The sequence below is a fragment of the Burkholderia ubonensis genome (assembly GCF_902833085.1).
Classification (GTDB): Bacteria; Pseudomonadota; Gammaproteobacteria; order Burkholderiales; family Burkholderiaceae; genus Burkholderia; species Burkholderia ubonensis.
The window spans coordinates 281,692-338,638 of the sequence record NZ_CADFEB010000011.1; the positions used below are offsets into that span (position 1 = coordinate 281,692).

The 56,947-nt window shown below is 67.9% G+C and carries 52 protein-coding genes and 2 pseudogenes (2 of these 54 running past the window's edge); 16 read left to right on the top strand and 38 right to left on the bottom strand.

Annotated features, from left to right (window positions below):
* The 11 genes from HWX31_RS29550 to HWX31_RS29600 form a co-directional block, all read right to left on the bottom strand.
* Positions 1-121, bottom strand: partial view of a trimethylamine N-oxide permease gene (locus HWX31_RS29550; protein ID WP_174964957.1) — the beginning only. The gene continues 1,535 nt to the left of window position 1, outside the view; 121 of the gene's 1,656 nt are visible here — the first part of the coding sequence; it begins with the start codon at positions 119-121; the stop codon falls past the left edge of the window.
* 167 nt (positions 122-288) lie between these two features.
* Positions 289-1,152: a glycine betaine ABC transporter substrate-binding protein gene (locus HWX31_RS29555; protein ID WP_174964955.1), complete on the bottom strand. Its 864-nt coding sequence runs from the start codon at positions 1,150-1,152 to the stop codon at positions 289-291.
* 116 nt (positions 1,153-1,268) lie between these two features.
* Positions 1,269-2,429 carry an FAD-binding oxidoreductase gene (locus HWX31_RS29560; protein ID WP_174964953.1) on the bottom strand — a complete coding sequence of 387 codons (1,161 nt, stop codon included), beginning with the start codon at positions 2,427-2,429 and terminating at the stop codon, positions 1,269-1,271.
* Between the two features lie 26 nt (positions 2,430-2,455).
* The gene (locus tag HWX31_RS29565; RefSeq protein ID WP_174964951.1) at positions 2,456-3,697 is read right to left on the bottom strand and encodes an aromatic ring-hydroxylating oxygenase subunit alpha; all 1,242 of its coding nucleotides are present in this window, start codon (positions 3,695-3,697) and stop codon (positions 2,456-2,458) included.
* A gap of 52 nt (positions 3,698-3,749) precedes the next feature.
* Positions 3,750-4,535 (bottom strand): drug:proton antiporter, encoded by a 786-nt coding sequence (locus tag HWX31_RS29570; RefSeq protein ID WP_059609689.1) that lies wholly within the window; start codon positions 4,533-4,535, stop codon positions 3,750-3,752.
* The gene (locus HWX31_RS29575; protein WP_174964949.1) at positions 4,532-5,701 is read right to left on the bottom strand and encodes an electron transfer flavoprotein subunit alpha/FixB family protein; all 1,170 of its coding nucleotides are present in this window, start codon (positions 5,699-5,701) and stop codon (positions 4,532-4,534) included. The genes HWX31_RS29570 and HWX31_RS29575 overlap by 4 nt, the downstream gene beginning before the upstream one ends.
* An 8-nt stretch (positions 5,702-5,709) precedes the next feature.
* Entirely contained in the window at positions 5,710-7,635 is a 1,926-nt protein-coding gene (locus HWX31_RS29580) for a (Fe-S)-binding protein (RefSeq protein WP_174964947.1), read from the bottom strand.
* Positions 7,636-7,639: 4 nt separating this feature from the next.
* Positions 7,640-9,703: an NADH:flavin oxidoreductase gene (locus tag HWX31_RS29585; protein WP_059609692.1), complete on the bottom strand. Its 2,064-nt coding sequence runs from the start codon at positions 9,701-9,703 to the stop codon at positions 7,640-7,642.
* A gap of 61 nt (positions 9,704-9,764) precedes the next feature.
* Positions 9,765-10,298 (bottom strand): DUF5943 domain-containing protein, encoded by a 534-nt coding sequence (locus tag HWX31_RS29590; RefSeq protein WP_059609693.1) that lies wholly within the window; start codon positions 10,296-10,298, stop codon positions 9,765-9,767.
* A gap of 140 nt (positions 10,299-10,438) precedes the next feature.
* Complete coding sequence (locus HWX31_RS29595; protein WP_174964945.1) at positions 10,439-11,410, bottom strand: dipeptidase; 972 nt, start codon at positions 11,408-11,410, stop codon at positions 10,439-10,441.
* Between the two features lie 40 nt (positions 11,411-11,450).
* Entirely contained in the window at positions 11,451-12,725 is a 1,275-nt protein-coding gene (locus HWX31_RS29600) for a serine hydroxymethyltransferase (protein WP_174964944.1), read from the bottom strand.
* A gap of 80 nt (positions 12,726-12,805) precedes the next feature.
* Here HWX31_RS29600 and HWX31_RS29605 point away from each other — a divergent pair, with 80 nt between their 5' ends.
* Positions 12,806-13,066, top strand: coding sequence for a hypothetical protein (locus HWX31_RS29605; protein ID WP_244143881.1), 261 nt, complete (start codon positions 12,806-12,808; stop codon positions 13,064-13,066).
* A gap of 108 nt (positions 13,067-13,174) precedes the next feature.
* On the top strand, positions 13,175-14,203 hold the full coding sequence (locus HWX31_RS29610) for a GlxA family transcriptional regulator (protein WP_174964942.1): 1,029 nt from the start codon (positions 13,175-13,177) through the stop codon (positions 14,201-14,203).
* A gap of 63 nt (positions 14,204-14,266) precedes the next feature.
* Here HWX31_RS29610 and HWX31_RS29615 read toward each other — a convergent pair whose 3' ends face one another.
* Positions 14,267-15,679: a discoidin domain-containing protein gene (locus HWX31_RS29615; protein ID WP_174964940.1), complete on the bottom strand. Its 1,413-nt coding sequence runs from the start codon at positions 15,677-15,679 to the stop codon at positions 14,267-14,269.
* A gap of 271 nt (positions 15,680-15,950) precedes the next feature.
* Here HWX31_RS29615 and HWX31_RS29620 point away from each other — a divergent pair, with 271 nt between their 5' ends.
* The 3 genes from HWX31_RS29620 to HWX31_RS29630 all read left to right on the top strand — a co-directional run bounded on the left by HWX31_RS29620 (position 15,951) and on the right by HWX31_RS29630 (position 19,436).
* The gene (locus tag HWX31_RS29620; RefSeq protein WP_174964938.1) at positions 15,951-17,366 is read left to right on the top strand and encodes an aminotransferase-like domain-containing protein; all 1,416 of its coding nucleotides are present in this window, start codon (positions 15,951-15,953) and stop codon (positions 17,364-17,366) included.
* Between the two features lie 167 nt (positions 17,367-17,533).
* On the top strand, positions 17,534-18,556 hold the full coding sequence (locus tag HWX31_RS29625) for a class I fructose-bisphosphate aldolase (RefSeq protein ID WP_174964936.1): 1,023 nt from the start codon (positions 17,534-17,536) through the stop codon (positions 18,554-18,556).
* Positions 18,557-18,611: 55 nt separating this feature from the next.
* Positions 18,612-19,436, top strand: coding sequence for a hypothetical protein (locus HWX31_RS29630; RefSeq protein ID WP_174964934.1), 825 nt, complete (start codon positions 18,612-18,614; stop codon positions 19,434-19,436).
* A gap of 70 nt (positions 19,437-19,506) precedes the next feature.
* Here HWX31_RS29630 and fdhA read toward each other — a convergent pair whose 3' ends face one another.
* From fdhA to HWX31_RS29670, 8 genes are all read right to left on the bottom strand, one after another.
* Positions 19,507-20,703, bottom strand: a complete 1,197-nt coding sequence (fdhA, locus tag HWX31_RS29635; RefSeq protein WP_059609700.1) for a formaldehyde dehydrogenase, glutathione-independent — start codon at positions 20,701-20,703, stop codon at positions 19,507-19,509.
* A 183-nt stretch (positions 20,704-20,886) separates the two neighbouring features.
* Positions 20,887-22,077: an HlyD/EmrA/EmrK family protein gene (locus HWX31_RS29640; protein ID WP_174964932.1), complete on the bottom strand. Its 1,191-nt coding sequence runs from the start codon at positions 22,075-22,077 to the stop codon at positions 20,887-20,889.
* Complete coding sequence (locus tag HWX31_RS29645) at positions 22,078-23,685, bottom strand: efflux transporter outer membrane subunit (protein WP_244143882.1); 1,608 nt, start codon at positions 23,683-23,685, stop codon at positions 22,078-22,080.
* An 8-nt stretch (positions 23,686-23,693) separates the two neighbouring features.
* Positions 23,694-24,632 carry a glycosyltransferase family 2 protein gene (locus HWX31_RS29650; protein WP_059718811.1) on the bottom strand — a complete coding sequence of 313 codons (939 nt, stop codon included), beginning with the start codon at positions 24,630-24,632 and terminating at the stop codon, positions 23,694-23,696.
* A gap of 22 nt (positions 24,633-24,654) precedes the next feature.
* Positions 24,655-26,253, bottom strand: coding sequence for a DHA2 family efflux MFS transporter permease subunit (locus HWX31_RS29655; RefSeq protein ID WP_174964928.1), 1,599 nt, complete (start codon positions 26,251-26,253; stop codon positions 24,655-24,657).
* Positions 26,250-27,554: a glycosyltransferase gene (locus HWX31_RS29660; RefSeq protein ID WP_175933996.1), complete on the bottom strand. Its 1,305-nt coding sequence runs from the start codon at positions 27,552-27,554 to the stop codon at positions 26,250-26,252. The genes HWX31_RS29655 and HWX31_RS29660 overlap by 4 nt, the downstream gene beginning before the upstream one ends.
* Positions 27,555-27,571: 17 nt before the next feature.
* The gene (locus HWX31_RS29665) at positions 27,572-28,141 is read right to left on the bottom strand and encodes a methyltransferase family protein (RefSeq protein ID WP_174963597.1); all 570 of its coding nucleotides are present in this window, start codon (positions 28,139-28,141) and stop codon (positions 27,572-27,574) included.
* Positions 28,142-28,188: 47 nt separating this feature from the next.
* Entirely contained in the window at positions 28,189-29,091 is a 903-nt protein-coding gene (locus tag HWX31_RS29670) for an alpha/beta fold hydrolase (RefSeq protein ID WP_174963595.1), read from the bottom strand.
* Between the two features lie 729 nt (positions 29,092-29,820).
* Here HWX31_RS29670 and betI point away from each other — a divergent pair.
* Genes betI through betA form a run of 3 tightly spaced genes read left to right on the top strand, consistent with a single transcriptional unit; the run spans position 29,821 to position 33,630 of the window.
* Positions 29,821-30,405, top strand: a complete 585-nt coding sequence (betI, locus tag HWX31_RS29675; protein ID WP_059609708.1) for a transcriptional regulator BetI — start codon at positions 29,821-29,823, stop codon at positions 30,403-30,405.
* A 32-nt stretch (positions 30,406-30,437) separates the two neighbouring features.
* Complete coding sequence (gene betB / locus HWX31_RS29680) at positions 30,438-31,907, top strand: betaine-aldehyde dehydrogenase (RefSeq protein WP_174963593.1); 1,470 nt, start codon at positions 30,438-30,440, stop codon at positions 31,905-31,907.
* A 22-nt stretch (positions 31,908-31,929) separates the two neighbouring features.
* On the top strand, positions 31,930-33,630 hold the full coding sequence (gene betA, locus HWX31_RS29685; RefSeq protein WP_174963591.1) for a choline dehydrogenase: 1,701 nt from the start codon (positions 31,930-31,932) through the stop codon (positions 33,628-33,630).
* Between the two features lie 91 nt (positions 33,631-33,721).
* On the opposite strand, the gene HWX31_RS29690 is transcribed toward betA, so the two are convergent.
* From HWX31_RS29690 to HWX31_RS29700, 3 genes are read right to left on the bottom strand one after another with little or no spacing between them, the layout of a single operon-like run.
* Positions 33,722-34,327, bottom strand: coding sequence for a dual specificity protein phosphatase family protein (locus tag HWX31_RS29690; protein WP_174963589.1), 606 nt, complete (start codon positions 34,325-34,327; stop codon positions 33,722-33,724).
* A 6-nt stretch (positions 34,328-34,333) separates the two neighbouring features.
* On the bottom strand, positions 34,334-34,828 hold the full coding sequence (locus HWX31_RS29695; RefSeq protein WP_059609711.1) for a hypothetical protein: 495 nt from the start codon (positions 34,826-34,828) through the stop codon (positions 34,334-34,336).
* A complete protein-coding gene (locus HWX31_RS29700; RefSeq protein ID WP_174963586.1) occupies positions 34,825-35,967 on the bottom strand; it encodes an MGDG synthase family glycosyltransferase in 1,143 nt (380 codons plus the stop codon). Before HWX31_RS29700 ends, HWX31_RS29695 begins: the two co-directional genes overlap by 4 nt.
* Before the next feature lie 313 nt (positions 35,968-36,280).
* Between HWX31_RS29700 and HWX31_RS29705 the strand changes: the two genes are divergently transcribed.
* The 3 genes from HWX31_RS29705 (at position 36,281) to HWX31_RS29715 (ending at position 39,577) form a co-directional block, all read left to right on the top strand.
* On the top strand, positions 36,281-37,240 hold the full coding sequence (locus HWX31_RS29705) for an ABC transporter ATP-binding protein (protein WP_059638647.1): 960 nt from the start codon (positions 36,281-36,283) through the stop codon (positions 37,238-37,240).
* Positions 37,237-37,998 (top strand): ABC transporter permease, encoded by a 762-nt coding sequence (locus tag HWX31_RS29710; protein WP_059609714.1) that lies wholly within the window; start codon positions 37,237-37,239, stop codon positions 37,996-37,998. Before HWX31_RS29705 ends, HWX31_RS29710 begins: the two co-directional genes overlap by 4 nt.
* Before the next feature lie 142 nt (positions 37,999-38,140).
* Positions 38,141-39,577 (top strand): MFS transporter, encoded by a 1,437-nt coding sequence (locus tag HWX31_RS29715; protein WP_174963584.1) that lies wholly within the window; start codon positions 38,141-38,143, stop codon positions 39,575-39,577.
* Between the two features lie 13 nt (positions 39,578-39,590).
* Here HWX31_RS29715 and HWX31_RS29720 read toward each other — a convergent pair whose 3' ends face one another.
* On the bottom strand, positions 39,591-41,126 hold the full coding sequence (locus tag HWX31_RS29720; protein ID WP_174963582.1) for a methyl-accepting chemotaxis protein: 1,536 nt from the start codon (positions 41,124-41,126) through the stop codon (positions 39,591-39,593).
* A 274-nt stretch (positions 41,127-41,400) separates the two neighbouring features.
* Between HWX31_RS29720 and HWX31_RS29725 the strand changes: the two genes are divergently transcribed.
* Positions 41,401-41,835 (top strand): YciI family protein, encoded by a 435-nt coding sequence (locus HWX31_RS29725; protein WP_174963580.1) that lies wholly within the window; start codon positions 41,401-41,403, stop codon positions 41,833-41,835.
* A 42-nt stretch (positions 41,836-41,877) separates the two neighbouring features.
* Here HWX31_RS29725 and HWX31_RS29730 read toward each other — a convergent pair whose 3' ends face one another.
* From HWX31_RS29730 to HWX31_RS29750, 5 genes are all read right to left on the bottom strand, one after another.
* A complete protein-coding gene (locus HWX31_RS29730; protein WP_174963578.1) occupies positions 41,878-42,573 on the bottom strand; it encodes a hypothetical protein in 696 nt (231 codons plus the stop codon).
* 425 nt (positions 42,574-42,998) lie between these two features.
* On the bottom strand, positions 42,999-43,283 hold the full coding sequence (locus tag HWX31_RS29735; protein WP_174963576.1) for a hypothetical protein: 285 nt from the start codon (positions 43,281-43,283) through the stop codon (positions 42,999-43,001).
* 24 nt (positions 43,284-43,307) lie between these two features.
* Positions 43,308-44,306, bottom strand: coding sequence for an ABC transporter substrate-binding protein (locus HWX31_RS29740; RefSeq protein WP_059609720.1), 999 nt, complete (start codon positions 44,304-44,306; stop codon positions 43,308-43,310).
* Between the two features lie 65 nt (positions 44,307-44,371).
* On the bottom strand, positions 44,372-44,734 hold the full coding sequence (locus tag HWX31_RS29745; protein WP_174963574.1) for a DUF3088 family protein: 363 nt from the start codon (positions 44,732-44,734) through the stop codon (positions 44,372-44,374).
* Between the two features lie 92 nt (positions 44,735-44,826).
* The gene (locus HWX31_RS29750; RefSeq protein ID WP_155122987.1) at positions 44,827-45,216 is read right to left on the bottom strand and encodes a hypothetical protein; all 390 of its coding nucleotides are present in this window, start codon (positions 45,214-45,216) and stop codon (positions 44,827-44,829) included.
* On the opposite strand from HWX31_RS29750, the gene HWX31_RS29755 reads away from it, so the two are divergent.
* The 4 genes from HWX31_RS29755 to HWX31_RS29770 all read left to right on the top strand — a co-directional run bounded on the left by HWX31_RS29755 (position 45,215) and on the right by HWX31_RS29770 (position 49,635).
* Positions 45,215-46,399, top strand: a complete 1,185-nt coding sequence (locus HWX31_RS29755) for a porin (RefSeq protein WP_059656646.1) — start codon at positions 45,215-45,217, stop codon at positions 46,397-46,399. The genes HWX31_RS29750 and HWX31_RS29755 overlap by 2 nt on opposite strands.
* A gap of 126 nt (positions 46,400-46,525) precedes the next feature.
* A complete protein-coding gene (gene soxC, locus HWX31_RS29760; RefSeq protein ID WP_174963572.1) occupies positions 46,526-47,785 on the top strand; it encodes a sulfite dehydrogenase in 1,260 nt (419 codons plus the stop codon).
* On the top strand, positions 47,778-48,326 hold the full coding sequence (locus tag HWX31_RS29765) for a c-type cytochrome (protein WP_059611552.1): 549 nt from the start codon (positions 47,778-47,780) through the stop codon (positions 48,324-48,326). The genes soxC and HWX31_RS29765 overlap by 8 nt, the downstream gene beginning before the upstream one ends.
* 109 nt (positions 48,327-48,435) lie before the next feature.
* Entirely contained in the window at positions 48,436-49,635 is a 1,200-nt protein-coding gene (locus HWX31_RS29770; RefSeq protein ID WP_174963570.1) for an LLM class flavin-dependent oxidoreductase, read from the top strand.
* Positions 49,636-49,856: 221 nt separating this feature from the next.
* Here HWX31_RS29770 and HWX31_RS29780 read toward each other — a convergent pair.
* The 9 genes and pseudogenes from HWX31_RS29780 to pyk form a co-directional block, all read right to left on the bottom strand.
* A pseudogene (locus HWX31_RS29780) lies at positions 49,857-50,117 on the bottom strand (ATP-binding cassette domain-containing protein); the annotation flags it as partial.
* A gap of 102 nt (positions 50,118-50,219) precedes the next feature.
* Entirely contained in the window at positions 50,220-51,602 is a 1,383-nt protein-coding gene (locus HWX31_RS29785; protein WP_059609727.1) for an NtaA/DmoA family FMN-dependent monooxygenase, read from the bottom strand.
* 26 nt (positions 51,603-51,628) lie between these two features.
* Positions 51,629-52,396: an ABC transporter permease subunit gene (locus tag HWX31_RS29790; RefSeq protein ID WP_174963568.1), complete on the bottom strand. Its 768-nt coding sequence runs from the start codon at positions 52,394-52,396 to the stop codon at positions 51,629-51,631.
* Positions 52,393-53,136 (bottom strand): ABC transporter permease, encoded by a 744-nt coding sequence (locus tag HWX31_RS29795; RefSeq protein ID WP_059713543.1) that lies wholly within the window; start codon positions 53,134-53,136, stop codon positions 52,393-52,395. Before HWX31_RS29795 ends, HWX31_RS29790 begins: the two co-directional genes overlap by 4 nt.
* Positions 53,137-53,140: 4 nt before the next feature.
* The gene (locus HWX31_RS29800; RefSeq protein WP_174963566.1) at positions 53,141-53,944 is read right to left on the bottom strand and encodes a transporter substrate-binding domain-containing protein; all 804 of its coding nucleotides are present in this window, start codon (positions 53,942-53,944) and stop codon (positions 53,141-53,143) included.
* 218 nt (positions 53,945-54,162) lie between these two features.
* Positions 54,163-54,313: pseudogene (locus HWX31_RS35435) on the bottom strand (sigma 54-interacting transcriptional regulator); the annotation flags it as partial.
* A 145-nt stretch (positions 54,314-54,458) separates the two neighbouring features.
* Entirely contained in the window at positions 54,459-55,376 is a 918-nt protein-coding gene (locus tag HWX31_RS29815; RefSeq protein WP_059609731.1) for an AEC family transporter, read from the bottom strand.
* Positions 55,377-55,390: 14 nt separating this feature from the next.
* Positions 55,391-56,131 carry a TSUP family transporter gene (locus HWX31_RS29820; RefSeq protein ID WP_174963564.1) on the bottom strand — a complete coding sequence of 247 codons (741 nt, stop codon included), beginning with the start codon at positions 56,129-56,131 and terminating at the stop codon, positions 55,391-55,393.
* A gap of 1 nt (position 56,132) precedes the next feature.
* Positions 56,133-56,947, bottom strand: partial view of a pyruvate kinase gene (gene pyk, locus HWX31_RS29825; protein ID WP_174963562.1) — the 3' portion only. 619 nt of this gene lie beyond the right edge of the window; the window shows 815 of its 1,434 coding nt (coding positions 620-1,434); its start codon lies beyond the right edge, outside the window — the gene reads right to left on this strand; its stop codon occupies positions 56,133-56,135.

The following is a 56,947-nucleotide window of genomic DNA, read 5'->3' on the forward strand; positions in this document are numbered from 1 at the left end:
TCGTTACCCAGAATGCATCCTTCCAAGTCAGGCCACGATGCAGCGTGTGGCCCGTCGAATCATGTGAGATGGTTGCCTCAACATCACTGGTGCCATTCGCACGCAGTCCTGCCTGACTCATCCAAATCCTCCTGTGATGACTCCGCACAAGTGTCGCAGTGTAACAACTTTTGCGCTTTTTTGCAGAATCGGAAAAATAATTCCGGGATATGACGCGCACTCCGTCGCATTGCTTCGGAATCCTGCACGTCACTCCCGGACGTCGTTGTTATGTTTTCGTGTGGTGATTTACTGCGCGCCTTCCGTCCATGCATTCACGCGGTCCGCATGGGCTGCGATCCACGCATCGGCGGCGGCTTCCGGCTTCGAGCCGTTCTGGATCGCCAGCATCACGCTGTCGATTTCACCCGGCTTCCACTGGAATTTCTTCAGGAACACGACCACCGGCTTCGCCTTCGTTTCGAGGTTCGGATTCGCGACGCTGTCGACGTGCTCCGCGCCGCCGAACACCTTCTTCGGATCGTCGAGGAAGCGCAGCTTCCACTTCGCGAACATCCAGTGCGGCGCCCAGCCGGTGACGATCACCGGCTTGTTCGCGTTGACCGAACGCGCCAGCTCCGCCGTCATCGCACTGCCCGAGCTCGGCATCAGCGAGTAGCTGAGGCCGTAGTTCTTGATCGCCTCGTCGGTCTTGCGCATCACGCCGGCACCGGCGTCGATCCCGACGATGCGGCCGCCGAAGTCGGCCTTCTCGGCGTTCAGATCGTCGATGCTCTTCGCCTTCACGTAGGCCGGCACGATCAGGCCGATCTTCGCGTCATTGAAGTTCGCGCCGAGATCGACGACCTTGGCCTTGTACTGATCCCAGTACGAGCCGTGCGTGACCGGCAGCCACGCGGACAGCGTCGCGTCGAGGTCGCCGCGTGCGACGCCCTGCCACATCACGCCGGCCGCGACCGGCACGAGCTGCACCTGGTAGCCGAGCTTCTTCTCGATGATGCGCGCGGCGACGTTCGACGTCGCGACGCTGTCGTCCCAGCCTTCGACATAACCGATCTTCAGCGTGGGTTTCGTGTCGGCAAGCGCCGACGCACTCAGCGCCACCATCGCCGACAGTGCGCCGGCATACAGCAGTTTTCCGAACAACTTCATGGTCGATCTCCTTTGAATCGGGCGCGAATGCCCCCATGCCTCTCTAGGTTCTTCAACCACAATTCCGCGGTATCGTTGTTTTCCGACGCGCGCTTGTCCAGTCGCGACGCCGGCGGCTACTTGTCGATCACGAGGTCCGTCAGCGGCTTGCTGCAGCACAGCAGCACCATCCCCTGATCGATCTCGCGCTGGCGGATCCCGCCGTTGTGCTTCATCTCCACCTGGCCGGACACGAGCTTCACCTTGCAGGTGCCGCACATGCCCTGCGTGCACGATGCCGGCAGCCGCACGCCCGACTGGCGCGCCGCGTCGAGCACGTGCTGCTCCGAGCCGCAGGCGATCTCACGGTTGCTCTTCGCGAAGCTGACGGTGAACTGCGTCGTCGCCTTGTCGCTGTTAGCGCCATCGCCGTTCGTGGCGGGTGCAAGGTCGGCCGCCAGTTCGTCGCTCGCCGTCTCCGCGAGCGTCTCGAACGAGAAGCTTTCCTCGTGGTACTGCTTGCGATCGAACCCGGCTTCGTCGAGCAGGTCGCGCACGGCCTTCATGTACGGCGCGGGGCCGCACGTGAAGATCTCGCGCTCCATGAAGTCCGGCGCGATCAGCTTCAGCAGCGACAGCGACAGGAAGCCCGTGACGCCCGGCCAGCTGGTGCGCGCGCCGACCCGCTCGACGACGAACGACGTGCGGAAATTCGTGTGGTTCGTCGCGATCAGGTCGAGCTCGCGCGCGAAGATGATGTCGTCGGGCGTGCGGGCGCTGTGTACGAACACGATGTCGCGATCCTCGGCGAGATCGTGATGCGCGCGGCTCATCGACATCAGCGGCGTGATGCCGGAGCCGGCCGACAGGAACAGGTACTTGCGCGCCGGATGCCGTGCGCAGGTGAACTCGCCGGCCGGGCCGAGCACGCGAATCGGCGCGCCCGGCTGCAGGTTGTCGTGCAGCCAGTTCGACACCTTGCCGCCCGGCACGCGCTTGACCGTGATCGAGATCGTGTGCGGCCGCGCGGGCGACGACGATATCGTGTAGCAGCGGTTGATCGTCTCGCCGTCGATGTCGAGCTCGAGCGTGATGAACTGCCCGGGCTCGAACGAGAACGCACGGCCCTGCGGCGAACGGAAGAAGAAGCTCTTCACGTCGTGCGTTTCCTGCCGCACCTGGCAGCAGACCAGTGTTTCCTCGACGTCGCTCGTCCAGCGCTCGGGAAGCGCGTTCCAGAACGCCGGGCGCGTCACCCGGCTGTCGGTCGGCTCGAAATTCGCCGCATCTCGCATCATGTCTTGCTCCGCTTTCACGCTTGTTGCTATGCGCCGGTTTGTTCGGCGAGCCGGCCGATGTACCAGGCCGCGAATTTCTCGACGAGGCCTTCGGTGTACGGCGAGTACGGGCCCGGCTCGTACGCGCTGCTCGTCGCGCCGCGCTGCGAAAACTCGACGAGCGCGCGGTCCTGGTCGTTGGTCGCGTTCCACACGGCCGTGAGGTTCTTCACGTCGTAGTCGATGCCTTCCTTCGCGTCCTTGTGCACGAGCCACTTGGTGCGCACGAGCGTCTTGCCGGCCGACAGCGGAATCACCGAGAACGTGACGATGTGGTCGCTCATGAAGTGGTGCCACGAGTTCGGCTGCGTCCAGAACGACAGGCCGCCGAGGTCGGCCTTGTCGAAGCCGCCGAGCAGCTTCTTCGACGCGACCTTCGCATCGAGCGTCTGCGATTCGCCGTGGCGGTCGAGCGGCAGGCGCTGCGTGCGGAACCCGGTCACGTCGAGCAGCCTTTCGACCTCGGCGGACGGCAGGCCCATCTCGGCCCACTCCTTCCCTCGCCGGATGCACGTCTCCGCGAACGCGTCCATGCCCTCGGCGTTGGCGTCGGAGCGCTGGTAGCCGAACCCGTATTCGTACAGCGAAATCGTCAGCTCCGGATGGTTCGCGACGCAGTGATAGCACTCGCGGTTGTTCTCCATCGTGAGCTTCCAGTTGCCTTCCTCGATGATGTCGATCTGCGCGGCGATCTTCGTGTTCGGCAGGTCATGCGGCAGCAGGTACGGCTCCATCGTCGCGCGCAGCTGCGCGAAGTCCGCCGGCGGCTCGTCCGCGAGGCAGATGAAGATCAGGCCCGCGAGGTTCTGCACGTGCACCTGCTTCAGGCTGTGCTTGCAGCGGTCGAACTGCTCGCCCATGTGCTCGGCGAACATCAGCTGGCCGGTCAGGTTGTAGGTCCAGCTGTGGTACGGGCACACGATATTGCCGACCGACCCTTTGTCCTCGTTGCACAGCCGCGCGCCGCGATGGCGGCACACGTTGTGGAACGCGCGGATCTGCATGTCGTCATCGCGCACGATCAGGATCGAATCGCTCCCCAGTTGCACGGTCACGTAGTCGCCCGGCTCGGGCACGTCCGGCTCGACCGCCACCTGGATCCAGTGCTGGCGGAAGATCGCCTCCATGTCGAGCGCGAAAATATCCTCGCTCGTATAGAACGGCGCTTCCAGGCTGTACCCCGCCTTGCGTCGTTCGATCAGTGCACGAATGTCTGCCGTTACTTTCATCGTTTGCTCCGGATTCCTTGCGTCCCTGGGTTCTTGCCGACAGGCATCAAAATCAGTAGTCGATGAGCTGATGCTCGCGCAAATACGCGAGGATCACTTGTGCTTTTTCGACCGAACTCCCTTCATTTACGACGTTCCCGCCCCGGCTTTCGGTGGTGGTCGCCGACAGCATCCGGGCATGCCCGGAGCGCTTCTCGGCGGCGGCCAGCTTCACCGGCTTGCGTTCGATCGCGCCGACCGTCCACGCGGCCGCGCCGGCGTCCGCGCCGGGCGACACCCGCACCGGGCGCACGCTGCCCGCCTTCAGGCGCGCATACGCGTAGCGCGGCTGCGCGTTCGCGAGCGGGTGCACGGCGACGACCGCCGGCAGCGCGGCGTCGACGCGCCTGCGCAGCCCTTTCGGCAAGAATTGCCGGACCGCCGCGCGGCCCGCGTCGATCGTCACGTCGACGGCCGAGCCGACGAGCGGATAGCCGAGCGCCGCGGCGACCTGATACGGCAGCATCCCGGTGTCGTACGCACCCTCGGCGCGCGTGCCGGTCAGCACGAGGTCGTAGCCTTCGACGCGCGCGGCGAGCGCGCGCGCGGCATCGTCGCCGTCGCGGCAGGTCAGCACCTCGACCTCCCGCGCGCCGAGCGCCAGGTATTCGGCGAGCGCCGGCGTGATCGGGTCGCCCGCGTGGATCACGTCGAGCTGCGAGTGATGGCGCTCGGCCAGCGTGCGGCCGAGCTCGAGCGCGGCCGCGTCGTTGCGGCTGTAGCGCGGCGCGCCGCTGACCGGATGCCGGCCGACCGACACCAGCACCGCGATGCGCTTCAACAGTCGGGGGGCGTTCATGCTGCGACTCCTTCCGGTTGACGGGCGCCGGCCCCTGCCGGCGATGCGCCGCGCGCGGCCCGCGCGGCCTGGACCTGCTCGATCAGCGCGGCGATCGTGCCCTGCGCGTCGCCGACCACCGTCAGGTTCGCGCGCTTCGCGATCGGCGCGCTGCCGTCGAGGTTCACCGCGATCACGTGGCGGCAGTCCTTGATGCCCTGCAAGTGCTGCACCGCGCCCGAAATGCCGAACGCGATGTAGACGCTCGCCTCGACCGTCTTGCCGGTCGCGCCGACCTGCTTGTCGCGCGTGAAGTGGCCGTTGTCGACCGCGACGCGGCTCGCGCCGATCGCCGCGCCGAACGCGCCGGCGAGCCGCTCGAACGCACCGATGTCGGTCACGCCGTTGCCGGCCGACACGATGAAATCGGCTTCCTCGAGCGCGACCTGCGCCGCGTCGAGTTCCTCGAGGCCGAGATCGCGATACGCGTGCGCAACGTCGGCGGCCGGGCGGATGAAATCGCCGGCAAGGCGCTCGCCCGCGCCGACGAACGGCAGCTTGGCTTCGACCGCGTTCGGCGCGAGCAGGATCACGTCCGGCAGCGCGCGGGTCGCGAACGCGCGCCGGGCCTGTGCATAGGCGCCGACGTGCTTCGCGTCGATCTCGACGACGTTCGTCGCGACGCTCGCGCCGGCCGCCGCCGCGTGGCGCCGGCCGAGATCGCCGTCGCCGGTCGCGTTGTCGGGCACGAACACGTGCTTCGGCGCGAGCGCCGCGACGCACGCCTGCAACGCTTGCAATTCGCTTTCGGGTGCGAACGTGCGACGGTCGAAGCCGGCCAGCTCGATCAGCTTGTCGACGCCGAGTTCGGCCACGTCGTCCTTCAGTTCGCCGAACACCAGCAGCGCGACTTCGGTCTGCGCGTCGGCAAGCAGCGCGGCGGCGGCAATCGCCTGGCGCGCATGGTCGTCGAGCGCGCCGCGCTCGCTGTGCGCCACCGCGAGCAGCACGTGCTTCGGGTCCTGCACCGCGCGGCGCGGCTTCGCATCCGCTGCCGCGTGGCCGTGCGCGGACCATTGCGCGGCGCTCGCGTCGGCGCTGCCTTCCTCGCCCAGCGTGATGCGCTTCAGGCCTGCCGCCGTGATGATGAACGGCCGGCGCGGATCGATTCGTTTGATCGTGTTCATCGATTCACTCACTCCAGCGACGCAGCAACGAGTTCGGCCACGTCGAGCACGTCGGGGCGCGGGCCCACGACGCCTTCGAGCATCGCCGTGCAGTTCGGGCAGGCCACCGCGACCACTTCCGCGCCGATCGTGCGCGCATCGGCGATGCGGATGTCGGGAATGCGCTGCTTGCCGGGGATGTCGGTCAGCGGCGCGCCGCCGCCACCGCCGCAGCAGCGGCCGCGCATCCCGTTGCGCTCCATCTCGACGACCTGGATGCCGATCGTCTTCAGCAGCTTGCGCGGTGCGTCCGTCTCGCCGTTGTAGCGGCCGAGATAGCACGGGTCGTGATACGTGGTGCGCTTCTCGCTCAACGCGTCGACCGCCTTGGGCGAAATCCTGCCGCTCTCGGCGAGTTCGGCGAGATAGGTCGTGTGATGCTTGACCGTCACGCGCAGGCCGAGCGCGCGGTATTCGTTGCGCAGGCTGTGCATCACGTGCGGGTCGGCCGTGACGATCTGCTTGTACGACAGCGTCGACAGCGTGCCGATCAGGCGCTTCGCGAGCTGCTGGAACGTCGCCTCGTCGCCGAGACGGCGTGCGACGTCGCCCGTGTCGGTCTCGCCGCCGCCGAGCACCGCGTAGTCGACGCCAGCGCGGTTCAGCACCTTGACGAGCGCGCGCAGCGTGCGCTGGTAGCGCATGTCGAACGCGCCCTCACCCGCGACGAACAGCACGTCGACCGGCTTGCCCGGCTGTGCGACCGGCGCGTTCAGGTCCACCGACCAGTCGTAGCGCGCGGCCGTGTCGTAGCCGCCCATCGTGCCCGTCTCGCGCAGGTTCGCGAGCACTTCCGCGCCCTTGCCGGGCACCGTGCCGTGCACGAGCGTCTGGTTGCGGCGCATGTCGACGATCGCGTCGACGTGCTCGATCAGCATCGGGCATTCCTGCACGCACGCGCGGCAGGTCGTGCACGACCACAGCGTCTGCGCTTCGATCAGCCCCGACACGATCGGGCCGTTCGGCTCGCCGTGGTGCTGGCCGACCGCGATGCCCGGCGTCGGGCTGCCCGCATACGCCGCATCGCTGCCGCCCGCCATCCCGACGACGAGATCCTGGATCAGCTTCTTCGGGTTCAGCGGCTGGCCCGACGCGAACGCGGGGCACGCGGCTTCGCACTTGCCGCACTGCACGCACGCATCGAAGCTCAGCAACTGGTTCCAGCGGAACTCGACCGGCTTCGCGACGCCGTATTCCTGCTGCTCGATGTCGGGCAGCTTCAGCGCGGTCGGCGGCGTCGCGGTGCCGTTGCCGGTGAACGATTCGCGGGTCGCCGCGAAACGCTCCTGGCGCGGGTGGAACGCGAGATGCAGCAGGCCCGCGATCGCGTGCTTCATCGGGCCGCCCTTCGCGGCGCCGAACGTCATCGCGAATGCGCCGACACCGATCAGCACCGCGCAGAGCACCGCGAACGCGCCGGACATCGCGCCGGCCGGCACCAGCATGTACAGCACGAGGCCGAGCGAGAACGAGCCGAGCAGCCACGGCAGCGTATTCCACGGGCCTTTGGACAGCCGCGCCGGCACGTTCCTCGCGTGACGGCGGCGCCACACGAACACCGCGCCGACCAGCATCGCGAGCGCTGCCAGGAAGATCAGCTTGTCGAGCCACGGCGAGTAGATCGCGAGGCCGTAGTTGACAAACACCAGCGCGAGCGCGGCGATCGCGCCGCCTGCCGTCGCGACGTGCGTCTTCGCGATGTACGGATCGCGGGCGACCACGTGGTGCAGGTCGACGAAGTAGCGCTTCGGGATCGCGAACAGGTTCGCGATCCCGAACGCGCCGGGCGCGGTGGCCCGGCCGAGACGCCAATACGACGAGCGCTTCGCGACCGCGAACGCGAGCCCCGCCACCGACAGCCACAGCAATGCGGTAATCAGGAAGGACGGATTCATGGCGTTAGAAATCCTTCACGAGACGCAGCGAGTCGTAGATCGCGCCATGGACGTTGTGCATCGAGATGCAGTCGCCGACACGGAACAGCAGGAAACGGCCGTTGCCGAGCTCTTCCGACAGGCACGGCTGCGGCTCGGCCGCAAACAGCGTGTGCGGATCGATCTGGCCGCGGTTCAGCGATTCCGGCTTGAGCTTCCAGTACAGCTCGTCGTTCGGCGACGAACCGTTCTCGATCACCACCTGGTCGACGGCGCGCTCTTCCAGCTCCTCCGTGTACTCGTTGCGCAGCACGGCGATCTTCTTGCCGTCTTCCTCATACACGCGGTCGAGCATATAGTTCGGCGTCGGGATCACGCCGAGCGCGTACAGGCGGCGATAGAAGATCGGGAACGTCGTGCCGCCGCAATCGTCGGCCACCTTCACGTCGGGCGTGACGACCTCGACCTTCGAGCCGCGGCTCGCCATGAAGTCGGCCACACCCGCGCCCGCATGGGTGCTCACGCCGTCGAACAGCAGCACGTTCTGCTTCGGCTCGACCTTGCCGGTCAGGATGTCCCACGAGCTGACGGCCAGGCCCTCGGCCACGCCCCACGCCGGCACCTGCCACGTGAAGCTGGAGCCGCCCGTCGCGAGCACGACGATGTCCGGCTTCTCGGCCATGATCATCTTCTCGTCGGCGGCCACGCCGAGGCGGCGGTCGACGCCCAGGCGCTTGGTTTCCATGTCGAACCAGCGGATGATCCCCGACATCTGTTCGCGCTGCGGCGCCTTCGCGGCGATCATCACCTGCCCGCCCACCTCCGTGTTCTTCTCGAACAGCACCACGTCGTGCCCGCGCAGCTTCGCGACGCGCGCCGCCTCGAGGCCCGCCGGGCCGGCGCCCACCACCACCACCTTGCGCTTCGGGCCGCGCGACTTCTCGATGATGTGCGGCATCGTCGCTTCGCGCGAGGTGGCCGCGTTCTGGATGCACAGCACGTCGAGGCCGTTGTACTGGCGGTCGATGCAGTAGTTCGCGCCGACGCACTGCTTGATTTCGTCCTCGCGGCCGTCGCGGATCTTGATCACCATGTGCGGATCGGCGATCTGTGCGCGCGTCATGCCGACCAGGTCGATCATGCCGGTGGCGAGCAGGCGCTCGGCCTGGCCCGCGTCGCGGATGCTCTGCGCGTGCATCACCGGAATCTTCACGACCGACTTGATGCCGGCCGCGAGGTGCACGAACGGCTCCGGCGGCAGCGCCATCGGCGGCATGCAGTTCGCGATCGTGTTGTGCGTATCCCCGCCGGAACCGACCACGCTCAGGTAGTCGATCAGGCCCGTCTCCGACATCGCCTGCGCGATTTCCTTCAGCGCCTCGTGATCGAGGCCGTCCTCGTGGAATTCGTCGCCGCACATGCGCAGGCCGACGCAGAAATCCTTGCCGACCGCCTCGCGCACGGCCGTCAGCACTTCGATGCCGAAGCGCAGGCGGTTCTCGAGGCTGCCGCCCCATTCGTCGGTGCGATGGTTCGAGCGCTTGCTCCAGAACTGGTCGATCAGGTGCTGGTGGGCGGCCGAGATTTCGATGCCGTCCATGCCCGCGGCCTTCACGCGCTTCGCGGCCGCCGCGAAATCGCCGATGATGCGGCGGATTTCCTCGATCTCGATGATCTTCGCGTTGCCGCGGTGCACCGGCTCGCGCACGCCCGACGGCGACATCAGGTGCGGCCAGTGCTCGCCGTGGAACGACGAGCGGCGGCCCATGTGCGTCGCCTGGATCATGATCTTCGCGCCGTGCTTGTGCATCGTGTCGGCGAGGCGCGTGAGCGGATCGATGATCCTGTCGTTCGACAGGTTCACCGATTTCCACCAGCCCTGCGGGCTGTCGATCGACACGGGGCTCGACCCGCCGCAGATCGCCAGGCCGACGCCGCCCTTCGCCTTCTCTTCGTAATAGCGGATGTAGCGGTCGCCCGGCAGGCCGCCCGGCTCGGCATACACCTCCGCGTGGGCGGTACTGACGATCCGGTTGCGCAGCGTCAGCTGGTTCAGCTGCATGGGTTTGAACAGGTGGGGATAACGCATCGCTGGCGACCTCTGGCGTTCGTGTGTCTCGTGTTGCGGGTGTTGTTCCGTGTCTGCTGTGTCAGTGCGCGAGCGGCGACACTTCGAACACGCAGTGGTCGTGGTGCTCGGCCGCGCACTGCACTTCCTTCGATTGCGAGCGCGGCGCGCCCTTGCCTTCCGGCGTCGTGTCGTTCACCCAGTCCATCGCGCCGGCGAACCAGCCGGCGAACATGTAGCAGAGCTTGCCTTCCTTGCCGGGCTGCTGGAGCACGAACGACGAGTGGCGCAGCTCGATCTTCGCGCGCGCCGTCGCCGGATCGGCCTCGATGATCGAGAACAGGCCCCAGCCGCGCTGCGACAGGCGCTTCAGGTAGTGCTCGAACACCGCCATGCCGGTCAGGCCGTGCAGCTTCGCTTCCTTGTCGCACCAGTGGTACGCGGACTTGTAGCCGGCCTTGTAGAGGATCTCGGCATACGCTTCGACGCCGAGCGCTTCCTCGACGGCGACGTGGTTGTTCGTGAAGAAGTGGCGCGGCACGTACAGCATCGGCAGCGCGTCGGTGGTCCAGACGCCGGTATCGGGATCGACGTCGATCGGCAGTTGCGGTTGCATCGTGGTGACTCCGTGAGGAAATTGGCCGCGCGGCTCAGTGCGCAGGCGCGACATCGTCCGCGCGCCCGCGCGGCTTGCGCGGGCACGTCCCGATTTTTTTAATGTTGAATCGCGGGTGGCGGTTCGGCTCGATGCGGCGCTTACGCGCCCCACACGTCCTTGAACACGCGCACCCAGTTCTCGCCCATGATCTTGCGGATGCGCGACTCCTTCCAGCCATGGCGTTCCATCGCCGCGGTCAGGTTCGGGAATTCGCCGATCGTGCGGATGCCGTCCGGGTTGATCACCTTGCCGAAGTTGGTCAGTTGGCGATAGCGGCCCTTGTCATGCGTCAGCATGTCGAAGAATTCCTTCGCGTAGTCCTGCGTGAAGTCCGTGCCGATGCCGACCGCGTCCTCGCCGATCAGGTTCACGACGTAGTCGATCGCCTCGATGTAGTCGTCGATGTTCGCTTCGATCCCGCGCTTCAGGAACGGCGCGAACATCGTCACGCCGACGAAGCCGCCCGCATCGGCGATCTCCTGCAGCTGTTCGTCGCTCTTGTTGCGCGGATGCTCCTTCAGGCCCGACGGCAGGCAGTGCGAATAGCACACCGGCTTCTTCGAGAACGCAATCGCTTCCGACGACGTGTTGCCGCCGACATGCGACAGGTCGACCATGATGCCGACGCGGTTCATCTCGGTGATCACTTCGCGGCCGAAGTCGGACAGCCCGCCGTCGCGCTCGTAGCAGCCGGTGCCGACCAGGTTCTGCGTGTTGTAGCAGAGCTGCACGACGCGCACGCCCATGTCGGCGAACGCCTCGATGTAGCCGATGTTGTCCTCGAACGCATGCGCGTTCTGGAAGCCGAGGATCACGCCGGTCTTGTCTTCCTTCTTCGCGCGGAAGATGTCTTCCGTCGTGCGCACCAGCGTCAGCAGCTCGCTGTTGTCGCGGATCTTCTTCTTCATCACGCCGATGTTGTCGACGGTCTTCGTGAAGTTCTCCCACACCGACACCGTGCAGTTCGCGGCCGTGATGCCGCCACGGCGCATGTCCTCGAACACCGGTTTCTCGAACTTCGAGATGTTCAGCCCGTCGATGATGATGCTGTCCTGATGCAGCGTGCTCATATCTGCCTCTCGCTTGAGTCTCTGGTCTTGTCGGTGTCGATCAGTAAATCGGGAAGCGCTCGCACAACGCGAAGATCTCGCGGCGCACGCGCTGCTCGGTGGCATGGTCGCCCTCCGGGTTCGCGCGCAGCGCGTCGAACACCTCGAGGATCAGGCGGCCGACCTCGCGGAATTCCGCGACGCCGAAGCCGCGCGTCGTGCCGGCCGGCGTGCCGAGGCGGATGCCCGACGTGACGGTCGGCTTCTCGGTGTCGAACGGGATGCCGTTCTTGTTGCAGGTGATGCCCGCGCGTTCCAGCGCCTGCTCGACCGGCGCGCCCTTCAGGCCCTTCGGGCGCAGGTCGACGAGCAGCAGGTGGTTGTCGGTGCCGCCGGTGACGAGATCGACGCCGCCCGCCTTCAGCACTTCGCCGAGCGCCTGCGCGTTCGCGAGCACGTTGTCGATGTAGGTCTTGAAGTCCGCGTGCAGCACTTCGCCGAACGCGACGGCCTTGCCGGCGATCACGTGCATCAGCGGGCCGCCCTGCAGGCCGGGGAACACGGCCGAGTTGATCTTCTTCGCGATGTCCTCGTCGTTGGTCAGCACGAAGCCGCCGCGCGGGCCGCGCAGCGTCTTGTGGGTGGTCGACGTGACGACGTGCGCGTGCTCGACCGGATTCGCATGGCGGCCCGCGGCGATCACGCCCGCGATGTGCGCCATGTCGACCATCAGCTTCGCGCCGACGCTGTCGGCGATCGCGCGGAAGCGCGCGAAGTCGAGCTTGCGCGGATACGCGGAGAAGCCGGCGATGATCAGGCTCGGCTTGTGCTGCTGAGCCAGTTCCTCGACCTGGTCGTAGTCGATCAGCATCGTGTCGCGGCTCACGCCGTACTGCACCGCGTTGAACCACTTGCCCGACAGCGCCGGCTTCGCGCCGTGCGTCAGGTGGCCGCCCGCGTCGAGCGACATGCCGAGCACCGTGTCGCCAGGCTTCGCGAGCGCGAGCATCACCGAGCCGTTCGCCTGCGCGCCCGAGTGCGGCTGCACGTTCGCGTAGCCGGCGTTGAAGATCTGCTTCACGCGCTCGATCGCGAGCGCCTCGACTTCATCGGCGAATTCGCAGCCGCCGTAGTAGCGCTTGCCCGGATACCCTTCCGCGTACTTGTTGGTCAGCACCGAGCCCTGCGCTTCGAGCACCGCGCGCGACACGATGTTTTCCGACGCGATCAGCTCGACCTGCGACTGCTGTCGCTCGAGTTCCTTCAGGATGGCGCTGCGGACCGGCGCGTCGCGCTCGGCGAGGGGCTGCGAGAAGAAAGACTGGGTGTTCGACATAGAGCATCCGTGACGAAGAATAGTGGGCGGCAATCAATGCTTGAGGCCCGCCGCGCCTGGGTTTCCGGCATGTCCAGGGCATGGCTGCCGACGGCTCTATTCTTGTCGTTCGGATTTTCGGTCGATTGATGAATTTAGACGCGTTCTTTGCCTTTTCCGCCATGCGCGTCCGTTTTATACAAGTGACCGATCGTGCTTTTTCGGATCGCCAAGCATCGCCGCCGCAGCGCGGCAATGGCCGGCAGGCACTGCCGCGGTGCCGCCGCCGCCCGTCGCGGGTGCAGCCGGTCACGAATTCGGTGCAGTGCAGCAACGCACTTGAGCCAAATCAACGTATGTAGCTAGGGTTTCGCCGTATGGCACGCTTGTTGCGCTCGCTCACACAATACCGCAGCCCGATTTTGTGCCTCGGGCCATAGCTATTAGCAGAGATTCTAGGAACGCTCCCCATGTCGCCCGACCGCACAGCGTCGCTGTCTCATTTCGCGTTCATGCCGTTGCCCAACTTCACGATGATCGCGTTCACGAATGCGATCGAGGTGCTTCGGATGGCGAATTACCTGAGCGGCCAGCCGCTCTACCGCTGGTCGGTCATCAGCCCGGAGGGCGGCCCGGTCACGGCGAGCAACGGCCTGACCGTCGACACCGGCCCGGCCGAATGCGCGGGGCAGCCGGACATCGTGTTCGTGTGCGGCGGTGTCGACGTGCAGCGCGCGACCACCGCCGCCCACCTGTCGACGCTGCGCCGCTTCGCGCGTTCGGGCATTCCGCTCGGCAGCCTGTGCACGGGCACCTATGCGCTCGCGAAGTCGGGCCTGCTCGCGGGCTACGCGTGCGCGATCCACTGGGAGAACATGTCCGCGCTGAAGGAGGAGTTTCCCGACACGCGCTTCCTGAAGGAGCTGTTCGTGATCGATCGCGACCGCATCACGTGCACGGGCGGCGTCGCGCCGCTCGACATGATGCTGAACCTGATCGCCGCGCGCGTCGGCACCGCGCGCGTCACGCAGATCGCCGAGCAGTTCATCGTCGAGCACGTGCGCGACACGAGCGCGCAGCAGCGGATGCCGCTCGTCGCGCGGCTCGGCTCGGCCAACAAGTCGCTGTTCGAAGTGATCTCGCTGATGGAGAACAACATCGAGGAGCCGCTGTCGCGCGAGGAGCTCGCGCGCCTCGCGAACATGTCGCAGCGGCAACTGCAGCGGCTGTTCCGCGAGCATCTCGGCATGACGCCGACACACTACTACCTGACGCTGCGGCTGCGCCGCGCACGCGAGCTGCTGCTGCAGACCGACATGTCGATCATGCACATCACGATGGCGTGCGGGTTCCAGTCGGCGTGCCATTTCAGCAAGAGCTACCGCGACGCGTTCGGCGTGGCGCCGACGCGGGAGCGCCGCAAGCAGGTTGCGCCGCTCGCGCAGGGGGCGGGCGGCGGCGCGTCGGCCTTCCCGGCGTCGCTCGCGATGCATGCGTGACGCCTGCGTCGCATGACGTAAAAAAGCGGCCTTGCTGGCCGCTTTTTCGTTTGCGCTGGACGCTCAATACCCCCACACCTGCATTTCGTCGAGCGAGTAGCCCCACTGCGTCGCGCGCTTCGTGCCGTACATCCGCACGTAGCGGCCGTGGCCGTTGAGATTCGGGATCGCGACATGACCCCACGCCACGCCGTTGCTGGTCGAGTAGATCGTCGTCCAGTTCACGTTGTCGCTCGACGTCTGGATCTGGTAGACGAGCGCGCCGGCGTCCCAGTAGAGATCGACGCCGTTGATGGTCTTCACGGCCCCGAGATCCACGGAGATCCATTGCGGATCGACGCCGGCGCCCTCCGGCGAATCCCAGCGCGTGCTGGTGGTGTTGCCGTCGAATGCCTTGTCCGGCGTCAGGGACGAGTTGTAGCTGGCCGACGCGGCAGCGGGACGCCCTTGCGACAGCAGCGTGGTCTGGCCGGCGGCCGCACCGCCGTAGTAGTTCGACCCGAGCTTGGCCTTCGTGGTGTCGGCGTTCACGCCGAACTGCGACAGGCTCCAGCGCTGGCCGGTCGTCACGTCGCCCACGTAGAGCTGATAGCCGCCGGCCGTCGTCGACGAGAAGAACACGTAGTTCGTGCCGTTCACCGGCGCCGGATCGGAGTTGTTGCTGATGCAGTCGTTGATCGCGAGCTGGTTCGGCGTCGACGCCGGGTCCGAGGTCTTCGAATAGATCTGGTCGAGCTGGCTCGTGTCCTTCCAGCGCGCGTAGAACACCGTGCCGTCCGCGCGCACGATCGGATAGTAGGTCTGCAGGCCCGCCGGATTATCGAACACGGCCGTGGCGCCGGTCGCGATCGTGCGTTTCATCAGGCCCATGTTCGCGCCGGTGCCGGTGGCGTAGTAGACGGCGCTCGCGTCCGGCGCGAGAAACGGCATCGAATACTCGGCGCCGGCCGGCGCGTTCGTCAGGCTCACGACCGACGTGAACACCGGGCCCGCGCTCGTGTACGACAGCGTCGCCTGCTTGACGTCGCCGTTCTGCTTGAACACGAGGGACTTGCCGTCCGCGCTGAATTTCGGGTCTTCGTTGCGGGTGGCGCCCGTGCTGTTGGTCATGTTGATCGGCGGATTGCTGGTGCCGAGCTGAACCATGAACACGTTCCATGCGCCGTTCATGATGCCCATGAACGCGAGCCACTTGCCGTCGGGGCTGAACACGCCGTTCATCGGATCGGTGATGCCCCACGAACTCTTGCTCAACTGGGTCAGCGTGCGCGCCGAGAAATCGTAGAGGAACAGCTGGCTCGTGCCGTCGCCGTAGTTGACGTAGCTGTGATAGACGAGCTTGCCCGTCAGTGCGCTCGGAAACGATGCGTTGGACTGGGCCGGAGGATTGCTGATGCATGCCGCTTCGGCCGCACCGCCGGAAAGATTGAGGGCGATACCGGCCACGAGGCCCGCGACGAGGGTCTTCAATTTCACGCTGGGTATTCCTGGGTGAGAGGTGGAGACGCCGGCAGACAAGGCCCTGCGCGAACGCTCAGGACCACGGATCAGCCGTCGGGCAGCGTGAATTCCGTCTGGATTGGACACCGGATGAAAAAAGGTGCCGAGAGGATGCCCGCTAATCGGACGAATGAAAAGGATCAGGGCCTTGAAAAAACAAGCAGATCAGATATGAGGACCAGATGGTGCGCGACGTGCCCCGTGCTACTCTTTTTTTCAACGAGGCACGGATCGGCCGAGGACACGCATGAAGCGATACGCGGCGCTGGCGCAGACGATAGCCGATTCCATTCGGCGCGGCGATCTGGTGCCCGGTGCGCGCATTCCGACCATTCGCGATGCCAGCAAGGCGTTCAAGGTCAGCCCGACGACCGTGTTCCGTGCGTACTACCTGCTCGAGAGCGAGGGCCTGATCGTCGCGCGAACGCGCTCCGGCTATTTCGTTTCGGATGTCGGGGACAAGCGCGCGCGCCCGAGCCACGGCCCGCCGCGCAAGGCGCCCGTTGCACGCAGCGGCGTCGACGATGCGCTCGCCAGGCTCATGGATTCCATCAAGGATCAGCACGTCGTTCAGTTGGGATCGGCGTTCGCCAGCTATTCGCTGTTTCCGATGAGCAGCCTGTGGCGCTGCGTCACGTCGGTGGCGCGCAACATGAATCGCACGCGGCTGCTGTCCGGTTTTCCCCCCGGGGACGAAGGGCTGCGCCGGCAGATTGCATTGCGGTACCTGATCGCGGGCGCCGCGTTGCCGATGGATGAAATCGTCATCACGACCGGCGCGCTGGAGGCGCTGACGCTGAGCCTGCAGGCGCTGACGCGCCCCGGGGAACTGGTCGCGATCGAACGTCCGGCCTTCCACGCGGTGCTGCAGGCGGTGCAGCGCCTGCATCTGAAGGCCGTAGAAATCCCGGTCGATCCGCGCACGGGGCTCGATCTCGACGCGCTCGCCGAAGCGCTCGACCAGCACCCGATTCGCGCGTGCTGGCTCATGACGTCGTTCCACAACCCGACCGGCGCGACGTTGTCCGACGAGCGCAAGCGCGCGCTGATCGACCTGCTCGCCGCGCATCAGGTGCCGCTGATCGAAGACGACGTCTACAGCGAACTGTATTTCGGGCCCGCGCCGATGCGGCCCGCCAAACTGTACGACGATAGCGGGCTCGTGCTCCACTGCGGCTCGTTTTCGAAATGCCTCGCGCCGGGTTTCCGCATCGGCTGGGTCGCGGCCGGGCGTTACGTGCATCAGATCCGGCAGGCGAAATGCGTCGCGGCGCCGTCGGCCGACGTGCCGGCGCAACTGGCGATTTCGAGCTATCTGCAAGACGGCGGATACGACCGCTTTCTGCGCAAGCTGCGGCGCAATCTCGCCGCGCATCAGGAACAGATGATCGCGGCGGTGCGCGCGTATTTTCCGCAGGGGACCGAAGTATGCACCCCGCTCGGCGGCTATTTCCTGTGGATCGAACTGCCGCCGCGCGTGGATGCGCTGCGCCTGTTCGGCGCCGCGATGGAGAACGGCATCAGCATTGCGCCCGGGCCGATCTTTTCCGCGACGGGCGGATTCCGCCGTTACGTCCGGCTCAACTACGGCCGCCCGTGGACGCCCGCCGTCGAGAACGCGATGCGCATCATCGGCGCGCTCGCGGCGCGGCAGCGTCAGTAGCACGGGGCGTGCCGTGCCGATCGCGCGTAAATCATAATCATCGCGTGCCTTGCGTTCTGATCGACGCGCGACAAAAAATGAAGATCGGAGCACTGACGTTGCGACGCGCAACGTGGAGCCGACCCGGCCGCGTGGCGCTGCATCGCGGTCTTCATGGAGGAGATCAGATGAGCATCGACAGCGAACTCCAGGCGACGATCGACGCACTCGTGCAGGACGGCAAGGGTTTGCTGGCCGCCGACGAAAGCGGCCCGACCATCGCGAAGCGCTTCAAGACGATTGCGGTCGAATCGACTGAGGAGAACCGCCGCGCATGGCGCAGCCTGTTGCTGTCGACGCCGGGCCTCGGCGAATTCATCAGCGGCGTCATCCTGTATGAAGAGACGCTGGGGCAACGCGCGGACGACGGCACGCCGTTGCCCGAACTCGCCGAGCGCCAGCAGATCGTGCCCGGCATCAAGGTCGACGCGGGCAAGATACCGCTCGCGCACGCGCCCGGCGACGAAATCACGCAAGGGCTGGACGGGCTCGCGATTCGCGTCGATCGCTATAAGCAGCAAGGCGCGCGTTTCGCGAAATGGCGCGCGGTGTACAACGTGTCCGATACGCTGCCGAGCCGCCTCGCGATCGACGCGAACGCCGAATCGCTGGCACGCTATGCGGCGATCTGCCAGGAAGCCGGCATCGTGCCGATCGTCGAGCCGGAAGTGCTGATCGACGGCGATCATTCGATCGCGCGGTGCGCGGCCGTGACCGACGCGGTGCTGCATGCGGTGTTCGACGCGCTGCATCGGCATCGGGTCGTGCTGGCGCACATGCTGCTCAAGCCGAGCATGGTCGTCCCGGGCAAGGAGCACGCGGCACAACCGGCGCCCGACGAGGTCGCCGACGCGACGGTCCGTCTGTTGCGCGGCGTCGTGCCGGCCGAAGTTCCCGGCATCTTCTTCCTGTCCGGCGGGCAGACGCCCGAGGAAGCGACGGCCAATCTGGACGCGATGAATCGCCGCTCCGGACGGCCGTGGCTGTTGAGCTTTTCCTATGGACGCGCGCTGCAGGAACCGCCGCTTGCAGCCTGGAAGGGACAGGCGGCCAATGTGCGCGACGCGCAGCAAGCGCTGCTCCTGCGCGCGCGCCTGAACGGTGCGGCCTGTCGCGGTCGGTACGACGCCGCCATGGAGCGCGCGGCATGAATGGATCCGGGCAGATTTCGTTCGGTCAGTCGGGCGAATCTGTCCTCGTCGAACGATGCAAGTCCTGCTCAGCCGGAAAGTCATCGCACGCGACACCCTGACGGGTGCGCTGAACACGCATGCCAGATCGCGACAGGCGACCGGTTATCGCTGCAGTCAGTGCGGCTTCGTCGCTTTCCGCGCGCTCGAGCACTGCCCCGTATGCGGAAAGTGGAACTGGCCGTTCGATGTGCATGCCGGCAGCCCGGCGCGGCCGTCGTTCGACAGCTGGCCTGCGCGCATCGCGCGTTTTCTGCATCACGTCGCCATTCATCAACCGCGCGCGTCGTCGGCGCCGATACTGAGCCTCGCGACGCTCGTGCTGGTGTTCGGCGGCTACGTCGCGCTCGACAAGATGTGCCAGGCGGACCCCGTCTGCCGCGCATCGAACCTGCCGGGTGCATCGGTGATCATCGGCGATTTGCGCACGCCGGCGGACCTGGTGCCGCCGCTCGGCGATCCGGCACTGCCGATGCTGCCGCTGCCGGCCTATCCGTTTCATTCGCTCGACGAAGCCCAGCTCGCGGCCGACGCGCCCGCCGGCCCGAGCGTGGATCAACCCGCGGACCGGACGATCGCAAGCGCGGCACCTGCCGGCGTGCGACATGCTAGCGCCGCGCACGCGCCGGGCACGATGGTTGCCGCGCACCCGTGCAAGGCCCGTGCCGCACCCGGTTGCGTACGGGCGCATGCCGCGCCGATCCGCACCGCGGAACTGCGGAACAGGCCGCCCCCGACGCATCACGCACAGCCGATCCGCCGCGTCGGCGCGCACCCCGAGCCGGCGCAGCGGCAGGCGTCGAACCAGATGGACGCTACCGGGCTCTATCGCAGGCGTTAGGTCCACATGCAAGAAGGGCCGGGGCGTTCGACCGCCCCGGCCCTTTTCGTCTACCGTGCCTTCAGCCGCGTTACGCCGCCAGCAACCCGTGCGGGTCGATGACGAATTTGCGCGGCGCGCCGCCGTCGAACTTCTTGTAGCCTTCCGGCGCCTGGTCGAGCGAGATCACCGTGACGTTGACGATCTGCGCGATCGGCAGCCGGTCGAACAGGATCGCCTGCATCAGGTTGCGGTTGTACTTCAGCACCGGCGTCTGCCCCGTGAAGAACGAATGCGACTTCGCCCAGCCGAGCCCGAAGCGGATGCTCAGGCTGCCGTGCTGCGCGGCCTTGTCCTTCGCGCCCGGATCGTCGGTCACGTACAGGCCCGGAATGCCGATCGCGCCCGCCGGCCGCGTGATTTCCATCAGCGAGTTCAGCACCGTCGCGGGCGCTTCCTCCGAGTGGCCGGACGAGCCGTGGCCGTGCGCCTCGAAGCCGACGCAGTCCACTGCGCAATCGATCTCCGGCGTGCCGAGGATCTGCGCGATCTGCTCGCCGAGCGTCGCGTCCTTCGACAGGTCGACCGTCTCGAAGCCCATCGCCCGCGCGTGCGCGAGACGCTCCGCGTTCATGTCGCCGACGATCGTGACCGCCGCGCCGAGCAGGCGCGCCGATGCGGCCGCCGCCATCCCGACCGGGCCCGCGCCCGCGATGTAGACCGTCGAGCCGGGCTTCACGCCCGCGCTCACCGCGCCGTGATAGCCGGTCGGCAGAATGTCCGACAGGCACGTGAGGTCGCGGATCTTCGCCATCGCCTGATCGCGGTCGGGGAACTTCAGCAGGTTGAAGTCCGCGTACGGCACCAGCACGTACTCGGCCTGCCCGCCGATCCAGCCGCCCATGTCGACGTAGCCGTATGCGCCGCCCGCGCGCGACGGGTTCACGTTCAGGCACACGCCCGTCTGCTGCTCCTTGCACATCGGGCAGCGGCCGCACGCGACGTTGAACGGCACCGACACGATGTCGCCGATCTTCAGCGTCTCGACGTCGCGGCCGACCTCGACCACCTCGCCGGTGATCTCGTGGCCGAGCACGAGCCCGACCGGCGCCGTCGTGCGGCCGCGCACCATGTGCTGGTCCGAGCCGCAGATATTGGTGCTGACCACCTTCAGGATCACGCCGTGGCCGATCGCGCGGCCGCTCGGATCGACCATCTTCGGATAATCGATCTTCTGCACCTCGACCTGGCCCGGCCCAAGATATACGACTCCTCGATTGCTGCTCATCGCATTGTCTCCATGTCTCGTTGGATGGCGCTGCCGCGTACGACAGCGTGCCGTTCGAGAGTAGTCCGGGACATGGGTGCGCCGATGTCTCAAACGCGACATGCGTTTGATTCGTGCCGACATCGGCGGCCGGAGAACGTGGTTGAGCGATCGAGGTGACTGCCTTCTGCGCGAGCGGACCGCTCACCCGCCCTGGTTTTCGCGGATCACCGCCGCGGCGGCCGCCTCGGCCTCGCTCGCGACGCCGTCGTGCACGCGTGTACTTTCGGCCGGCGTCGGCGGCTCGCCGTCGAGCGCGTGCCCGCCGCGCTCGTGCGTATCGACGCTCGCCCGCATCGACAGCCCGACCCGCAGCGGATGCGCGGCGAGGTCGGCCGGCTCGATCGAGATCACCACCGGCACGCGCTGCACGACCTTGATCCAGTTGCCCGCCGCGTTCTGCGACGGCAGCATCGAAAACGCGCTGCCCGTCCCTGCCGAGAACCCCTGCACGCGGCCGCGATAGACGACCCGCGCGCCGTAGATGTCCGACACGATCTCGACCGGCTGCCCGACGCGCATGTGCCGGATCTGCCCCTCCTTGAAGTTCGCCTCGACCCACAGGCGCTTCAACTGCACGATCGACATCAGCGGCACGCCGGGCCCGACCTGCTGCCCGACCTGCACCGCGCGCTGGCCGACGGTGCCGTCGACCGGCGCGACGATCGTCGTGCGCTTCAGGTTGCGGTACGCGAGCTTGAACTGCGCGGCCGCCTGCACGACGGCCGGGCTCTCGTCGACCGGCAGCTTGCTGCCGAGCGCGCGCGCCGCGTCGAGCTGGGCCTGCGCGGCCGCGAGATTCGCCTGCGCGCCGGCGGCCGCCGCGCGGGCGCGCGCGAGCTCCTCCGGCGCGACGATCTCGACCGATGCGCCCGCGCGCGCGGCGAGCGCGCGCTGCGCGAGCGCAAGATCCGCGCGCCGCGCATTCACCGCCTCCACGTACATCGTGTTCGAGATCTTCGCGTTCGCTACCTGCCGCACCGCCTGCGCGAGCTGCGCCTTCGCCTGCGCGAACGCGACCGACGCCTCCGTGTCGTCGAGCCGCACGAGCACCTGCCCGGCGCGCACCGGGTGCGTGTCGCCGGCCAGCACGTCGATCACCGTGCCCGGCACCTGCGCGGAGATCTGCACGATGCTGCCGGCCACGTAGGCGTCGTCGGTTTCCTCGTAGTAGCGGTCGCGGATCAACCACACCGCGAGCCACGCGACGGCGGCCAGCAGCAAGGCCGCGAAGAACACGAGAAAGCGCTTGCGGCGCGTCGCGCGCCGTGCGTCGAGCGCGGCATCGGCCTGCGATGCCGGCATCGGAGCGGTGTGAAGGTTGTCGTGGTGCATTCAGTCGCTTTGCGTGACGGTCAAACGGTCGTGCTGGAACATCGGATTCGACGGCGCGTCGGCCAGGCTCGGGGCCACCGGCGTTGCGCGCACGGTCGCCTTCCGGCTCGCGGATGCGGCGCCGCGTTTCGCCGGCGCGTTCGGCGTCGCGCCCGCGTCGAAGCCGCCGCCGAGCGCGCCGATCAGCCCGACGCGCAGCGTGCGCTGCTTGCCGAGCAGGTCGATCAGCTGCGCGCGCTCGTCGATCAGCGTCAGCTGCGCGACGTCGACGTCCTTCTGCATCAGCAGCCCGCGCCGGTGGCGGTCGGTCGCGATCTGCACGATCTTCTGCGCGGCCGCCACCGCATCCTGCTGCTGCGCAATGAGCGTCTGCGAGGTCTGCAGCGACGTGACGAGCTGCGCGACCTGCCCGAGCGCGTCGTCGACGGTCTTGTTGTACAAGCCGATCGCGACGTCCGCCTGCGCGACGTCCGCGCCGAGCTTCGCCTTCAGCCGCCCGCGATCGAAGATCGGCAGCGACACCGCCGGGCCGACCGAGCCCGCCAGCGCGTCGCGCGAGAACAGCGACGCGGGCGTCAGCGCGAACACGCCGCCGAGGCCGATGAGGTTCACGTCCGGAAAGAACTGCGCGCGCGTCGAATCGGCGTTCGCATACGCGGCCTCGACGCGCAGCCGCGCGGCGACGATGTCGGGCCGGCGGCCGAGCAGGTCGGCCGGCAGCCGTGCGGGCAGCGCCGCGTCTCCGAACTTGCCGACGTGGGGCCGCTGCAGCGCGAGGCCGCGCTCCGGCCCGCGCCCCGACAGCACGCCGAGCTGCAATTGCGCGAGCTTGATCTGCTCGTCGTTCAGCGCGATCTGCCCGAGCAGGCGGCTGCGCTTGATCGACGCGTCGCTCGCGTCGTACGCGTTGTCGATGCCGCGCGCGGTGCGCTCGCGCAGCACCGTCGTGACCCGCTGGCTGACCTTCAGCTTTTGCTGCAGCAGGTCGCGCGCCGCGTAGGCCTGGTCGAGCTGGCAGTAGACGGCGACGATCGCGGTCGACATCGCAAGCCGCACCTGGTCGGCCTCGACGCGCGCCGCGTCGCGCAGCGACATCAGGCTCTTCGTCGCGGCCTTGTTTCTGCCCCACAGGTCGAGCTGGTAGTTCAGTGCGACGAACACCGACGACGGCGACGCGGCCGGATCGCCGAAGATCTGCACCGGCACCTTGTAGCCGCCGATCGTCACGTCGGCGACGTCGCCCGGCTGCGGCATGCGTGCGCGGTTGACTGTCGCGCCGGCGGTGCCGGTCAGCCCGGTCAGCGCGTCGAACTGCTGCAGCTGCGCCTGCGCGATCCGCAGCCGCGCCTGCGCGACCTGCAGGTCCGGATTCTGCTGCAGCGCCTCCGCGACCAGCTGATCGAGCTGCGGGTCCTGCAGCTGCGCGACCCAGTCCGGCGCGGGCCATGCGCCGGCCGCGCCGGGGCCGGCCGTGCGCGCGAGCGCGTCGTCGGCCGGCGCGCGCAACGACAGCGACGGCAGGAACCCCGACGGCGCGCAGCCGCTCAACGCCAGCAACGCAGCCAGCGCGCCGGCCGTCCAGCCGGTCATCCTCGTCGAACCCCGCATCGCCGCCCTCATCCTTGCCGCACGTGCGGCACCCGCGCGGCCAGCCGCGGACGCGTGCGCTCGAGCGGGCCGAGCCGGCCGAACAGCCCGTCGGCGATGCCGAGCACGATGCCGCCGAGCTTCGCGCGCTTGTCGCGCTCGACGAGCGCGATCTGCACGATCTGCCACAACGTCAGCAGGTTCGGCACGATCGCCACCGGAAAGCGCAGGCCGTACTGGATGCCGAGCTGCACGGCGTTGCGCGCGCTGTAATAGCGCCGCTGCCACGGGTGATTCATCGACGTCATCGCGAAAGGGCCGAGCGCATGGCGCCGCTTCGCGCCGATCCGGTGCGTCAGCACCAGCGACGGCACGACGTAGAGCGGCACGTTGCGTGCGAGCGCGCGGAAGCAGTATTCGGTGTCGACGTGATCGATGAAGAGCGTCTCGTCGAACGGGCCGAGCGTGTCGTACGCGTCGCGCGATACGACGCAGCCCGACGAGATCAGGAACGCGCAGCGCTGCATCGCGGCGCCCGGCTCGATGTTCAGGCGGCGCAGCGTGATGCCGTTGGTCGACAGCTCCGGCAGGAAGCTGCGCGCGTTCTCGTCGAAGATGCGCGGGCCGGCCAGGAACGCGCGCGGCGCGAGCCCCGCGCAGACGTCGCGCATCGCCGGAAAGTACGCGTCCGGCGCCGTCGAATCCTGGTCGAACAGCGCGACCGCGTCGACCCGCTCGCGAAACAGCGCGGCGAGCCCCGCGTTGAACGCGCCTGCGATGCCGCCGCGATTGCCGTGATGCAGCAGCGCGATGCCGTCGCGCGCGCAGGCGTCGCGGGCCCGCGCGTCCGGCTGCGGCGAGTTGTCGACGACGAGCAGCGCGTCGCTCGCGCGCCGCAGCGCGTCGAGCGACGCGAGCTGTGCGTCGGTCGGGTGGTAGAGAATCACGAGCGCGCCGAGTGCCGTCATGTTGCCTCCGAGGAACGCGTTCCTAATGACCGAAGGACGCCGCCGCGCCCCGCTTCGGCCGGGTGAGCCACATCATCGCGGCGAGCACGAGACACGTCATGCTCGCCATCCAGAACATGTCGCCCGTCGCCATCATGTACGCCTGCTGCTGCACGATGCGGTGCAGCGTCGTCAGTTCGCGCGTGCCGTCGATGCCCATCGCGTTGAGCGTGTGCACGAAGCGCTGCGTGTTCGCCGCGGCCTGCGTGACCGACTGCGACACGACGTCGTAGTGCCAGGTCGCGCGGTTGTCCCACAGCGTCACGCTCATCGCGGTGCCGAACGCGGCCGACAGCGTGCGCAGGAAGTTCGACAGGCTCGACGCGGCGGCGAGCTTGTCGTCGGGGATGCGCGACAGCGTCGCCGCGGTCAGCGGAATGAAGAAGCACGGCAGCCCGATGCCCTGGATCAGCCCCGGCGTGACGATCTGCGCGAACGTCATCTTCAGCGTGAAGTGCGCGTCCCACGCGAGCACGCCGGCGAACACGAGAAAGCCGAAGGTCGCGAGCACACGCGCGTCGAAGCGGTGCGCGTGCAGCCCGACGAGGATCGAGAACACCAGCGCGAGGATGCCGAGCGGCGCGGTCGCGAGCCCCGCATGGAACGCGTTGTAGCCCATCACCGCCTGCAGCCACAGCGGGAACACCACGCCGACCACCGAGAAGCTCATCATCCCGAGCGAGATGATCAGCACGCAGAACGAGAACGTGCGGTCGCGGAACAGGCTCAGCTCGACCACCGGATGCGCTTCGCCCGCTTCCCAGATCAGCAGCGACACGATCGCGATGCCCGCGACGATCGCCAGCGTGACGATCAGCGGCGAGCCGAACCAGCCTTCGTCGTGGCCGAGGTCGAGCACCGCCTGCAGCGCGCCGACGCCGATCACGAGCAGCACGATGCCCGGCACGTCGACCGGGCCGGCCGCGCCGCGCTGCGCGTCGGGCCGCAGCATCGCGGTGCAGACCGCGAACGAGAAGATGCCGATCGGCAGGTTGATCAGGAAGATCCACGGCCACGAGAAGCTGTCGATGATCCAGCCGCCGACCACCGGCCCGAAGATCGGCGCGAGCAGCACCGTCATCGCCCACAGCGCGAGCGCGACCGTGCGCTTCTCGGGCGGGAACGCGCGCAGCAGGATCGTCTGGGACAGCGGCACCATCGGCCCGGAGCACAACCCCTGCAGCGCGCGGCACACGACCAGCACGTGCAGGTCGCGCGCGAGGCCGCACAGCAGCGACGTCAATGTGAACAGCAGCACCGCGCCGACGAACAGCCGCAGCTCGCCGATGCGGCGCGCGAGCCAGCCGGTGAGCGGCACCGCGATCGCCGCGGCGACCGAATACGAGCTGATCACCCAGGTGCCCTGGCTGTTCGACACGCCGAGACTGCCCGAGATCGCCGGCACCGCGACGTTGGTCACGGTCGAGTCGAGCACCTCGATGAAGGTCGCGAGCGACAGCGCGAACGTCAGCAGCGCGAGGCGCGCGCCGCGCAGCGGGCGCGCGGCCTGCGCTGCGACCTGCACTGCGGCTGGGGTGGTCGGGGCGGCGCTCGCGGCGTGCCGCGTCGAAGCGGTGCTCATGCGCCTGCCGCGGCGACGGCCGCCGGCGCGGGCTGCCCGGCCATGCGGCCCGGCTCCGGCGCGAACCGCTCGATGAAATCCGCCGCGCGCTCGCACCCGTCCGCCGCGCCGGTGATCCGCGCCCGCGCGCGCGCGCCCTGCGCCGCGAACCCGGGATCGTCGAGCACGCGCCGCAGCGCCGCGCCGAGCCGCGCGCCGTCGACCGGACCGTCGATGCGCACGCCGCAGCCGCTCTGCGCGACGCGCTGCGCGTTGTCGAAGTGGTCGTGCGCGAACGGCGTCACCACCTGCGCAATGCCGGCCTCGTAAGCGAGCGCCGCGGTGCCGATGCCGCCGTGGTGCACGAGCGCACGGCAACGCGGCAGCAGCGTGCGCATCGGCACGAAGCGCCGCACGAGCAGGCGGCCGTCGCGCGGCGGCGCATCAGCCGACGCATCCGCCGGCGTCAGCAGGATGCCGCGCGCGCCGGTGGCGCGCAGCGCTTCGCCGACCGCGCGCGCATACGCGGCGTGATCGACGAGCGTGGAGCCGGCGGTGAACACGACCGGCGGCTCGCCCGCCGCGAGGAACGCATCGAGCTCGGCATCGTCGTCGCGCTCGCCGACGTCATTGAACAGCGGAAAGCCGCTTTGCAGATGCCGCGCGGGCCAGTCCGGCTGCGGCGGCGCGAACCAGTCGGGAAACAGGCACAGCACGCCGTCGGTCGAGTGCAGCCAGCGGCCGAGCACGCGCCGCGCGGGCGGCAGCCCGAGGTCCGCGCGCACGGCGTTCAGCGCGGGGCCGCACACGCGATCGAGCACGAGCCGCTCGATCAGCGTCATCAGCGCCGACTTGACCGGCAGCGGCCAGCGCGCGGGGATCGTCAGGCGCGGGTGCGTCGGCGGCACATGCGCGGACAGGAGCGTCGACGGCGACACCTGCACCGACACATACGGGGTGCCGTGCAGCTCCTGCATGAAGCGCGCGGAGAACGCCCACAGCGTGCCGACGAGCACGGTGTCCGCGTCGGTCAGCGCGCGCAGCGCGTCGTAGTGCGGCTTCAACACCGGCGCGATCACCTGCCACAGCGTGCGGAACGACGTACGCGGGTTCCACAGCGCCGGATTCGCCATCGCCGCGTCGTATTCGGCAGCGGTGCCGACCGGCACGAACGCGAAGCCGAAACGCCGCGCGGCCGCCTCGAACGGCGGATGCGTGCAGAACACGATCGCGTGGCCGCGCGCCGCAAGCGCGCGCGCGATGCCGAGCAGCGGATGCACGTCGCCCGCCGAACCGATCGCGGTCACGATTACCTTCGCCATCGCGCGCCTCGCGGGAGTCAGTAGAAGCCGGGGATCAGCGCCGCGACCTCGCGGCGGTACTGCGCGTAGGCCGCCCCGAAATGGCCGGTCAGCCAGCTCTCCTCGACGCGCACCTTGTAGGCGAGCGATGCGAACACGAGCAGCACGCCGAGCACGCCGCGCCACTCGCCGCCGAGCAGCGCGGCGCCGGCGAGCGCGAGCAGGCAGCCCGTATAGATCGGATGCCGAACGAGTGCGTACGGGCCGCTGCGAACGAGCTCGTGGCCGTCCTTCAGCGTGACCGACACGCTCCAGTTCGTGCCGAGATGCCGCCGCGCCCACACGGAGAACAGCAGCCCGGCGATCAGCACCGCGAGGCCGGCTGCCGACTGCAGGCCGAAACGCTGCCAGTCGGGCGTGAGCGCCTGCCACGTCGGGTCGGGCAGGATGATCAGCGCGCCGCCGACGATCAGCGGAATCGACTGCAGCGTGCGCGAGCGCGACGCCTCCTTGCGCACGGTCGTCTTCACGGCCTTCGACGTGGCGATCCAGTATGCGAGCCACGCGGCCCACGGAACGACGATGGCGATGCTCTGAACGATATTCACGGCTGGCCTGCCTCGTGTGGAGTGGAGAAACGGATGGCTGCGCGGCGTCACGACGACAGCGCGGGCCACGGCGCGCTCACGCATGCCTGCGATACGTCGGGCGACTCGCCGGCCGCGGCCTGCGCGGCGCCGCAGAGGAAGCCGAGCAGTTCCGCGCGCGTGCTCTCGCGCTGCGCGCGGCCTTCGATGTCGAGGAAATGCCCGGCGGCCGGAATCGTCGCGAAGTGCGCGCGCGGCACGTGCGCGGCGAGCCGGCGGACTTCGGCCGGCGTCGTGTATTCGTCGAGCGCGCCGTTGACGAACTTCAGCTCGCAGCGGATGTTCGAGAACTCGCTCAGGTAGCGCTCGGGCTGCAGCGACAGGATCTGGTCGACGTGGAACGCGACCTGGTCCTGCTCGTCGCGCGGCAGCCGCGTCAGGTAGCGGTAGTTGTACAGCTTCATGATGCGCGGCAGGTAGCGGCCCACGGTGTCGTTGAGCAGCTGCGCGGCCTTCAGGTTCTCGCCGGCGGCGATGTGGTCGCGCGCGCGGGTCACGTAGTCGACCATCGCGTCGTTGAGGAACGGCGAGAACGAGCAGATCACCGCGCGCCGCACGCTCGGGCAGCCGCGCGCGAGCGCGAACAGCGACGCGACGCCGCCCCACGACACCGACACGAGGAACGTGGGCGCGAAGCGCTCGACGAGGTGCTGCAGGATCTCGACCTCGTCGTCCTTCGTCAGGACGAAGCAGCCCGGATTGTGCTGGCGCGACTGCCCCGCATACGGCAAGTCGAAGCAGATCGTGTTCATCCGCTCGCCGAGGTACTGGACGGTCTGCCCGAACGACGCCGTGGTCGCGAGCGCGCCGTTGACGAGAATGGCCGTGTCGAAAGCCGGATCGAAGATCTGGCGCTCGACGTATACCTTCAGGCCATTCGGCAGCGGGACCACGTGTTTTTCCGTCGGCATCGTCGTTCTCCCGGTGGATTCGGCGTCTCGGCATGGTTGCTTGCTGCACGCGCACACGTGCGCGACGGCGACGCGCCGGCCCCCCCGGCGCGAGCCTCGATCGCGCTGTCGCCGACGCACTGCGTCAGGTTCGGCTGCGTCGATTGATTCTCGTCAATGCGGCGCAATGTTAATACGCGTCAAATTGATTGCTCAAGCCGCACCAAATATCCCCTCTACTCAGGTAGGAAATACGGCGGATTCAAATTTTTTCCGCATTTTTTATGGTATGCGGAACGGTACGATGCTGCCGGAAATCGTTTCCATTGCAGCCGCACCAGGTCTAAACAAACGCCAATATTTATTAATATTCAACCATTTACAACGTTTCAAACGAGTTTCAGAAACGCACCTCATCCGCCCCTCCCCCATTCGAATGTTTCTTCGTTTTCCGCGGCGCCGCTAAAATCGGCCGCGTCAACATTCTTTCATTGAGAAGGGATCCGAAAATATCCCGCCATTCGTTAACTATCTCGTTCAATTCAGAATCCTGTTTTAAACAAACTTCGCTTTATTCAACAGTCTTACGATTTCGTTTTCCGCAACTGCACATGACTTGCGCCGCATCGGTCGCCCGCGGCTCCCTCGCGAATCCCTTCCGACCCCGGTTTTTTATTGATTGAACGTTCAATAAAAAACCGCTAAGCTCTCGGCTTCCATCCATCCGCCGTCCGTGCACAGGGAGTCGCGATGCCGAAAGTGGGAATGCGGGAAGTCCGCCGCGCGCAACTGATCGACGCGACGCTGCGCTCGATCGACGAAGCGGGCCTGCCCGGCACGACGCTCGCGTCGGTTGCGCAGCGCGCGAAGATCTCGACCGGCATCGTCAGCCACTACTTCGGCGACAAGGACGGCCTGCTCGAAGCGACGATGCGGCACGTGCTGCGCGACCTATGGTCGGCCACCACGCGCCGCCGCGTCGCCGCGCGCAAGGACCCGCGCGCCCGGCTGCGCGCGATCGTCGCCGCGAACTTCGACGACACGCAGATCAGCGCGCCCGTGATGAAGACGTGGCTCGCGTTCTGGTCGCAGAGCATGCACGAGCCGGCACTCAAGCGCCTGCAGCACGTCAACACGCGGCGCCTCTATTCGAACCTGTGCGCGGAGTTCGCGAAAGCGCTGCCGCGCGCGAAGGCGCGGGAAGCCGCCAGCGGCCTCGCCGCGCTGATCGACGGCCTGTGGCTGCGCGGCGCGCTCGCCGGCGGCCCGTTCGATACCCGGGCCGCGCTGCGGCTCGCCCACGATTACATCGATCTGCTGCTCGCGTCGGCGTGACGCGGCGCACGGTCGCCACCCAGGAGATCCTCATGTCCGTATACGGTTTGCAGCGCCTCTACATCGGCGGCGGCTACGTCGATGCCACCAGCGGCAAGACTTTCGACACCTTCGATCCGGCCACCGGCGAACTGCTCGCGCAGGTGCAGCAGGCGAGCGCCGCCGACGTCGACCGCGCGGTCGCGTCCGCGCGCGAAGGCCAGCGCGAATGGGCGGCGATGACCGCGATGCAGCGCTCGCGCATCCTGCGCCGCGCGGTCGAGCTGCTGCGCGAGCGCAACGACGCGCTCGCCGCGCTCGAGACGCGCGACACCGGCAAGCCGATCGCCGAGACGCTCGCGGTCGACATCGTCACCGGCGCGGACGTGATCGAGTACTACGCGGGCCTCGCGACCGCGATCGAAGGGCTGCAGGTGCCGCTGCGCGCCGAGTCGTTCGTCTACACGCGCCGCGAGCCGCTCGGCGTGTGCGCGGGCATCGGCGCGTGGAACTACCCGATCCAGATCGCGTGCTGGAAGACGGCCCCCGCGCTCGCGGCCGGCAACGCGATGGTGTTCAAGCCGAGCGAAGTGACGCCGCTGACGGCGCTGAAGCTCGCGGAGATCTATACGGAAGCCGGCGTGCCGGCCGGCGTGTTCAACGTCGTGCAGGGCGACGGCTCGGTCGGCGCGCTGCTCACCGGCCATCCGGACATCGCGAAGGTGTCGTTCACCGGCGGCGTCGAGACCGGCAAGAAGGTGATGTCGCTTGCAGGGGCCTCGTCGCTGAAGGAAGTGACGATGGAGCTCGGCGGCAAGTCGCCGCTGATCGTGTTCGACGACGCCGACCTCGACCGCGCCGCCGACATCGCGGTGACCGCCAACTTCTTCAGCTCGGGCCAGGTCTGCACGAACGGCACGCGCGTGTTCGTGCACCGCTCGGTCAAGGACGCCTTCACCGAGCGCGTGCTCGAACGCGTGAAGCGCATCCGCGTCGGCAAGCCGACCGATGCCGATACCAACTTCGGCCCGCTCGTGTCCGCCGCGCAGCTCGACAAGGTGCTCGACTTCATCGACAGCGGCAAGGCCGAGGGCGCGAAGCTGCTCGCGGGCGGCGCGCGCCTGACCGACGGCCACTTCGCGAATGGCCAGTACGTCGCGCCGACCGTGTTCGGCGACTGCCGCGACGACATGAAGATCGTCCGCGAGGAAATCTTCGGGCCGGTGATGAGCATCCTCGAATTCGCATCGGAGGACGAAGTGATCGCCCGCGCGAACGACACGCACTTCGGGCTCGCGGCCGGCGTCGTCACCGAGAACCTGTCGCGCGCGCACCGCACGATCCACCGCCTCGAGGCGGGCATCTGCTGGATCAATACGTGGGGCGAATCGCCGGCCGAGATGCCGGTTGGCGGTTACAAGCAATCCGGCGTCGGACGGGAGAACGGCATCACGACGCTCGAGCACTACACTCGAATCAAGTCGGTGCAGGTCGAGCTCGGCCGCTACAACCCGGTGTTTTGAGTCACGAACAAGGAGATCCGTCATGACGACACGCGAATACGACTACATCATCTGCGGCGCGGGCTCCGCGGGCAACGTGCTCGCGACGCGCCTGACGGAAGATCCGGACGTCACGGTGCTGCTGCTCGAGGCCGGCGGCCCCGACTACCGCTTCGACTTCCGCACGCAGATGCCGGCGGCGCTCGCCTATCCGCTGCAGGGCCGCCGCTACAACTGGGCGTACGAGACCGACCCCGAGCCGCACATGGACAACCGCCGGATGGAATGCGGGCGCGGCAAGGGGCTCGGCGGCTCGTCGCTGATCAACGGCATGTGCTACATCCGCGGCAACGCGCTCGACTACGACAACTGGGCGACGCACCAGGGCCTCGAGAACTGGGCGTATCTGGACTGCCTGCCGTACTTCAAAAAGGCCGAGACTCGCGACGTCGGCCCGAACGACTATCACGGCGGCAGCGGCCCCGTGTCGGTCACGACCAGCAAGCCGGGTGTGAACCCGCTGTTCGAGGCGATGGTCGAGGCCGGCGTGCAGGCCGGCTATCCGCGCACCGACGACCTGAACGGCTACCAGCAGGAAGGCTTCGGCCCGATGGACCGCACCGTGACGCCGCGCGGCCGCCGCGCGAGCACCGCGCGCGGCTACCTCGACCAGGCGCGCGCGCGGCCGAACCTCGAGATCGTCACGCACGCGCTCGCCGACCGCATCCTGTTCGACGGCAAGCGCGCGTCGGGCGTCACGTACCTGCGCGGCAGCGAGCGCGCGACCGCGCATGCGCGCCGCGAAGTGCTCGTGTGCAGCGGCGCGATCGCGTCGCCGCAGCTGCTGCAGCGCTCGGGCGTCGGACCCGGCGCATGGCTGAAGGAGCTGGACATCCCCGTCGTGCTCGACCTGCCCGGCGTCGGCCAGAACCTGCAGGACCATCTGGAGATGTACATCCAGTACGAATGCAAGGAGCCCGTGTCGCTGTACCCGGCGCTCAAGTGGTGGAACCAGCCGAAGATCGGCCTCGAATGGATGCTGAACGGCACCGGCCTCGGCGCGAGCAACCACTTCGAGGCGGGCGGCTTCATCCGCACGCGCGACGACGATCCGTGGCCGAACATCCAGTATCACTTCCTGCCGGTCGCGATCAACTACAACGGCTCGAACGCGATCGAGATGCACGGCTTCCAGGCGCACGTCGGCTCGATGCGCTCGCCGAGCCGCGGCCGCGTGAAGCTGCGCTCGCGCGATCCGAACCAGCATCCGAGCATCCTGTTCAACTACATGGCCGAAGCGCTCGACTGGCGCGAGTTCCGCGACGCGATCCGCGCGACGCGCGAGATCATGCGCCAGCCCGCGCTCGACCGCTTCCGCGGCCAGGAGCTGAACCCGGGTGCGGACCTGAAAAGCGACAAGGACCTCGACACGTTCGTGCGCACGCGCGCGGAAACGGCGTTCCATCCGTCGTGCTCGTGCAAGATGGGCTACGACGACATGGCGGTGGTCGACAACGAAGGCCGCGTGCACGGGCTCGAGGGGCTGCGCGTGGTCGACGCGTCGATCATGCCGATCATCACGACCGGCAACCTGAACGCGCCGACGATCATGATCGCGGAGAAGATCGCCGACCGGATTCGCGGGCGGCAGGCGCTGGCGCGTGTGGATGTGCCTTATTTCGTCGCGAACGGTGCGCCGGCGCGCAATGTTGCGAAGGTGGCAAGGCAGCCTGAGAGGGTTTGACCGGCGCGGGCCCATGGCCCGGCCGTTGCCTTCCGAACGCCGCTGACCGTCCCCGTCAGCGGCGTTTGCACTTCTAACGCGGCCTTGCCGCTCAGCCGGCGTTCGCTACGCCGGTTCGTTCGTCGACCTGCCGCCGCAGCCGCTCGACGTCGACATGCTGCAGGTAGTACGTAATGTTCTGCCAGATCGGATGAAACCCGTAGCCGCCATGCTGCAGCTCATCGAGCGCCTGTTCCCTCGTCCAGCCCTGGTACACCATCCGATACAGCGCCGACACGAGGCCGGTGCGATCCGCGCCGTGCTGGCAGTGGATCAGCACCGGGCCATCCCGGTCCGCGTCGCGCAGCGCCTTGAGCGCCGCGACCATGTCTTCGTCGCGGATGTACCAGGTGTTGATCGGAATGCGCTGCATCGTGATCTGCGTGCCGGCCAGGATGCGCTCGTCCGAGTGAAACGCCCGGAAGCTGATGACCTTGCGAATGCCGAGCTTCTGCAATTCCGGCACATCCTCCCTGGAAAGCAGCGCGCTGCGGTACAGCGACGGCGTGATGCGATGCAGGTTGTTCACGCGCGCATCGGCAACGCTTTGCGCCCATTGAAGCGGTCGCACGGCGACATCGGTAGACGGCTGCGCGCCGACCGGCGGCACGAGCCCCGCGAGCGTGACGGCAATCACGGCAATGACGGCAATTTTCATGACGGTTCAGAGGGATGTGCGCTCGCGCGCGCGGGAAAGGAAGAACAGGACGATCGCAGCGGCGCTCATGGTCCAGTAGTCGGTCGGCGCAACGCCCAGCCAGTGGATATGCCACGGCACGTTGGCCGGGGTGAACCGGGCGAGACCATAGGCCGGGTTCAGGACGAACCACAGAAAATCCTCGGCCAGCCAGAACACCATGATGCAGGCGATCAGGCGGGCTTCGATCCGCCACGACCACCGTCCATTGAAGACGGGCGGCAGATGGAAGAACAGCGCGACGAACGGGAACACCCACGCGTGATATCCGGTCATCGGACGCCCGCCCCAGAAGATATCGAGCAGCCAGTGCTTCTCGATGCGCCAGGTCGGCAGGTTGGCGGCCCAGCCCGCGCTGCCCTCGATCTGAATCTCGACGTTCGCGAAAAAGTAAGCCAGCAGCACGACCCAGGCGACGAGCACGAGCGTTCGGCGCGTCGGCAGAAAACAGGACACGCTCATGCGGCAGGCTCCAGGCCCAGCACGCGGTCGAGCACGAAGCGCCCGGCCTGCGGCCGCCCGAGCGGGGCGAGACGCCGGCGCATGTCGGCAAGACGCTCGGGCGCCTGCAGCAACGCGCGGATGCGATAGACGAGCGCATCGTCGTCGATGGCCTTGAGCGCCACGCCCTGCTCCAGCAGGAAATCCGCATTGCGCTCTTCCTGGCCCGGAATCGGCGAGTTGACGATCATCGGCAACTGCATCGCCAGGCATTCGGAGGTCGTCAGGCCGCCCGGCTTGGTGATCACGAGGTCGGCGCATGCCATCAGGCGCTCGACCTGTTGCGTAAAGCCCTGCGGAAAGAGCCGGCCGGGATGTTGCGCGGCGAGCGCCTGCAACGACGCGAGCATCGCCTGGTTCTTGCCTGCCAGCGCGATCAGCTGGAAGTCGGCGTCCATTTCCAGCAGACGCGCCGCCAGCACGTCGAGCCCGCCGAGGCCCGCGCCGCCGGACATCATCAGGAAGGTCGGGCGCGCCGGGTCCAGGCCGAACTCGGCCGCACAGGCCGCGCGGTCGAGCGGCTGGCCGAACGCCGGCATGATCGGGATGCCGCTGACGTGCACGGCGTCGGGCGCCATCCCGCGCGCGCGCATCCGCCACGCGATCTCGTCGTTGGCGGCGAAGTAGCCGCTCATGTTGGGCACGACCCACATGCTGTGCAGGTCGAAGTCGGTCACCTGCACCCACACCGGCGCATCGAGGCGCGCCTTGCGAATCTCGCGCGACAGCAGCTCGGCCGGCAGGAAGTGCGTGCAGATGATGGCGTCCGGGCGCTGCCGTTCGATCTCCGCGAGCAACGGCCGGCAGTTGAGCCGCTCGATCGCGCGCCGGATCTTCTGCGACGGCGCGCTGGGGTCCGCCTCGTCGGTCTTCTGGTACAGGTAGCCCCACAGCGCCGGCTGGCTGCTGACGAGCTTGATGTAGAGGTCGGTGTACAGCTTGCGGAAGCCGGTGGAAACGAAATCCATCACGTCGAGGTGCGTGGCTTCGATGCCTGCCGGGTGGCTGTCCGCGAACGCGCGGATCGCCTCGGCCGCGCGGGTATGGCCGGCTCCCGCGCTGACGCTCAGGAGGAGGATTTTCTTGTTTTGTGTCGACATCTGACTGACCGTTTTGATTAGTGTGATCCGGGTGCGAGTTTGGCATAACACGCCGTCAACATAGAAGCCAATCCTCGCGAATCGCCCGCTGCGCGGACTATCGCCGCCACCGCCGTTTGTTCACCAAAACCGAATAATCGACAGGTTTCCGCGCAGCTGTCACGCCCCCCGGCAAACTCCGGTCGCCGTTGCTAAGATAGCGATCCCATCGTTTCGACGAACGCCCGATGCCGCCTGCCCGCGCCACGCCCCGCCCTTCGCGCCCGCGCGCCGCCGCGCCGGCGCCCGCCCTCTCTCCTACCGGACTTCGCCCGTGAGCACGCCCCCGATCCTGTCCGTCTCGAACCTGTCCAAGACCTACGCGTCCGGGTTCCAGGCCCTGAAGCACGTCAATCTCGACATCCGCGCCGGCGAAATCTTCGCGCTGCTCGGGCCGAACGGCGCCGGCAAGACGACGCTGATCGGCTCGATCTGCGGGATCGTCACGCCGACCGACGGCCGCGTGACGGTCGGCGGCCACGACATCCGCGACGCGTACCGCGCGGCCCGCGAGTTGATCGGCCTCGTGCCGCAGGAGCTGACGACCGACGCGTTCGAGACCGTGTGGGCGACCGTGTCGTTCAGCCGCGGCCTGTTCGGCAAGGCGCCGAACCCCGCGCACATCGAGAAGACGCTGAAGGCGCTGTCGCTGTGGGACAAGCGCGACAACAAGCTGATGACGCTGTCGGGCGGCATGAAGCGCCGCGTGATGATCGCGAAGGCGCTGTCGCACGAGCCGCGCATCCTGTTCCTCGACGAACCGACCGCGGGCGTCGACGTCGAGCTGCGCCGCGACATGTGGAAGCTCGTCGATTCGCTGCGCGAAAGCGGCGTGACGATCGTGCTGACCACGCACTACATCGAGGAAGCCGAGGAAATGGCCGACCGGATCGGCATCATCCAGGGCGGCGAACTCGTGCTCGTCGAAGACAAGCACGAGCTGATGCGCAAGCTCGGCAAGAAGCAGCTCACGGTGCAGCTCGAACAGCCGCTCGCCGCGCTGCCGCCCGCGCTCGCGCCGTTCGGGCTCGAACTCGCGGACGCCGGCAGCGCGCTCGTCTACACCTACGACTCGCAGCGCGACGACGTGGGCATCGCGACGCTGATCAACGCGCTCGGCGCGGCCGGCATCGGCTTTCGCGACCTGCACACGACGCAGAGCTCGCTCGAGGACATCTTCGTCAGTCTGATCGACAACCGCCGCAACGGCTCACGAGAGGCAACCCTCGCATGAACTTCCAAGCAATCCGCGCGATCTACCGCGCAGAAATGGCCCGCACGCGGCGCACGCTGATGCAGAGCATCATCGCGCCGGTGATCTCGACGTCGCTCTACTTCGTCGTGTTCGGCTCCGCGATCGGCTCGCGCATCAGCGACGTGAACGGCATCGGCTACGGGTCGTTCATCGTGCCGGGCCTCGTGATGCTGTCGCTGCTGTCGCAGAGCATCTCGAACGCGTCGTTCGGCATCTACTTCCCGCGCTTCACGGGGACGATCTACGAGATCCTGTCGGCGCCGGTGTCGTACTGGGAGATCGTGATCGCCTACGTCGGCGCGGCCGCGTCGAAGTCGATGCTGCTCGGCCTGATCATCCTCGCGACCGCCGGCCTGTTCGTGCCGCTGCACATCCTGCATCCGTTCTGGATGGTGCTGTTTCTCGTGCTGACGTCGATCACGTTCAGCCTGTTCGGCTTCGTGATCGGCATCTGGGCCGACAGCTTCGAGAAGCTGCAGCTCGTGCCGCTCCTGATCATCACGCCGCTCACGTTCCTCGGCGGCAGCTTCTACTCGGTCGACATGCTGCCGCCCGCGTGGCGCATCGTCACGCTGTTCAACCCGATCGTCTACCTGATCAGCGGCTTCCGCTGGTCGTTCTACGGGCTCGCGGACGTGCACGTCGGGATCAGCCTCGGCGCCACCACGCTGTTCCTCGCCGTGCTGCTCGCGATCGTCGCGTGGATCTTCCGCACCGGGTATCGGTTGAAGAACTGACGCGCAGCCGCGTCGCGGCGATGACGCATTTGGGCAAGCCCGCGACGTTTTTCCTCCGATGTGACCATTTGTGGTCGCGTCTACTGAAAACCAGAGGCCTTGAAGCATCCAGCTTCGAGGCCTTTTCATTTCAGAGGAAGCCATGCCCGCCGCCACCGCCCCCTTCGCGCGCGCCAGCGCCGCCGCCCGGCTCGAACGCCTGCCGTTTTCCGGGTATCACAAGCTGATTTTCTTCATCATCGCGATCGCGTTCTTCTTCGATTCGGTCGACCTCGGCACGATGACCTTCGTGCTCGGCTCGATCAAGAAGGAATTCGGGCTGTCGACCGCGATGGCCGGACTCGTGGCGAGCGCGAGCTTCTTCGGGATGGTGCTCGGCGCGGCGGTCGCGGGGCTGCTCGCCGACCGGTTCGGCCGCCGGCCGGTGTTCCAATGGAGCATGGTGCTGTGGGGCGCGGCGTCGTACCTGTGCTCGACCGCGCAGAGCGTCGACGCGCTGATCGTCTACCGCGTGCTGCTCGGCATCGGCATGGGGATGGAGTTTCCGGTCGCGCAGACGCTCCTGTCCGAATTCGTGCCGGCCGCGAAGCGCGGCCGCCTGATCGCGCTGATGGACGGCTTCTGGCCGCTCGGCTTCATCACCGCCGGCATCGTGTCGTACTTCGTGCTGCCGCAATTCGGCTGGCGCACGGTGTTCGCGCTGCTCGCGATTCCGGCCGTGTTCGTGCTGATCGTGCGCCGCGTCGTGCCCGAATCGCCGCGCTGGCTCGAACACGCGGGCCGGCTCGGCGATGCCGACGCGGTGATGCGCGACATCGAGGCGAAGGTGATGCACTCGGCCGGCGTCACGACGCTGCCGCCTCCGGCGCGGCTCGCGCAGGCGCCGGCGCGGCGCGGCCGCGGCGCGCTGCGCGAGATCTGGAGCGGTGCGTACCGCCGCCGCACGACGATGGTGTGGCTGCTGTGGTTCTTCGCGCTGCTCGGCTTCTACGGGCTCACGTCGTGGCTCGGCGCGCTGCTGCAGCAGGCCGGCTTCGAGGTCACGAAGTCGGTGTTCTATACGGTGCTGATCTCGCTCGGCGGCGTGCCGGGCTTCCTGTGCGCGGCGTGGCTCGTCGAGCGCTGGGGCCGCAAGCCGACCTGCATCGCGTCGCTGCTCGGCGGCGGCGTGATGGCGTATGCATACGGACAGAGCGCGCTGTACGGCGGCAGCACCGCGCTGCTGATCGGCACGGGCCTCGCGATGCAGTTTTTCCTGTTCGGGATGTGGGCCGCGCTGTATACGTACACGCCGGAGCTGTACGGCACCGGTGCGCGCGCGACGGGGTCGGGTTTCGCGTCGGCGGTCGGGCGCGTCGGCTCGCTGATCGGGCCGTACGTGGTCGGCGTCGTGCTGCCGGTGTTCGGGCAGGGCGGCGTGTTCACGCTCGGCGCGCTGTCGTTCGCAGCGGCGGCGCTGGCCGTATGGACGCTCGGGATCGAGACGAAGGGGATGGCGCTGGAAACGCTGGCGGCGGGCGACGACGCGCGCGACGGCGGCCAATGCGCGGCCGCGGCCGCGGCGGACAAGGTGTCGTGACCTGAGCGGGGCGTCAGCCGACGCTGAACACCGATACCGCCGACCGCAGGCGCGTCGTCTGCTCGTCGAGCGACGACGCCGCGGCGGCGGCCTGCTCGACGAGCGCCGCATTCTGCTGCGTCACCTCGTCCATCTGCGTGACCGCCAGGCTCACCTGCTCGATGCCGGTGCTCTGCTCGTCGGACGCCGCCGTGATCTCGCCCATGATGCCGGCGACGTGACGAATCGACTGGACGATGGCCGTCATCCGCTCACCCGCGACGCCGACCAGCCGGCTGCCGTGGCCGACCTGCTCGACCGATGCCTGAATCAGCGCCTTGATGTCCTTCGCGGCGGCCGCGCTGCGCTGCGCAAGCGACCGGACTTCGGACGCGACGACCGCGAACCCGCGCCCGCCTTCGCCCGCGCGCGCCGCCTCGACCGCCGCGTTCAGCGCGAGGATGTTGGTCTGGAACGCGATGCTTTCGATCACCGACGTGATGTCGGCGATCTGCTCCGACTGCTGCGCGATCTGCTGCATCGTCGACACCACTTGCTCGACCGCCGCGCCGCCGCGCTCGGTCGCATCGTTGGCCGTCGCGACGAGCCCGTTGGCCTGCCGCGCGTTGTCCGCGTTCTGCTTCACCGTCGCGGTGATCTGCTCCATGCTCGCGGCGGTCTCCTGCAATGACGCGGCCTGCTCCTCGGTGCGCTGCGACAGATCGAGATTGCCCTGCGCGATTTCGCCTGCCCCGATCGCGATCGAGTGCGTCGCGGACTGGATTTCGGCGATCATCCCGACCAGCCCCGCCTTCATCTCGGCGAGCGCCGCGAGCAGGCTGCCCGGCGCCGCCTTCGCGACGTCGAGCGGCACGTTCAGGTTGCCGGTCGCGATCGCGTGCGCGATCTGCGTCGCGTGCGCCGGTTCGCCGCCGAGCGTGCGCTTGATGCTGCGCAGGATCGCCCACGCGATCGCGCCGAGGCCTGCCGCGATGCCGAGCGCGATCGCGCCGAGCATGGCGGCGAGCTTCGAGAACGCGGCGTCGATATCGTCGTAGAAGAAGCCGGTGCCGATCCACCAGTCCCAGTCCGGGATCGCCACGACGCCTTGCAGTTTCGGCTCGGTCTCCGCCTCCGGGCTGCGCTTCACGAGCACGTCGACGAGCGCGAAATGCGATTGCGCCATCCCGGCGCGGTACGCCTCGCTGTCGGTCAGCCCGCCGGTCGTCCGGTTGCCCTTGGCCCTGGTGCCGACGAACTTCGCGTTCGGGTGCACGAGATTGACGCCGTCGGCCGTCGTGACCCAGTAATAGCTGCGGGTGTTCGCGTTGAGCCGCGACAGCGCTTCCTTCGCCTGCTGCTGCGCCTGCTCGCGCGTCAGCACGCCGCTCGTCTGCAGTTCGCGGTACGCGTTGACCAGATGCTCGGCCTTCGTCAGGAGAATGACGATTTCCTCGCGCCGGCCGTCGATCAGCGCGCCGCGCAACGTCTGCAGCGCCGTCGCGGCCAGCAGCACGACGCCCAGCAGCGCCGCGCCGACGAGCAACAGCAGTTTCGTGGAAAGCTTCATGCGAATGCCCCGATTTGTTAACTAACCGGTACATATAACGACGCCTTGCCGCGAGACTTAAGCGGTATCGCCCCCACGTAAACCCGCAGTCCGGCATGCGGCGGATCGCCGGATGATCTGCCGGCGATGCATGCGCCTGCCGGCCGCGGGCACGAATTCCCGGACGCGTGTCGATTTCTGGCATCCTGATTCGTCGTAGTGTCGGAGGCGCTCATCGACACGCAACGGCTGTCGGCGGGAGCGCGATCTTTCCCCCACTCAAGGAGAAGTAAGCATGCGTGTAATGGTGATCGTGAAGGCGACGAACGAATCCGAGGCCGGCGAGATGCCGGACACCGAACTGCTGGCCGCGATGGGCCGGTACAACGAGGAACTGGTGAAGGCGGGTGTGATGCTCGCCGGTGAAGGGCTGCACCCGAGCTCGCGCGGCAAGCGCGTGCGCTTCTCCGGAACGGGCCGCAGCGTGATCGACGGGCCGTTCGCCGAGACCAAGGAGCTCATCGCCGGTTTCTGGATGTGGCAGGTGAAGTCGATGGACGAAGCCGTCGAATGGGTGAAACGCTGCCCGAATCCGATGAAGAGCGACTCGGAGATCGAGATCCGGCAGGTGTTCGCAGCGGAAGACTTCGGCGCGGAACTCACGCCGGAGCTGCAGGAGCAGGAAGCGCGGCTGCGGGCCGACATCGAGGCTGCGCAGAAGAAGCACTGACGGCGGCGGCGGATGGCGGCGGCATGCCCGCCGCGGCCGCGCTCAGCTTCCGATCGCCCTCCCGCCGCCTTCGGCCTCCAGCCCGCGCGGCAGCGGCGACCGGGGCAACAGCTCGAACGTCACGTTGACCTTGCCGCCCTCGCTGGAGATCCGCATCGCGCCGGCGCCGCGCGTTCTCGTCAGGCAGCCGAGGTCGGTCGGCGACGCGCTGGATACGCCGAGCTGGCAGGACCAGGCGAGGGTCGCTTCGCGCCGGCCGGAGTCGCTGAATGCAATCAGTACGCTCCATCCGTTCGGCCCGGCGCTGACGCCGGGGACGAACTCGGCGTGGCGAATGCCCAGCGGCTGCCATCCGCAACGGCCAGGGTCATAGCGATCGGCGTAGAAACGGACCTCGAACCGGTCCTGGCCGGTCGGCACGCGGATATTGTCCGTGACGACCTGCGGCAGGTTCGGCGCACCGAACAGGCGGCCGAACCAGGTTTGCGACTGGCACTGCGGATGGGTGGACGCGAAGTCGATGCCGAGCCACAGCTCGACTTTCGGGTCCTTGCGGCCCTGGATGACGAGCACGTGACGCGGTTCGTCCGTTTCGGTCGGGCGGTCCGATAGCTGGTTGTGGGGGGCCTCGATGTGGGCTTCGAAATGCAGGCGGCTGTCGTCGGCCGACGCCCGGCCGGGGATCGCGGCGAGCCAGCCGATCGCTAGAACGAGCACGAAATAAGCGCGCGGTGACATGGCTCCCCCACGATTGGCGGTGCGTTCCCCGGGCGGCGGTGCTCGTTGTTCCGGGTTGCTCGGGGCGGGGTGTCGGTCCGCGCGCTGGGCGATCCGGTCTGTGGTGCCGATCAGGCATTGTGGGCGGCGGGGGGCGGCGGGGTAAAGCTGGGATGAACCCCTGAGGGGGTGGGCGGGCGCTTGATGCGCAACGCTGTCACCATGTGATCGCGATGGGGGATTCGCTTATCGTTGCTTTGGGTGAGCCGGCGACAGGTTCTTGGTCCGCGAAGTTTCGGACGTGAACGCTAGCCAATGGGCAGTTCATGTCACAGGCTTGTCGCCTGGAATTGGCCGGCCCCTCGGATCCGACAGCTTGTTCCGAAGGGCCTAATGACGCCAGCGCCGCCGATATACGTTGGGCGCCGAACCGCGGCGCGGCGACCTCAGCCCTGGTCCACCTGGGTGAGCGCGTCGAGCAGCTTCCGGCCGTCAGGGATACCCCAGCCCGTGACGGCACTGAAGCCTCCGGCGACCACCGGATATCCGATGCCGGGATCGGGGTCCGAGTCGTTGTTGTGGCCTGAATCGACCGCCGTACAGACAATGCGACCCACCGCGCCGCCGCTGGGGAGCAACTTGTACAGCAGCGGAGCGAGGAAGCACTGCTGTTTGTCCGTCGGTAGCTTGGCATTCGTGCGCGCGATCAGTGCGGCCCCTCCCCGTTCCACTGCGCCGCGAGCGTGCCGACGTATTCACGCCGACGCCACCAGCGCATTGAAAGACGTATCCCAGAACGGCGCGACATTCGCCGGACCGTCCAGCACGCCGATCCGCGCGAACAGGTCCGCGACCTGTTGATGCTGCGCGACCACGTCGGGCGTGACGGGCAGCAGCGCGTAGTCGTCGCTGCGCTGCGCGAACATCGCCTCGAGATCGGCAACCGGCACGCGCGTCTCGCCGTTCTGCACGCGCGCATAGGCGCCGAAATGCCCGTTCGCCCACGCGTACGCGCGCTGGAACCGCAGCAGCAGATCACCGGTCGCCGCACGCCGGCGTGGGTCGTCCAGCGTGCGCGGGTTCGCATAGATCGGGAAATTGCCGGACAGATAGCCCTTGCCCGTCTTCAGCACGCGCGCCCCGTAACGGTTGCGCGCGAGCTGGCCGTTGTAGCCGTAGATCGCCCACGCGTCGAGGTCGCCGCGGTCGTACGCGGACAACCCGTCGGTGGGCGACAGGTTGATCGGATGGATGTCGTCGAAACCGAGGCCGGCCTCCGCGAGCTGCCGGTACAGAAAATAGTGCGACGTCGTCGCGCGCACATACCCGACGCGCTTGCCCTTCAGGTCCGCGATGCCGAAGATCCGCGTGTCCTTGCGCGCGAGCGTGACCTGGTTGTTCAGATCTTCCCGCGTACGCGAGATGAACCGGACGCTGGCCTTCTGGCGGGCGGCGAACACCGCGGGAATCTCGCTGCCCGAGCCGATGTCGAGCGCATCCGCGTTCAGCGCCTCGATGTGCAGCACGCCGTTGTTGAGCTCGCGCCACTCGATCCGGTACGGCGTGTCGCTCAGGCCGGCCGCCTGCAGCAGCGCGCGCCAGCCGCCCTTGTAGGTCGCGACGCGCAGCGTGGTGCCGGCAAGATCGGCGTTGACGGCCGGCGCGGCAAGCGCGACCCGCGCGACCACGGGGGCCGCCGCGATCGCGGCGCCGGCGAGCAGCAGGCGGCGGCGTGCCGCCGAAGTTGACGCCATCGGATACTCCTGTCGATTGAACGGTAAGGGAAAAGGAAGCCGCCGTGCGCGACGGCCGGCGCGCGTCAATGCAGCGACGGAACACCGCGGTGCTCGGCCAGCAGGTCGAGGATGCGGCGCGGGTCGGTGACGAAGCGCACCGCGCAGAGCACTTGCGCATCGTCCGGCTCCGGTTGCGCGCTACCGAGCACGAGCACCGGCAGGCCCCGATGCGCGTCGTCGAGCACGTCGAGCACGTCGAGCACGTCGATCACCGCGTGCCGCGGCCGTTCGAAACCGACCCGGCGCACGTCGAGGCGGCCGGCCCGATCGGGCGCGCTCGCAAGCAGCCCTTCGATCGCCAGTCCGTGCGGACAGACGAAGTGTCGGCCCGGATACTTCGGATCGGCAAAGCCCGGCTCCAGCAGAAAAAACACATCCCGACTCATCTCACACGGCGCCCTTGTTCGTGGTTCCACCGGGCTGCACGCAGCGTGCGCTGCGCCCGGCGCTGGCCGGCATCGCGGCCGGATGCCCGACTCTACAACCTTGCATCGCGCGGCCCTACCAACGTTTTGCGGAATCGATATGCAGGCGTGCCTACCGCATCGGCCGTGCGTCTCACAGAGCCGCGTTGCATAAAAACATCGTCATCCGAACGGATCTCCTTGCGATATCCAATGATTTCATCGATCGATATGCGCACGACCGCGCAGGGTCGTCGCGCGATGTTTGCCATCGATGCCAATGCGTGCGCCGCAGCATGCGTGCCGGACGCGATCGCGGCGCGCGCGTCGAGCGTGCATCGGCACGTATTGCAATTCGCTCGCGCAGCGAATTGCAAACCACGGATCGAACGTTCGTCGACCGAACCGAAGTCAATAGCATCGTGATCCTCGCAGACGGTCCCATAAAAACAGAGGATATTCATGATCAAGCAATCGGTAGTCCTGGGTTTGGTTTCGATCGGTTCCATCGGCGCGCATGCGCAGAGTTCCGTCACGCTGTACGGCGTCGTCGACGCCGGCTTTGCCTATACGAACAACCAGGGCGGCGCGAGCAACATCCAGCAGACGAGCGGCAAGCTGAGCGGCAGCCGCTGGGGCCTGAAAGGCAGCGAGGATCTCGGCGGCGGCCTGGCGGCCGTGTTCACGCTCGAAAGCGGCTTCCGGCCGAGCGACGGCGGGCTCGGCCAGGGTGGCCGCCTGTTCGGCCGCTCCGCATACGTGGGCCTGAGCAAGGCCGACATCGGAACGCTGACGTTCGGCCGCCAGTACGAGCCGATCACCGATCTCGTCGCGCAGTACTCGGGGTCCGGTTTCTGGTCGCCGGCGACCCATGTCGGCGACAACGACAACCTGAACCAGAGCTTCCGGATCAACAACGCGGTGAAGTTCCGCAGCGCGACGATCGCCGGCTTCACGGCCGACGTGCTGTACGCGTTCAGCAACCAGGCGAACGGCGGCGCGGGCACCGGCTTCTCGAACAACAACGCATGGGGCGTGTCGGCAAATTACGTGAACGGCCCGCTGTCGGCGGGCGCCGGCTACGTCCGGCTCAACCACCCGAACGCGACGTCGAACACGAGCGGCGCGGTGGGCGGCGCGACCACGACGACCGGCAACGACTACAGCGGCGCGTTCTTCTACGGGCTGAACGGCGGCGTTCGCAAGCAGCAGATCGGCGTCGCGGGCGCGAACTACGCGCTCGGCCGCGCGACGCTCGGCTTCGCGTGGAGCCACACGCAGCTCGACTATGTCGACGGCTCGTCGCGCAAGTTCAACAACTACGACGTGAACGGGCGCTACCAGATCACGCCGGCGGCGACGCTGATCGGCGTCTACACGTTCACCGACGGACGCGCGAACGGCTTGCCGGGCACCGGCGGCCAGACGCTGAAGCCGCGCTGGCACCAGTTCACGCTCGGGTTCGACTATGCGTTGTCGAAGCGCACCGACATTTACCTGTCCGGCATCTACCAGCTCGCGGCGGGCGACCCGAGCACCGCGACCTCGGGCGGCTATCGCCGGATCGCGGCGATCTCGAACATCGGCAGCGCATCGTCGACGAATCGGCAGCTCGCGTTCGTCAGCGGGCTGCGCGTGAAGTTCTGAACGTTCACGCAGCGGGCGCGACGCGATAAGCAAAGCGGGAATCGTTGTTTGCCGCGTCTCGCCCGGTTGCCGAGAATGTCCGCTTTTCCGGATGCTGCCGCGCCCGCGCGCGGCACGGCTTCGATCATGACCGACTCTCCTCACCGCCCACGCCGCACTGGCCGCCGCGCGGCGCTGCGCCAGCTCGCCGGCGGCTGGGCCGCCGCGATGCTGCCGGCCGGCGGCGCGCTCGCGAGTCAGCCGCTTGCGCCGCTGGACGTGCCGCCGTGGACGCGCACGCCGGGCGCACCGCTGCTGTCGCCGCCGTATGGCCTGCCGGGCGCGCACGAACGCGACGTCATCCGTCGCAGCGCGCGTACGCCGGCGTTGCCCGGCTCCGGCTCGTCAATGACACCGCTCGCCGACCTGTTCGGCGACATCACGCCCAATGGCCTCGTCTACGAGCGCCATCATGCGGGCGTGCCCGATATCGATGCGCAACGCCATCGCGTCGTCGTGCACGGCCTCGTACGCGAACCTCGCAGCTTCACGCTCGACGACCTGCTGCGTTTTCCGTCCGAATCGCGGATCCACTTCCTCGAATGCTCGGGCAATACCGGCAGCGAATGGAACGGCCCGAGCGGCCTGCCCGTCCAGTTCACGCACGGGCTGCTGTCGTGCTGCGAATGGACGGGCGTGCGGCTGTCGACGCTGCTCGACGAAACGGGCGTCGATCCGGCCGCGCAGTGGCTGCTCGTGGAAGGCGCGGACGGCGCGGCGATGACGCGCAGCCTGCCGCTCGACCGGATTCTCGAGCGCGCGCTCGTCGTCTATGCGCAGAACGGCGAGCGGCTGCGCCCCGAGAACGGCTACCCGGTGCGGCTGATCGTGCCGGGCTTCGAAGGCAACACGAACATCAAGTGGTTGCGGCGGCTGAAGCTGGTGCGCGCACCGGAGATGACGCGCGAGGAAACGTCGAAGTACACGAGCCTGCTGCCGAACGGCTGCGCCCGCCAATTCGTGTTCGAGATGGACGCGAAATCGGTGATCACGCGCCCGTCGGCAGGCCACCGGCTCGCATCGCACGGCTATTACCCGATCAGCGGCTATGCGTGGTCGGGGCGCGGCCGGGTTCGCGCGGTCGACGTCTCGACCGACGGCGGCCGCACCTGGCGCGCCGCACGGCTCGCGGGCGACGTGCGCGATCGCGCGCTGACCCGCTTCGAAGCCGACTGGGTCTGGCACGGCGAGCCCGCCGACCTGCAAAGCCGCGCGACCGACGAAACGGGCTACGTGCAGCCGACCCGCGACGCGCTCGTCGCCGCGCGCGGCGTCAATTCGCAGTACCACTACAACGGCATCCAGAACTGGCGCGTCGGCGCGGACGGCGAGGTGCGCAATGCGTAACACGATCGTGCGTCGGCTCGCGTCGTGCGCGGTGGCGGCAGGCACGCTCGCGTTGCCTGCGTTGCCCGCATTCGGCGCCGGCTTCGGTCTCGGTCAGCCGGTCGACCGCGCGGCGATCGCCGCATGGGACATCGACGTCGCACCCGATGGCAGCGGCCTGCCGCCCGGTGCGGGCACGGTCGCGCGCGGCGCGCACGTGTTCGCTGACAAGTGCGCGATGTGCCACGGCGCCGGCGGCCAGGGTGGCGTCGGCGATCCGCTCGTCGGCGGCCTCGGCTCGCTTGCCGGCGCGAAGCCGAAAAAGACGGTCGGCAGCTACTGGCCGTATGCGACGACGCTGTTCGACTACATCCGCCGCGCGATGCCGTACAACGCACCGCAATCGCTGAGCGCGGACGACGTCTATGCGGTCACGGCCTACGTGCTGCACCTGAACGGCATCGTTCCCGACGACACGACGCTCGACGCGCACACGCTGCCGCGCGTCAGGATGCCGAACCGCGACGGCTTCGTGCCCGACCCGCGGCCGGGCCGACTGTGACGCGACGCGATCCGCCGGCCGGCAAGACGCAGATCGGCCCGGCAAGACCGCCGGTATCGCGTGCCGGATTTTTTCGTTCGGCGCCAGGGCGCCGCGTAGGGAGCCAACCTTGACCGACACATCCGCTGCGGCCCAAGCCGACGCGTCGCTCACGCCGTCGCCGTTCGTCGACGTCCGTTCACCGGCCGATTTCCCCGACAGCCCCGCGTCGCGCGTGCTCGCGCAGCCGCTGATGCTCGGGCTGTTCCTGCCGCTCCAGGCCGGCGGCTGGAGCGCCTCGACGCTGCCGCGCTCGACCGACTGGACGTTCGACTACAACGCCGACCTGGTCGCGCGCGCCGAGGCGCTCGGCTTCGATCTCGTGTTCGCGCTGTCGCAATGGTTGCCGAAAGGCGGCTACGGCGGCGTGTTCGACGGCCAGGCGCTCGACTCGTTCATGACGCTGGCGGCGCTCACCGCGCGCACCGAGCGGATCATCCTCGTCGCGACGAGCCACGTGCTCTACGGGCCGTGGCACCCGCTGCATTTCGCGAAGTTCACGGCGACGCTCGATCACATCTCGCGCGGACGCTGGGGCATCAACGTCGTGACCGGCCACCGCGCGATCGAACACGAGATGTTCGGCTGGAACCGGATCGAGCACGACCGGCGCTACGAGATGGCCGCCGAGTTCGTCGACGCGGTCAGCCAGCTGTGGGCCCAGCCGGACAACTTCAGCTATGCGCCCGCGCTGTCGAGCTGGCGGCTCTCCGGCGCGTTCGTCACGCCGAAGCCGCGCTACGGCCGCCCGCTGCTGATCAACGCGACCGGCTCCGACGCCGGCATCGATTTTGCGGCCCGCTATTCGGACATCGTGTTCGTGACGAGCCCGGCCGGCCCGGACGTCGATCTCGCGCTGGACGCGCTGCCCGCGCATACAGCCCGCGTGAAGGCGGCCGCCGCCGCGCGCGGCAGGACGATCCGCACGCTGCTCAATCCGCTCGTGATCTGCCGCGAGACGACGGCCGAGGCGCGCGCGTACCGCGACGCGATCGTCGCGCATGCGGACGACGGCAGCTTCTACCGCTTCGACAGCGACGCACATGCGTGGCGCGGTGGCTTCGAACAACGCTCGCAGGCGGCCGCGCGTGCGATCGGCGGCAACATCTCGATCACGGGCTCGCCCGAGGAAGTCGCCGACTACATCGTGCGGCTGCATCGAGCGGGCATCGACGGCATCCAGTTGAGCTTCTACGACTTCAGGCCGGATCTCGACTTCTTCGGCGCGCGCGTGCTGCCGCTGCTGCGCGACGCCGGCCTGCGGCGCTGAGGTCAGGCAGCCGCGACCGCCGAGGCGCCGGGCACGGTCAACGTGCGCCGTGCCGCGGGCCGCGGCAACCCGAAATGATCGCGCAGCGTGCTGCCGCTATCGTCGCTGCGAAACAGCCCGCGAAGACGCAATTCGGGCAGCACGAGCGCGATGAAATCGTCGCGGCCGCCGGGCAAGGTCGGCGCCATCTCGTTGTAGCCGTCCACGCCGTAATGGACGCGCGACCCGCGCAGTGTCGGCGTGCCGCCGTCCGGCCGCAGCACGCCGCTCAGGATCTTGACGAAGGTCGACTTGCCCGCGCCGTTCGCACCCATCAGCGCGACGGGTTCGCCCGCGTCGATCGACAGATTCGACGCCGACAGCGCGACGGTCGCGTCGAAACGCTTCGCGATGCCGGCGGCGCTTTGGACGGGCGGCGACGCCGATCGATGTGATCGACCTGCGCGCGTCACACCGGCAATCTCGTTCGCCGTCGCAGTCATGCCGCCCCCCCCTGTCGGGCATGGCGCGGTTGCAGCCGGAACAGCACGTCGCGGGTCACGTCACGCACCTCCCCTGACAGTCGTTCCGTATCGACCGGCTCGTCACCGTCCGTCAGATGCGGATTGCCGGAACGACGCGCCATGCGCGGTGTCCGGCAGGCGGTCGCGGCCGCTCAGCCGCGAGCGGAAGGTGCCGGCCGGCGCCGTCGTCCGGTACAGGCCGCGCTTTTTCAGTTCCGGCACGATCCATTCGGCGAAATCGTCGAGCGTGCCCGGGCTGATCAGCGGATTGAGCATGTAGCCGCTCGTCGTCGACTGCCGCGCATGCTCGGCGAGCTGATCGGCGACCTCGTCGGGCGAGCCGACGAGGATCAAGTCGGTGCCGCGCGTGACGCTCGCGAACTTGCGGCGCACGTCACCGGCGGTGAGCGGCTTGCCGCTGCCGTCGGGCCGCACCACGTAGGACGTGAGCCCTTCCGTCTGCGTCGTCAGCGGTTCGTCGTCCGCGTAGCGGTCGATGTCGATGCCGGTGTCGCCCGCATAGCTGACGAGTTGCGCGTGCTGGTGGTAGTGCTGCTGCAGCGTGTGGTATTTCTCCTTCGCGTCGCTCGACGAGCGCGCGGTCACGATTCGCAGCACGGTCAGCGACTTCACGTCGTCCGCCGCACGGCCGCGCGCCGCAGCGAGCCGGCGAATCTCGTCGAGGCCCGCACGAATCTCGTGCGGATTCGACTTCGCGACGAACACCACCTCCGCGTGCTTCGCCGCGAACTCACGCCCGCGCCCGGACCAGCCCGCCTGGATCAGCACGGGCGAGCGCTGCGGCGACGGCGCACAGACGTGCGGCCCCTGCACGCGATAGTGCGTGCCTTCGTGCGCGATCGGCCGCACGCGGTCGCCGCGCGCATAACGCGGCGCGTGCTTGTCGGCGACGACCGCATCGTCCGCCCAGCTCCCTTCCCACAGCTTGTACACGACGTCGAGAAACTCCTCCGCGCGCGCGTAGCGTTCGTCATGGCCGATCATCCGGTCGAGCCCGAAGTTGCGCGCCGCACTCGTCAGGTAGGACGTCACGATGTTCCAGCCGATCCGGCCGTTGCTCAAATGATCGAGCGTGCTGAAGCGGCGCGCGAGCGCGAACGGATGCTCGTAGGTCGTGCTCGCGGTCACACCGAACGCGAGCCGCTCGGTCTGCGCGACAAGTGCCGGAATCAGCATCATCGGATCGTTCGCGGGCGACTCGACCGCCCATCGCAGTGCCGCGTCGGCCGACCCGCCATAGACGTCGTATAGGCCGAGCACGTCCGCGAAGAACAGCATGTCGAGATCGGCCTGCTCGGCCGTGCGCGCGAGGTCCGACCAGAACGCGAGCGTATTCGCGCGCAGCCGTTCGTCGGCCGGATGGGTCCAAAGGCTCGGCGCGCCGCCGCAGCCGACGCTGGCTTGTTCGTACAGGGAAAACAGCAAGGGGCGAGGATCGGACATCGTCGGGTTCGTTACCAGGACAGGAATCAGTTGGGTGCCGCCCACGCGTTCGGCGACGCGCGGCGGTGGCGTGCAGGCACACGAGCGTGGGGTGCGCGCGTCAGATGGCGATTGACATGCTTCTCGAGACGCGCGGCCGGAATGGTGAGCAGCGCGACCAGCACGACATAGACGACGGCCGCGCCGGCCAGCGGTTCGTATACGCGCAACGTCTCGAAGCGCAGCGTATTGGCCGTTCCCATCACGTCGAACACCGTCACGGTCGACGCGAGGACGGTCGATTTCAGCAGCAGGATCGCCTCGCCGATGAGCGCGGGCAGCGCGAGCCGCCACGCGCGCGGGCCGACGATGCGGCGCAGCACCTGCACGCGCGTCATTCCGTATGCGTACCCGGCTTCGATCTCGCCGGCCGGCACGCCGGCGATCGCGCCGCGCAGGATCGTCGCGACATACGCGCTCTCGTTCACGCTCAACGCGACGATTGCGTACCAGAACGCGTCGCGCAGCAGCGGCGACGCCCAGCTGTCGCGCATCCATTCGCGCGGGACGATCTGCCCGAATCCGTAGTACAGCAAATAGAGCTGAACGAGCAGCGGCGTGCCCCGAATCAGCATGAGCCAGCCGCTCGCGGACCAGCGCAGCGGCGCATGGCGCGCACCGGCGGCGAGCGCGAGCGGAACGCCCAGCAGCACGCTGGCCGCGCCCGACAACAGCGTCAGCGCGAGCGTCGTCGGCACTGCGGCGAGGAGCTTCGGCATCACCGTGTCGAACAGGAACGGTAGCGAGAAGATCATGCGGTTGCGCGCCTCGTGCCACGGTTGGCGTGCCGCTCGAGCACCGCGAAGATGCCCGTCGACGCGATGCTCAACAGCAGGAACAGCGCGGCCGTGACGAGATAGAAGAATACGTAGTGGCGAGTCGCGCCGGCCGCGAGCTGGCTCGCCTTCAGCAGATCCGTGAACGAGCCGAGCACGCTGATGAACGATGCATCCTTGGTCGCGTTCAGCCACACGTTGCCGACGCCCGGCAACGCGAGCCGCGCGGCGGCCGGAAGCCGGATGTGCATGAACGTCTGCCATGGCGTCATCCCGTACGCGTGCGCGGCTTCGACCTGGCCGACCGGCACGTTGACGAGCGCCGCGCGGAAGATGTCGGTCAGATACGCGCCCTGGATGAAACCAAGCGACAGCGCGGCGACGAGGAACGGCGGGAACGCGAAGCCGTCGGGCACCAGGCCGCCGCGGTGCAGCGCGACCTCGACGGCAGGCGCGAGCGCGTAGAACGCGAGCAGCAGGCACAACAGCTCGGGCAGCGCGCGCACCAGCGTCGTGTAGAACCGCGCAAGCCACGCGAGCGGCGCGTGGCGCGACAGCTTGCCGAGCGCGCCGGCGATGCCGAGCAGCACGCCGGTGCAGAACGACGCTGCCGCGACGCCGAACGTCAGTGCGAATGCGCCCGCGAATACGCGGCCATATCCACCGTCGTCGAATGCGAGCAACGCAAGCAGCGCGAGCAGCGAGTCGTCCGCGGCCATCGGGTCAGCGGCCCTTCTCGATCGTGCCCTTCAGGTTCGGATAGCGGGCGGTGATCGCATCCCACGTGCCGTCCTGCTGCAGCTGCGCGATCGCGGTCGACAGCTTGCCGCGCAGCGCATCGCCGTGGCGCACGCCCGCGCCGATGCCGAGGCCCAGCACCGGATTGTCCGCGCACGTGGCCTTGACCTCGAAGTCCTTGCCGTCGCGCGACGCGAGGAATGCCGTGAACAGCCCCTTGCCTTCCTGCACGTAGTCGACACGCCCGGACACCAGATCCGCGAGCGCGTTGTCGAACTTGTCGAACGCCTTGATCTGCGCGTCCTGCTTGAAGCGGGCATCGAGGAATGCCGAGAAGTTCGTGCCGGCCTCGACGCCGATCACGCTGCCCTTGAAGCTCGCGGGCACCGCGCAGTCGACGCGGCGCCGGTCGCTTTTCGCGCCGACGAACACCGTCGGCGATTCGTAATACGCGCGACTGAAATCGATCGCTTTCTGCCGTTCGCCGGTGATCGTCATCGACGACCAGATCACGTCGATCTTGCGGTTCTGCAACGCCGGAATCAGGCCGTCCCACGCAATGTCGGTGAGCTCGCACCGCACGTTCAGTTTGCCGCACGCGGCATCGAGCACGTCGATTTCCCAGCCCTTCCACTTGCCGGCCGCGTCCTTCGCGAAGAACGGCGGATACGACTCGGCGTCGATGCCGACGCGCAACGTCGGCTGGGCCGCATGGGAAGCCGGCACGAGGCCGAACACGAACAGCGCGGCCGCCGCGCGGCGAACCCTGGAACGCATCAAACGATTCATGTGGCGAATTTCTGAAATAACGTCGGAACGACCGGCGTCGCAGCCGGCAGGAGCCCAGACTGTAATGCGCGCGCAAGCGTGTACCAAATGGTTATTTTTTTGATGGATATCTGATCGCGCGATATGGCGGAACGGCGCGCCGCCGAACGCGAAGCGCGGTGCGTCGTTCGACCGTTCGACCGCTCACGCCTCCGCTGTTTCGCGCTGCAATGCCGGCAGCGCTCGAGATCGACGCTGGTTGCCGCGACGACGCGCACGTCGACCGGCCGCGCACGCGTCGCGCCGACGCGTATTACCTCGCCCTCCGGCAGCACGTGCAGCAGCTTCGCCTGCAGCGGGGGGCGCGAAATCGCCGATCTCGTCGAGAAAGTCGTGCTGCCGTGTGCGTCGCGCAACGCGCACGGCATCCCGTGCGAAACACGCGCCACAGACGAGAAAGGCCGGTCAGGGCGACCCGACCGGCCTTTGCCTTTCTCGTTGCGCCGCGCCGACGCGGGCACGGGCGCGCCCCGGTTCAACCGTGGAACACGAGCAGCACCAGCGGCATCGTGACGGCCGCGAGCGCCGTCTGAACCGTAATGATGCCGGCAGACAAACGATGATCGCCGCCTAGCAGCTTCGCCATGATATAGGCGGAAGGCGTGCACGGCAACGCATTGAACAGGACGATCGTCGTCAGCGCGGGGCCACGGATGCCGAGGCTGAAACCGATCCAGAAGGTCAGCAGCGGCACGAGCAGCAACTTGATCACCGACGACTGGAACACCGGGCCGCGCGCCGCCTTCGCGGCCTTCACGTCGAGGCCCGCGCCCACCGCGAGCAGGCCGAGCGGCAGCGACGCCGCGCCGAGAATCGACAGCACGCTTGCCGCCACGCCCGGCAAACGCAGCCCGCCAAGATTGAACGCGGCGCCGAGCACGACCGACATGATGACCGGGTTCCTCAGCAGCGCGCCGCCGATCTGCCGCGCCGACGGCGCGCCACCACGGCCGTGCTGCATCAGGATGATGATCGACGCGACGTTCAGCAGCGGAATCGCGACCGCGATGCTGATCGACGTGAGCGTGAGGCCGACGCTACCGTACAACGCTGCCGCGGCGGCAACGCCCACATACGTATTGGGCCGCAACGCGCCCTGGATCACCGACGAGAACACCGTCCCGGGCTGCCGGCTCCACGCGCGCCACGCATACAGCAGCGCCGCGCTTGCGGCCACCGCGCCGAGGATCGCGACCGCGATCGGCCGGACCGGAAACTGCGTCAAATTCGCTTTCGCGACCTGGCTGAACATCAGCGCGGGAAACATGTAGTAGTAGTTCAGGGTTTCGCATGGCAGCCAGAATTCGTCCGGCAGCAGGCGGCGCTGCCGCAGCACGAATCCCGCCAGGATCAGCACGAAGATCGGAACCAGCGCGGTCAGGACGTTCTGCATCGGTTGGGCTCCCGTCACGCGAAGACCAGCGTCTTCGCCAGCACGACCGCACCATAGACGCCGATGAACGCGGTCATTGCACGCTCGTACAACGGCGCACCGGCCCGCGCGAATAGCACGTTGCCGACAGCAAAGTAGATGGCGACCGCGATCGGCGCCATCACTGCGCCGCGCACATCGAGTGCAGCCGGGCGCAGCAACGCCAGCGTGCCAAGCTGGATCGTGCCGAACAGCAGGTAGTAGCGCGAGATCGCCGCACGCATCGCGTGCTTGTCGTCGTATCGGCTGGCCGCATAGACGGCGAGCAACGCGCCGCCCATGTTGGTGAGTCCGTGCACGACGCCCATCGAACCGACATACAGCCGGCTGCGCGCGTGAACGAATCTGCGCAGCCCAGCCTGCAGTCGCGACGAATAGCGCACCGCGGCGGCGCTCAGCATCGCGATCCCGATCAGCATGTCGACCCACGCCTTCAGGTTCAACCGAACCAGCGTCGCAAGCGATACGAGCACCGCGATCGCGCAGATCACCATCGTGACCCGTTCGGCGGCCGGCACCGCACGTCGCCGCGCGGACCACGCCTGAACCGCCGAGATCGATACGGAAGCGGGCAGCAGCAGGCCGAGCACCGACGTGAAGTCGTATCCCATCAGCAGCAGCGTCGGCGTGCCGAACACGAGGATGCCCATGCCGAATACGGACTGCACGATCGCAAGCAGCGCGACGATGCCGACCAACAGGTGCGGATCGTGCATGTCAGGCCTCCACGCCGCTGTCCACGGACCACGCAAGTTGCGCGGCAAGCTGGCCGACGCGGACGGTTTGCAGCGAACTCAACGACGCCTGCGCATCGTCGCTGGCGGCCAGCACGACGAGCACTACGTCGTCGACCTGAAGCCGGCCGCCCTCCCACAGTGACTTCAGCGCGGCGGTGCCGGCGCCTTCCGCCGCCAGATCGAGTTCCGGCAGGAATACCGCCGTCGTGCCCGGCAGCAGGTTCCAGCTGCGCGCAAGCGCCGCATCCCTGCCGACCGCAATGACAGGCTGCCGCACCTGGGCCATCGACACGAGCCGAGCCGCGTAGCCGGTGCGCGACAACACGACGACCTTCGAGATCGGCAGCGTGCGCGTCAGCGCAAGCGTCGCGGCGCGCAGATCGTTCGGCGCTTCGGCAAACCCGCCCGCCGCCGGGAGCGTCGCATGCCGATGGGCTTCGGCAAGCGTGACGATGCTGCGCAGCCGCGCCACCGCTTCCACGGGAAACTTGCCGACGGCGGTCTCGCCGGACAGCATGACGGCCGATGCGCCGTCGATCACCGCATTCGTGATGTCCCCGATCTCGGCCTTGGTCGGCAACGGACTCTCTATCATGCTGTGCAGCAGCTCGGTCGCAACGATGACCGGCCTGCCCTGCCGCCGCGCGGCCGCGATGATCCGCTTTTGGTACAGCGATACATGATCGATGCTGGTCTCCACCGACAGATCGCCGCGATCGATCATGATGACGTCCGTCGCCCCGGCGATTTCGTCGAGATGATCGAGACCGCCCTGGTTCTCCACCTTCGCGACGA

Bases quoted from the DNA above. Each gene is read 5' to 3' on its own strand.
- HWX31_RS29580 (WP_174964947.1), bottom strand. From the start codon at position 7,635: ATGAATCCGTCCTTCCTGATTACCGCATTGCTGTGGCTGTCGGTGGCG.
- HWX31_RS29660 (WP_175933996.1), bottom strand. From the start codon at position 27,554: ATGGCGAAGGTAATCGTGACCGCGATCGGTTCGGCGGGCGACGTGCAT.
- HWX31_RS29640 (WP_174964932.1), bottom strand. From the start codon at position 22,077: ATGCACCACGACAACCTTCACACCGCTCCGATGCCGGCATCGCAGGCC.
- HWX31_RS29815 (WP_059609731.1), bottom strand. From the start codon at position 55,376: ATGCAGAACGTCCTGACCGCGCTGGTTCCGATCTTCGTGCTGATCCTG.
- HWX31_RS29650 (WP_059718811.1), bottom strand. From the start codon at position 24,632: ATGACGGCACTCGGCGCGCTCGTGATTCTCTACCACCCGACCGACGCA.
- HWX31_RS29695 (WP_059609711.1), bottom strand. From the start codon at position 34,828: ATGAGCGTGTCCTGTTTTCTGCCGACGCGCCGAACGCTCGTGCTCGTC.
- soxC (WP_174963572.1), top strand. From the start codon at position 46,526: ATGACCGACTCTCCTCACCGCCCACGCCGCACTGGCCGCCGCGCGGCG.
- HWX31_RS29570 (WP_059609689.1), bottom strand. From the start codon at position 4,535: ATGAACGCCCCCCGACTGTTGAAGCGCATCGCGGTGCTGGTGTCGGTC.
- HWX31_RS29600 (WP_174964944.1), bottom strand. From the start codon at position 12,725: ATGTCGAACACCCAGTCTTTCTTCTCGCAGCCCCTCGCCGAGCGCGAC.
- HWX31_RS29710 (WP_059609714.1), top strand. From the start codon at position 37,237: ATGAACTTCCAAGCAATCCGCGCGATCTACCGCGCAGAAATGGCCCGC.
- HWX31_RS29765 (WP_059611552.1), top strand. From the start codon at position 47,778: ATGCGTAACACGATCGTGCGTCGGCTCGCGTCGTGCGCGGTGGCGGCA.
- HWX31_RS29610 (WP_174964942.1), top strand. From the start codon at position 13,175: ATGTCGCCCGACCGCACAGCGTCGCTGTCTCATTTCGCGTTCATGCCG.
- HWX31_RS29595 (WP_174964945.1), bottom strand. From the start codon at position 11,410: ATGAGCACGCTGCATCAGGACAGCATCATCATCGACGGGCTGAACATC.
- HWX31_RS29725 (WP_174963580.1), top strand. From the start codon at position 41,401: ATGCGTGTAATGGTGATCGTGAAGGCGACGAACGAATCCGAGGCCGGC.
- HWX31_RS29630 (WP_174964934.1), top strand. From the start codon at position 18,612: ATGCAAGTCCTGCTCAGCCGGAAAGTCATCGCACGCGACACCCTGACG.
- HWX31_RS29720 (WP_174963582.1), bottom strand. From the start codon at position 41,126: ATGAAGCTTTCCACGAAACTGCTGTTGCTCGTCGGCGCGGCGCTGCTG.
- HWX31_RS29625 (WP_174964936.1), top strand. From the start codon at position 17,534: ATGAGCATCGACAGCGAACTCCAGGCGACGATCGACGCACTCGTGCAG.
- HWX31_RS29575 (WP_174964949.1), bottom strand. From the start codon at position 5,701: ATGAACACGATCAAACGAATCGATCCGCGCCGGCCGTTCATCATCACG.
- HWX31_RS29820 (WP_174963564.1), bottom strand. From the start codon at position 56,131: ATGCACGATCCGCACCTGTTGGTCGGCATCGTCGCGCTGCTTGCGATC.
- betA (WP_174963591.1), top strand. From the start codon at position 31,930: ATGACGACACGCGAATACGACTACATCATCTGCGGCGCGGGCTCCGCG.
- fdhA (WP_059609700.1), bottom strand. From the start codon at position 20,703: ATGAGCAGCAATCGAGGAGTCGTATATCTTGGGCCGGGCCAGGTCGAG.
- HWX31_RS29730 (WP_174963578.1), bottom strand. From the start codon at position 42,573: ATGTCACCGCGCGCTTATTTCGTGCTCGTTCTAGCGATCGGCTGGCTC.
- HWX31_RS29785 (WP_059609727.1), bottom strand. From the start codon at position 51,602: ATGTCCGATCCTCGCCCCTTGCTGTTTTCCCTGTACGAACAAGCCAGC.
- HWX31_RS29745 (WP_174963574.1), bottom strand. From the start codon at position 44,734: ATGAGTCGGGATGTGTTTTTTCTGCTGGAGCCGGGCTTTGCCGATCCG.
- HWX31_RS29690 (WP_174963589.1), bottom strand. From the start codon at position 34,327: ATGAAAATTGCCGTCATTGCCGTGATTGCCGTCACGCTCGCGGGGCTC.
- HWX31_RS29555 (WP_174964955.1), bottom strand. From the start codon at position 1,152: ATGAAGTTGTTCGGAAAACTGCTGTATGCCGGCGCACTGTCGGCGATG.
- HWX31_RS29645 (WP_244143882.1), bottom strand. From the start codon at position 23,685: ATGCGGGGTTCGACGAGGATGACCGGCTGGACGGCCGGCGCGCTGGCT.
- betB (WP_174963593.1), top strand. From the start codon at position 30,438: ATGTCCGTATACGGTTTGCAGCGCCTCTACATCGGCGGCGGCTACGTC.
- HWX31_RS29740 (WP_059609720.1), bottom strand. From the start codon at position 44,306: ATGGCGTCAACTTCGGCGGCACGCCGCCGCCTGCTGCTCGCCGGCGCC.
- HWX31_RS29700 (WP_174963586.1), bottom strand. From the start codon at position 35,967: ATGTCGACACAAAACAAGAAAATCCTCCTCCTGAGCGTCAGCGCGGGA.
- HWX31_RS29670 (WP_174963595.1), bottom strand. From the start codon at position 29,091: ATGCCGACGGAAAAACACGTGGTCCCGCTGCCGAATGGCCTGAAGGTA.
- HWX31_RS29590 (WP_059609693.1), bottom strand. From the start codon at position 10,298: ATGCAACCGCAACTGCCGATCGACGTCGATCCCGATACCGGCGTCTGG.
- HWX31_RS29620 (WP_174964938.1), top strand. From the start codon at position 15,951: ATGAAGCGATACGCGGCGCTGGCGCAGACGATAGCCGATTCCATTCGG.
- HWX31_RS29715 (WP_174963584.1), top strand. From the start codon at position 38,141: ATGCCCGCCGCCACCGCCCCCTTCGCGCGCGCCAGCGCCGCCGCCCGG.
- HWX31_RS29560 (WP_174964953.1), bottom strand. From the start codon at position 2,429: ATGATGCGAGATGCGGCGAATTTCGAGCCGACCGACAGCCGGGTGACG.
- HWX31_RS29605 (WP_244143881.1), top strand. From the start codon at position 12,806: ATGGCTGCCGACGGCTCTATTCTTGTCGTTCGGATTTTCGGTCGATTG.
- HWX31_RS29755 (WP_059656646.1), top strand. From the start codon at position 45,215: ATGATCAAGCAATCGGTAGTCCTGGGTTTGGTTTCGATCGGTTCCATC.
- HWX31_RS29790 (WP_174963568.1), bottom strand. From the start codon at position 52,396: ATGATCTTCTCGCTACCGTTCCTGTTCGACACGGTGATGCCGAAGCTC.
- HWX31_RS29585 (WP_059609692.1), bottom strand. From the start codon at position 9,703: ATGCGTTATCCCCACCTGTTCAAACCCATGCAGCTGAACCAGCTGACG.
- HWX31_RS29795 (WP_059713543.1), bottom strand. From the start codon at position 53,136: ATGGCCGCGGACGACTCGCTGCTCGCGCTGCTTGCGTTGCTCGCATTC.
- HWX31_RS29565 (WP_174964951.1), bottom strand. From the start codon at position 3,697: ATGAAAGTAACGGCAGACATTCGTGCACTGATCGAACGACGCAAGGCG.
- HWX31_RS29655 (WP_174964928.1), bottom strand. From the start codon at position 26,253: ATGAGCACCGCTTCGACGCGGCACGCCGCGAGCGCCGCCCCGACCACC.
- betI (WP_059609708.1), top strand. From the start codon at position 29,821: ATGCCGAAAGTGGGAATGCGGGAAGTCCGCCGCGCGCAACTGATCGAC.
- HWX31_RS29800 (WP_174963566.1), bottom strand. From the start codon at position 53,944: ATGAATCGTTTGATGCGTTCCAGGGTTCGCCGCGCGGCGGCCGCGCTG.
- HWX31_RS29750 (WP_155122987.1), bottom strand. From the start codon at position 45,216: ATGAATATCCTCTGTTTTTATGGGACCGTCTGCGAGGATCACGATGCT.